Annotated in this window: 60 protein-coding genes, 1 tRNA gene and 1 pseudogene (1 of these 62 running past the window's edge); 30 read left to right on the top strand and 32 right to left on the bottom strand. The window is 64.2% G+C overall.

All coding sequences use genetic code 11. The features are described from left to right. Window positions 1-281: the 5' end (the start) of a dienelactone hydrolase family protein gene (locus ACNFIA_RS25535; protein ID WP_416789769.1), read on the bottom strand. The gene continues 520 nt to the left of window position 1, outside the view; the window shows 281 of its 801 coding nt (coding positions 1-281); the start codon lies at window positions 279-281; its stop codon lies beyond the left edge, outside the window. 210 nt (window positions 282-491) lie between these two features. Between ACNFIA_RS25535 and ACNFIA_RS25530 the strand changes: the two genes are divergently transcribed. The 5 genes from ACNFIA_RS25530 to ACNFIA_RS25510 all read left to right on the top strand — a co-directional run bounded on the left by ACNFIA_RS25530 (window position 492) and on the right by ACNFIA_RS25510 (window position 5,375). Continuing rightward, window positions 492-1,163: a polysaccharide lyase family 7 protein gene (locus tag ACNFIA_RS25530; protein WP_259753951.1), complete on the top strand. Its 672-nt coding sequence runs from the start codon at window positions 492-494 to the stop codon at window positions 1,161-1,163. Continuing rightward, window positions 1,160-2,371: a lytic murein transglycosylase gene (locus ACNFIA_RS25525; RefSeq protein ID WP_416789767.1), complete on the top strand. Its 1,212-nt coding sequence runs from the start codon at window positions 1,160-1,162 to the stop codon at window positions 2,369-2,371. The genes ACNFIA_RS25530 and ACNFIA_RS25525 overlap by 4 nt, the downstream gene beginning before the upstream one ends. A 319-nt stretch (window positions 2,372-2,690) precedes the next feature. Beyond that, on the top strand, window positions 2,691-3,302 hold the full coding sequence (locus tag ACNFIA_RS25520; protein WP_259753953.1) for a hypothetical protein: 612 nt from the start codon (window positions 2,691-2,693) through the stop codon (window positions 3,300-3,302). A 55-nt stretch (window positions 3,303-3,357) separates the two neighbouring features. Then, window positions 3,358-4,035, top strand: a complete 678-nt coding sequence (locus tag ACNFIA_RS25515; protein ID WP_416789765.1) for a response regulator — start codon at window positions 3,358-3,360, stop codon at window positions 4,033-4,035. Then, window positions 4,032-5,375 (top strand): ATP-binding protein, encoded by a 1,344-nt coding sequence (locus ACNFIA_RS25510; RefSeq protein ID WP_259753956.1) that lies wholly within the window; start codon window positions 4,032-4,034, stop codon window positions 5,373-5,375. The genes ACNFIA_RS25515 and ACNFIA_RS25510 overlap by 4 nt, the downstream gene beginning before the upstream one ends. 487 nt (window positions 5,376-5,862) lie before the next feature. On the opposite strand, the gene ACNFIA_RS25505 is transcribed toward ACNFIA_RS25510, so the two are convergent. Next, window positions 5,863-6,864 carry an AraC family transcriptional regulator gene (locus ACNFIA_RS25505; RefSeq protein ID WP_416789763.1) on the bottom strand — a complete coding sequence of 334 codons (1,002 nt, stop codon included), beginning with the start codon at window positions 6,862-6,864 and terminating at the stop codon, window positions 5,863-5,865. Window positions 6,865-7,226: 362 nt separating this feature from the next. Between ACNFIA_RS25505 and ACNFIA_RS25500 the strand changes: the two genes are divergently transcribed. Next, complete coding sequence (locus tag ACNFIA_RS25500) at window positions 7,227-8,528, top strand: dicarboxylate/amino acid:cation symporter (RefSeq protein ID WP_416789761.1); 1,302 nt, start codon at window positions 7,227-7,229, stop codon at window positions 8,526-8,528. A gap of 427 nt (window positions 8,529-8,955) precedes the next feature. On the opposite strand, the gene ACNFIA_RS25495 is transcribed toward ACNFIA_RS25500, so the two are convergent. The 3 genes from ACNFIA_RS25495 to ACNFIA_RS25485 form a co-directional block, all read right to left on the bottom strand. After that, on the bottom strand, window positions 8,956-10,347 hold the full coding sequence (locus ACNFIA_RS25495) for an adenylate/guanylate cyclase domain-containing protein (protein WP_259753959.1): 1,392 nt from the start codon (window positions 10,345-10,347) through the stop codon (window positions 8,956-8,958). A 141-nt stretch (window positions 10,348-10,488) separates the two neighbouring features. Next, entirely contained in the window at window positions 10,489-11,073 is a 585-nt protein-coding gene (locus ACNFIA_RS25490) for an HD domain-containing protein (protein WP_259753960.1), read from the bottom strand. 138 nt (window positions 11,074-11,211) lie between these two features. Beyond that, complete coding sequence (locus ACNFIA_RS25485) at window positions 11,212-12,015, bottom strand: helix-turn-helix transcriptional regulator (protein WP_416789759.1); 804 nt, start codon at window positions 12,013-12,015, stop codon at window positions 11,212-11,214. A gap of 195 nt (window positions 12,016-12,210) precedes the next feature. Between ACNFIA_RS25485 and ACNFIA_RS25480 the strand changes: the two genes are divergently transcribed. Both ACNFIA_RS25480 and ACNFIA_RS25475 read left to right on the top strand, forming a co-directional pair. Further along, complete coding sequence (locus ACNFIA_RS25480; RefSeq protein WP_416789757.1) at window positions 12,211-13,575, top strand: APC family permease; 1,365 nt, start codon at window positions 12,211-12,213, stop codon at window positions 13,573-13,575. Window positions 13,576-13,587: 12 nt separating this feature from the next. Further along, window positions 13,588-14,685, top strand: a complete 1,098-nt coding sequence (locus tag ACNFIA_RS25475) for a P1 family peptidase (RefSeq protein WP_416789756.1) — start codon at window positions 13,588-13,590, stop codon at window positions 14,683-14,685. A 243-nt stretch (window positions 14,686-14,928) separates the two neighbouring features. Here the strand turns inward: ACNFIA_RS25475 and ACNFIA_RS25470 are convergent, their stop codons facing one another. From ACNFIA_RS25470 to gcl, 11 genes are all read right to left on the bottom strand, one after another. Next, the gene (locus ACNFIA_RS25470) at window positions 14,929-15,927 is read right to left on the bottom strand and encodes a sulfate ABC transporter substrate-binding protein (protein WP_416789755.1); all 999 of its coding nucleotides are present in this window, start codon (window positions 15,925-15,927) and stop codon (window positions 14,929-14,931) included. 82 nt (window positions 15,928-16,009) lie between these two features. After that, window positions 16,010-16,633, bottom strand: a complete 624-nt coding sequence (locus ACNFIA_RS25465; protein WP_416789754.1) for a hypothetical protein — start codon at window positions 16,631-16,633, stop codon at window positions 16,010-16,012. Between the two features lie 69 nt (window positions 16,634-16,702). Beyond that, entirely contained in the window at window positions 16,703-18,367 is a 1,665-nt protein-coding gene (locus ACNFIA_RS25460) for a mucoidy inhibitor MuiA family protein (RefSeq protein WP_416789752.1), read from the bottom strand. A gap of 192 nt (window positions 18,368-18,559) precedes the next feature. Continuing rightward, window positions 18,560-19,804: a serine/threonine transporter SstT gene (gene sstT / locus ACNFIA_RS25455; protein ID WP_416789750.1), complete on the bottom strand. Its 1,245-nt coding sequence runs from the start codon at window positions 19,802-19,804 to the stop codon at window positions 18,560-18,562. 205 nt (window positions 19,805-20,009) lie between these two features. Next, window positions 20,010-20,843, bottom strand: a complete 834-nt coding sequence (gene dapF, locus ACNFIA_RS25450) for a diaminopimelate epimerase (protein ID WP_416789748.1) — start codon at window positions 20,841-20,843, stop codon at window positions 20,010-20,012. 33 nt (window positions 20,844-20,876) lie between these two features. Continuing rightward, on the bottom strand, window positions 20,877-21,794 hold the full coding sequence (locus ACNFIA_RS25445) for an urea transporter (RefSeq protein WP_416789746.1): 918 nt from the start codon (window positions 21,792-21,794) through the stop codon (window positions 20,877-20,879). Between the two features lie 588 nt (window positions 21,795-22,382). Then, window positions 22,383-23,813, bottom strand: coding sequence for a pyruvate kinase (gene pyk, locus ACNFIA_RS25440; protein WP_416789744.1), 1,431 nt, complete (start codon window positions 23,811-23,813; stop codon window positions 22,383-22,385). Window positions 23,814-23,887: 74 nt separating this feature from the next. Beyond that, complete coding sequence (locus tag ACNFIA_RS25435) at window positions 23,888-25,177, bottom strand: glycerate kinase type-2 family protein (protein WP_416789742.1); 1,290 nt, start codon at window positions 25,175-25,177, stop codon at window positions 23,888-23,890. 322 nt (window positions 25,178-25,499) lie between these two features. After that, window positions 25,500-26,486, bottom strand: coding sequence for a 2-hydroxy-3-oxopropionate reductase (locus tag ACNFIA_RS25430; RefSeq protein ID WP_416789740.1), 987 nt, complete (start codon window positions 26,484-26,486; stop codon window positions 25,500-25,502). 23 nt (window positions 26,487-26,509) lie between these two features. Next, entirely contained in the window at window positions 26,510-27,292 is a 783-nt protein-coding gene (hyi, locus tag ACNFIA_RS25425; protein WP_416789739.1) for a hydroxypyruvate isomerase, read from the bottom strand. Window positions 27,293-27,428: 136 nt separating this feature from the next. After that, window positions 27,429-29,204: a glyoxylate carboligase gene (gcl, locus tag ACNFIA_RS25420; protein WP_416789738.1), complete on the bottom strand. Its 1,776-nt coding sequence runs from the start codon at window positions 29,202-29,204 to the stop codon at window positions 27,429-27,431. Between the two features lie 355 nt (window positions 29,205-29,559). Here gcl and ACNFIA_RS25415 point away from each other — a divergent pair, with 355 nt between their 5' ends. After that, on the top strand, window positions 29,560-29,991 hold the full coding sequence (locus tag ACNFIA_RS25415) for a GlcG/HbpS family heme-binding protein (protein ID WP_138526052.1): 432 nt from the start codon (window positions 29,560-29,562) through the stop codon (window positions 29,989-29,991). A 114-nt stretch (window positions 29,992-30,105) separates the two neighbouring features. On the opposite strand, the gene ACNFIA_RS25410 is transcribed toward ACNFIA_RS25415, so the two are convergent. After that, complete coding sequence (locus ACNFIA_RS25410; RefSeq protein ID WP_259753982.1) at window positions 30,106-30,759, bottom strand: TetR/AcrR family transcriptional regulator; 654 nt, start codon at window positions 30,757-30,759, stop codon at window positions 30,106-30,108. 212 nt (window positions 30,760-30,971) lie between these two features. Here ACNFIA_RS25410 and moaA point away from each other — a divergent pair, with 212 nt between their 5' ends. From moaA to ACNFIA_RS25380, 6 genes are all read left to right on the top strand, one after another. Further along, complete coding sequence (moaA, locus tag ACNFIA_RS25405) at window positions 30,972-31,967, top strand: GTP 3',8-cyclase MoaA (RefSeq protein WP_416789737.1); 996 nt, start codon at window positions 30,972-30,974, stop codon at window positions 31,965-31,967. Window positions 31,968-32,032: 65 nt separating this feature from the next. Then, window positions 32,033-32,851: a substrate-binding periplasmic protein gene (locus ACNFIA_RS25400; protein ID WP_416789735.1), complete on the top strand. Its 819-nt coding sequence runs from the start codon at window positions 32,033-32,035 to the stop codon at window positions 32,849-32,851. Between the two features lie 109 nt (window positions 32,852-32,960). After that, on the top strand, window positions 32,961-33,446 hold the full coding sequence (locus ACNFIA_RS25395) for a hypothetical protein (RefSeq protein ID WP_416789733.1): 486 nt from the start codon (window positions 32,961-32,963) through the stop codon (window positions 33,444-33,446). Between the two features lie 132 nt (window positions 33,447-33,578). Then, the gene (locus tag ACNFIA_RS25390; RefSeq protein ID WP_259753987.1) at window positions 33,579-33,974 is read left to right on the top strand and encodes a PA2779 family protein; all 396 of its coding nucleotides are present in this window, start codon (window positions 33,579-33,581) and stop codon (window positions 33,972-33,974) included. A gap of 11 nt (window positions 33,975-33,985) precedes the next feature. Then, entirely contained in the window at window positions 33,986-34,930 is a 945-nt protein-coding gene (locus ACNFIA_RS25385) for a PA2778 family cysteine peptidase (RefSeq protein ID WP_416789731.1), read from the top strand. A 75-nt stretch (window positions 34,931-35,005) separates the two neighbouring features. After that, a complete protein-coding gene (locus tag ACNFIA_RS25380) occupies window positions 35,006-35,977 on the top strand; it encodes a formate/nitrite transporter family protein (protein ID WP_416789730.1) in 972 nt (323 codons plus the stop codon). Between the two features lie 34 nt (window positions 35,978-36,011). Here the strand turns inward: ACNFIA_RS25380 and ACNFIA_RS25375 are convergent, their stop codons facing one another. Then, window positions 36,012-37,295 (bottom strand): NAD(P)/FAD-dependent oxidoreductase, encoded by a 1,284-nt coding sequence (locus ACNFIA_RS25375; protein ID WP_259753991.1) that lies wholly within the window; start codon window positions 37,293-37,295, stop codon window positions 36,012-36,014. 185 nt (window positions 37,296-37,480) lie between these two features. Here ACNFIA_RS25375 and ACNFIA_RS25370 point away from each other — a divergent pair. Next, window positions 37,481-37,557: transfer RNA gene (locus ACNFIA_RS25370), tRNA-Val, on the top strand. Window positions 37,558-37,659: 102 nt separating this feature from the next. Here the strand turns inward: ACNFIA_RS25370 and ACNFIA_RS25365 are convergent. The 3 genes and pseudogenes from ACNFIA_RS25365 to ACNFIA_RS25355 form a co-directional block, all read right to left on the bottom strand. After that, a complete protein-coding gene (locus ACNFIA_RS25365; RefSeq protein ID WP_416789728.1) occupies window positions 37,660-38,451 on the bottom strand; it encodes a tyrosine-type recombinase/integrase in 792 nt (263 codons plus the stop codon). 67 nt (window positions 38,452-38,518) lie between these two features. Beyond that, window positions 38,519-38,578: pseudogene (locus ACNFIA_RS25360) on the bottom strand (hypothetical protein); the annotation flags it as partial. Then, a complete protein-coding gene (locus ACNFIA_RS25355) occupies window positions 38,578-38,811 on the bottom strand; it encodes a hypothetical protein (protein WP_416789727.1) in 234 nt (77 codons plus the stop codon). The gene ACNFIA_RS25355 and the pseudogene ACNFIA_RS25360, both read right to left, overlap by 1 nt. A gap of 156 nt (window positions 38,812-38,967) precedes the next feature. Here ACNFIA_RS25355 and ACNFIA_RS25350 point away from each other — a divergent pair, with 156 nt between their 5' ends. Both ACNFIA_RS25350 and ACNFIA_RS25345 read left to right on the top strand, forming a co-directional pair. After that, on the top strand, window positions 38,968-39,093 hold the full coding sequence (locus tag ACNFIA_RS25350; protein WP_416789726.1) for a hypothetical protein: 126 nt from the start codon (window positions 38,968-38,970) through the stop codon (window positions 39,091-39,093). A gap of 452 nt (window positions 39,094-39,545) precedes the next feature. Next, a complete protein-coding gene (locus tag ACNFIA_RS25345) occupies window positions 39,546-39,815 on the top strand; it encodes a hypothetical protein (protein ID WP_416789725.1) in 270 nt (89 codons plus the stop codon). A gap of 564 nt (window positions 39,816-40,379) precedes the next feature. Here ACNFIA_RS25345 and ACNFIA_RS25340 read toward each other — a convergent pair. Then, window positions 40,380-40,760, bottom strand: a complete 381-nt coding sequence (locus ACNFIA_RS25340; protein ID WP_416789724.1) for a hypothetical protein — start codon at window positions 40,758-40,760, stop codon at window positions 40,380-40,382. A gap of 106 nt (window positions 40,761-40,866) precedes the next feature. On the opposite strand from ACNFIA_RS25340, the gene ACNFIA_RS25335 reads away from it, so the two are divergent. The 4 genes from ACNFIA_RS25335 to ACNFIA_RS25320 all read left to right on the top strand — a co-directional run bounded on the left by ACNFIA_RS25335 (window position 40,867) and on the right by ACNFIA_RS25320 (window position 42,452). Beyond that, entirely contained in the window at window positions 40,867-41,100 is a 234-nt protein-coding gene (locus ACNFIA_RS25335) for a YceK/YidQ family lipoprotein (protein ID WP_416789722.1), read from the top strand. An 81-nt stretch (window positions 41,101-41,181) separates the two neighbouring features. Continuing rightward, window positions 41,182-41,403, top strand: coding sequence for a hypothetical protein (locus ACNFIA_RS25330; protein WP_416789720.1), 222 nt, complete (start codon window positions 41,182-41,184; stop codon window positions 41,401-41,403). After that, complete coding sequence (locus ACNFIA_RS25325) at window positions 41,400-41,612, top strand: hypothetical protein (protein ID WP_416789719.1); 213 nt, start codon at window positions 41,400-41,402, stop codon at window positions 41,610-41,612. Before ACNFIA_RS25330 ends, ACNFIA_RS25325 begins: the two co-directional genes overlap by 4 nt. Window positions 41,613-42,260: 648 nt before the next feature. Beyond that, window positions 42,261-42,452 carry a hypothetical protein gene (locus ACNFIA_RS25320; RefSeq protein ID WP_416789718.1) on the top strand — a complete coding sequence of 64 codons (192 nt, stop codon included), beginning with the start codon at window positions 42,261-42,263 and terminating at the stop codon, window positions 42,450-42,452. A 232-nt stretch (window positions 42,453-42,684) separates the two neighbouring features. Here the strand turns inward: ACNFIA_RS25320 and ACNFIA_RS25315 are convergent, their stop codons facing one another. Both ACNFIA_RS25315 and ACNFIA_RS25310 read right to left on the bottom strand, forming a co-directional pair. Beyond that, the gene (locus tag ACNFIA_RS25315; RefSeq protein ID WP_416789717.1) at window positions 42,685-43,182 is read right to left on the bottom strand and encodes a hypothetical protein; all 498 of its coding nucleotides are present in this window, start codon (window positions 43,180-43,182) and stop codon (window positions 42,685-42,687) included. Beyond that, the gene (locus ACNFIA_RS25310; RefSeq protein WP_416789716.1) at window positions 43,182-43,442 is read right to left on the bottom strand and encodes a hypothetical protein; all 261 of its coding nucleotides are present in this window, start codon (window positions 43,440-43,442) and stop codon (window positions 43,182-43,184) included. The genes ACNFIA_RS25315 and ACNFIA_RS25310 overlap by 1 nt, the downstream gene beginning before the upstream one ends. A 96-nt stretch (window positions 43,443-43,538) precedes the next feature. Between ACNFIA_RS25310 and ACNFIA_RS25305 the strand changes: the two genes are divergently transcribed. The 3 genes from ACNFIA_RS25305 to ACNFIA_RS25295 all read left to right on the top strand — a co-directional run bounded on the left by ACNFIA_RS25305 (window position 43,539) and on the right by ACNFIA_RS25295 (window position 45,631). Further along, window positions 43,539-44,231 carry a hypothetical protein gene (locus tag ACNFIA_RS25305; protein ID WP_416789714.1) on the top strand — a complete coding sequence of 231 codons (693 nt, stop codon included), beginning with the start codon at window positions 43,539-43,541 and terminating at the stop codon, window positions 44,229-44,231. 284 nt (window positions 44,232-44,515) lie between these two features. Further along, window positions 44,516-44,857, top strand: a complete 342-nt coding sequence (locus ACNFIA_RS25300; RefSeq protein ID WP_416789713.1) for a hypothetical protein — start codon at window positions 44,516-44,518, stop codon at window positions 44,855-44,857. Between the two features lie 435 nt (window positions 44,858-45,292). Next, a complete protein-coding gene (locus tag ACNFIA_RS25295) occupies window positions 45,293-45,631 on the top strand; it encodes a DUF1654 domain-containing protein (RefSeq protein ID WP_416789712.1) in 339 nt (112 codons plus the stop codon). Here ACNFIA_RS25295 and ACNFIA_RS25290 read toward each other — a convergent pair. From ACNFIA_RS25290 to ACNFIA_RS25260, 7 genes are all read right to left on the bottom strand, one after another. Then, window positions 45,628-45,861 carry a hypothetical protein gene (locus ACNFIA_RS25290; protein ID WP_416789710.1) on the bottom strand — a complete coding sequence of 78 codons (234 nt, stop codon included), beginning with the start codon at window positions 45,859-45,861 and terminating at the stop codon, window positions 45,628-45,630. The genes ACNFIA_RS25295 and ACNFIA_RS25290 overlap by 4 nt on opposite strands. A 194-nt stretch (window positions 45,862-46,055) precedes the next feature. Then, a complete protein-coding gene (locus tag ACNFIA_RS25285; RefSeq protein WP_416789709.1) occupies window positions 46,056-46,271 on the bottom strand; it encodes a hypothetical protein in 216 nt (71 codons plus the stop codon). A gap of 508 nt (window positions 46,272-46,779) precedes the next feature. After that, a complete protein-coding gene (locus tag ACNFIA_RS25280; RefSeq protein WP_416789707.1) occupies window positions 46,780-47,151 on the bottom strand; it encodes a hypothetical protein in 372 nt (123 codons plus the stop codon). Window positions 47,152-47,338: 187 nt separating this feature from the next. Then, window positions 47,339-47,815 (bottom strand): DUF4411 family protein, encoded by a 477-nt coding sequence (locus tag ACNFIA_RS25275; protein ID WP_416789705.1) that lies wholly within the window; start codon window positions 47,813-47,815, stop codon window positions 47,339-47,341. Continuing rightward, window positions 47,802-48,947, bottom strand: a complete 1,146-nt coding sequence (locus tag ACNFIA_RS25270) for an ImmA/IrrE family metallo-endopeptidase (protein ID WP_416789703.1) — start codon at window positions 48,945-48,947, stop codon at window positions 47,802-47,804. The genes ACNFIA_RS25275 and ACNFIA_RS25270 overlap by 14 nt, the downstream gene beginning before the upstream one ends. Before the next feature lie 149 nt (window positions 48,948-49,096). After that, window positions 49,097-49,270, bottom strand: coding sequence for a hypothetical protein (locus ACNFIA_RS25265; protein WP_416789702.1), 174 nt, complete (start codon window positions 49,268-49,270; stop codon window positions 49,097-49,099). Window positions 49,271-49,311: 41 nt separating this feature from the next. Continuing rightward, complete coding sequence (locus ACNFIA_RS25260) at window positions 49,312-50,157, bottom strand: S24 family peptidase (protein WP_416789700.1); 846 nt, start codon at window positions 50,155-50,157, stop codon at window positions 49,312-49,314. Between the two features lie 94 nt (window positions 50,158-50,251). On the opposite strand from ACNFIA_RS25260, the gene ACNFIA_RS25255 reads away from it, so the two are divergent. After that, complete coding sequence (locus ACNFIA_RS25255; RefSeq protein WP_416789699.1) at window positions 50,252-50,473, top strand: transcriptional regulator; 222 nt, start codon at window positions 50,252-50,254, stop codon at window positions 50,471-50,473. On the opposite strand, the gene ACNFIA_RS25250 is transcribed toward ACNFIA_RS25255, so the two are convergent. Next, the gene (locus tag ACNFIA_RS25250) at window positions 50,392-50,682 is read right to left on the bottom strand and encodes a hypothetical protein (RefSeq protein WP_416789869.1); all 291 of its coding nucleotides are present in this window, start codon (window positions 50,680-50,682) and stop codon (window positions 50,392-50,394) included. The two genes, ACNFIA_RS25255 and ACNFIA_RS25250, sit on opposite strands and share 82 nt — an antisense overlap. Window positions 50,683-50,747: 65 nt before the next feature. Here ACNFIA_RS25250 and ACNFIA_RS25245 point away from each other — a divergent pair, with 65 nt between their 5' ends. The 4 genes from ACNFIA_RS25245 (at window position 50,748) to ACNFIA_RS25230 (ending at window position 53,355) form a co-directional block, all read left to right on the top strand. Next, window positions 50,748-51,215, top strand: coding sequence for a YmfL family putative regulatory protein (locus ACNFIA_RS25245; RefSeq protein ID WP_254473664.1), 468 nt, complete (start codon window positions 50,748-50,750; stop codon window positions 51,213-51,215). A 154-nt stretch (window positions 51,216-51,369) separates the two neighbouring features. Beyond that, the gene (locus ACNFIA_RS25240) at window positions 51,370-52,209 is read left to right on the top strand and encodes a helix-turn-helix domain-containing protein (RefSeq protein ID WP_416789697.1); all 840 of its coding nucleotides are present in this window, start codon (window positions 51,370-51,372) and stop codon (window positions 52,207-52,209) included. Next, a complete protein-coding gene (locus ACNFIA_RS25235; protein WP_416789695.1) occupies window positions 52,196-52,990 on the top strand; it encodes a DUF6148 family protein in 795 nt (264 codons plus the stop codon). The genes ACNFIA_RS25240 and ACNFIA_RS25235 overlap by 14 nt, the downstream gene beginning before the upstream one ends. Beyond that, a complete protein-coding gene (locus ACNFIA_RS25230) occupies window positions 52,990-53,355 on the top strand; it encodes a tape measure protein (protein ID WP_416789694.1) in 366 nt (121 codons plus the stop codon). The genes ACNFIA_RS25235 and ACNFIA_RS25230 overlap by 1 nt, the downstream gene beginning before the upstream one ends. Window positions 53,356-53,453 lie beyond the last annotated feature (98 nt).

The raw sequence follows: 53,453 nt of genomic DNA, 5'->3' as shown, positions 1-53,453 counted from the left end.
GGGTGGTCGGTGTGCTTGCCGTCACCGTACATGTCGATCGCCAGGGCGCTATAGCCCAGTTCGGCGAGTTGCCGGGCGCGGCCCTTGGCGTAGTCGTTCAGCCCCCACCATTCGTGGACCACCAGCACGCCGGGGCGGATGCCGGACTTGGCGTCGTCGTAGGCGAAGTAGCCGATCAGTTTCGTGCCGTCAGCGGATTCGTAGGGAATTTCCTGGGTCTTGATGGCTGCTGAAGCGTTGGCCGCGAGGGCGAACAGCAAGAGGGCGGTGAGCAGGCGCATGGTGACTCTCCGTGGCGATGGCCGGGTGACTAGGGGATGGGCGCGGAATCAAAGAAGATAGCCGCTGATGGGCAAAACGCCCACGCAGAGGCCACGCAGCCGCTCAAGGGCGCGGTTGTCCGCGATGCACTCGGCATAGCCGGCGGGTGAAAAGTCCGCCAGCCTCGTCTACCCTTGCGCCCATGTTCTGACCCGCGAAGCGATAGGCCGATGTTGGACCTGAGCACCTGGAATCTGACCATTCCCCAACGCGGCCCGGCCGCGACCATTTCCACGGCGAAACTCGGCCGTGACTACCAGAGCCCGTATTTTCGCCGCAGCGCCGAGGGCGTGGAGTTCTGGGTGCCGGTGAACGGCGCGCATACCAGCGGCAGCGAATATCCCCGCACCGAATTGCGCGAGACGCGGCCGGACGGCCGCCTGGTGACCTGGCGCTACCCGCTGGCAGACAACCTGATGGTCGCCACGCTGCGCGTGGAGTCCGTGCCCTCCAGCCGGCGCATGGTGATCGGGCAGATCCACAGCAACGGCAGTGGCAGCGCCGAGGCCTTGCCGCTGGTCAAGCTGGTCTACCAGCAGCGCCTGGACAAGGCGCGGGTTCAGGCGCTGGTTCGCGATCGGCCGGACGACATCACCACGCGCACCTACACCGTCTATGACGGCATCCCCCTGGGCGATACCTTTACCTACCGGCTGGGCGTGTCCAGCAGCGGGGTGCTGAGCGTGCAGGTGGAGAACGGCCACGTCAGCCAGCAACTGGATACCCAATGGGCCTACAAGGGCCTGTACTTCAAGGCAGGCCTGTACCTGCAGGACAATCGCGGGCCCGCCAGCGAGGGCGGGCGCGCTACCTTCACCGATCTGAGCATTCGACACCAATGAAGACTTCCACCATCGCGCGTCGCGCCTCCCTGGCCCTGTCCCTGCTGCTGCCGGCGGCACTGGCGCAGGCCGCCGCGGGCGACGATTTCGGCGCCTGCCTGAACCGCCTGCAGGGCGCCGCCCAGGCCAAGGGCGTCAGCGCCGCCAGCTTCGCGCAGTTCACCCGCGGCCTGCAGCCGGACATGAGCGTACTGCCGCTGCTCGACGCCCAGCCCGAATTCACCACGCCGATCTGGGACTACCTGGCCGGGCTGGTGGACGACCAGCGCGTCGCCGACGGCAAGGCGCGCATGGCCGAGCATGCCGAGCTGCTGCGCAAGGTCGCCGCGCGCTATCAGGTCGACCCGGCTACGGTCGTCGCGGTGTGGGGCGTGGAGAGCGACTACGGGCGCATCACCGGCAAGCGGCCGCTGCTGGTGTCGCTATCGACGCTGTCCTGCTACGGGCGTCGCCAGTCGTTCTTCCAGGGCGAGTTCTTCGCCACCCTCAAGCTGCTGCAGCAGGGCGATATCCGCGACAGCGGCATCACCGGCTCCTGGGCCGGCGCGTTCGGCCAGACGCAGTTCATGCCCTCGACCTACGCCCGTATCGCCGAGGACTTCGATGGCGATGGCCATCGCGATCTGGTGGGCAGCACCGCCGATGCCCTGGCGTCCACCGCCAACTACCTGCGCAAGGCGGGCTGGCGCGAAGGGCAGCCGTGGGGCTACGAGGTGAAGTTGCCGGCAGGCTTCGATGCCGCGCAGGCCGGGCGGACCAAGCGCCGCGCGTTGTCGGAGTGGACCAGCCGCGGCGTGACGCGCGTCGATGGCAAGCCGATCCCCAGCCTCGATTCCAAGGCAGCCATCCTGTTGCCGGCCGGCGCCAACGGCCCGGCCTTCCTGGTGCTGCGCAACTACGACGCGATCTACTCCTACAACGCGGCGGAAAGCTACGCACTGGCCATCGCCCTGCTGTCCGACCGCCTGCGCGGCGAGCCGGGCCTGCGCACCCCCTGGCCGACCGACGACCCGGGCCTGAGCCGGGCGCAGCGCAAGGAATTGCAGGAACTGCTGATCCAGCGTGGCTACGACATCGGCCAACCCGACGGCATGATCGGCGACGTGACGCGCAAGGCGATCCAGCAGGAGCAGAACAAGCGTGGCCTGACCCCGGCGGATGGGCGCGCGGGGCAGAAAATCCTCAAGGCATTGCAGGGCGCGCAGTAAGTTCGCCCCGGCACTACGAAGCCCCGGCCCATGCCGGGGCTTTTCGTTTGTGCCGGGGCGTTTGTTCGCGAGCAAGTTCGCTCCTAGGAAGAGCTGCTTGGCGCGATGCGATAGGACGGCGCAGGACTGTAGGAGCGAGCTTGCTCGCGAACCAAAGGTGCGCAGCGGGGCCCCACGGGCCCGCTATCCAAAAAGTGAGTGAAATTTCCTACAGCCAAGTCGTTCAGTATTGGTTCAGCAGTCCGACAGGTTCGGTTCAGTGCCCCCCTCGTAACCTGCTCCCCGTCAACACATTACTGACCTCTGACGGGAGAATCCCATGAACGCCATGAAGAAAATCGCCCTCGCCAGCGCCATCCTCGGTGCCAGCCTTGCCGCTACCGCCGCGAGCGCCGCCGACACCTTCGTCGGTATGACCTGGGGCGAAACCAGCAACAACATCCAGAAATCCGACGCGCTGAACCGCAACCTGGGCAACCCGAAATTCGACAGCGTGATCAACAACAGCGGCACCTGGGGCGTACGCGCCGGCCAGCAGATGGAACAAGGTCGCTACTACGTCACCTACGAAAACGTTTCCGACACCGAGCGCGGCCTGAAGCTGCGCCAGCAGAACCTGCTCGGCAGCTACGACGCCTTCCTGCCGCTGGGCGACCAGGGCACCAAGCTGTTCGGCGGCGGCACCGCCGGCCTGGTCAAGCTGGAGCAGGACTCCAAGGGCTACAGCCGCGACAGCGATGTGGGTTACGCCATCGGTGCGCAAGCCGGTATCCTCCAGGAACTCGGCAAGAACGCATCCGTAGAAGGCGGCTACCGTTACTTGCGTACCAACGCGAGTACCGAGATGAGCCCGCACGGCGGCAGCAAGGTGGGATCCCTTGATCTGCACAGCAGCTCCCAGTTCTACCTGGGCGCCAACTACAAGTTCTGACCGGTAACGCAACCGGGCCCGCGCGGCCCGGTTGCCTGACTCAGGGAGCACGCGCATGAAACTGCTGGTGGTGGAAGACGAGGCGCTACTGCGCCATCACCTGTATACCCGGCTCGGCGAGCAAGGCCATGTGGTCGACGCCGTGGCCAATGCCGAAGAGGCGCTCTACCGCGCCAGCGAATACCATCACGACCTGGCGATGATCGACCTGGGCCTGCCCGGCATGAGCGGCCTGGACCTGATCCGCGAATTCCGCAGCCAGGGCAAGACCTTTCCCATCCTCATCCTCACCGCACGCGGCAACTGGCAGGACAAGGTCGAAGGCCTGGCCGCCGGCGCCGACGACTATGTGGTCAAACCCTTCCAGTTCGAAGAACTGGAGGCTCGCCTGAATGCGCTGCTGCGCCGTTCCAGTGGCTTCGCCCAGTCGAGCATCGAGGCCGGCCCGCTGGTGCTGGACATCAATCGCAAGCAGGCGCTGGTCAACGGCGAGTCGCTGCAACTGACCGCCTTCGAATACCGCATCCTCGAATACCTCATGCGCCATCACCAGCAGGTGGTGCCCAAGGAGCGCCTGATCGAGCAGCTCTACCCGGACGACGACGAGCGCGACCCGAACGTCATCGAGGTGCTGGTCGGCCGCCTGCGCCGCAAGCTCGAGCGAGCCTGCGGCTTCAAGCCGATCGATACCGTGCGCGGCCAGGGCTACATCTTCAACGAGCTGTGTAAATGATCCGCTCGCTGCGGCTGCGGCTGATGATCGGCGCGGCGATTCTCGCCGTCCTGTTCATGGCGGCGCTGCTGCCGGCGCTCCAGCGTGCCTTCAGCATCGCCCTGGAGAACGCCATCCAGCAGCGCCTGGCGGCGGACGTGGCGACCCTGGTGTCCTCGGCGCGCATCGAGGGCAACACCCTGAGCATGCCCGAGCACCTGCCGGTGGAGGACTTCAACCTTCCCGAATCCAAGCTGCTGGGCTTCATCTACGACCAGTCCGGCCAACTGGTGTGGCGCTCCACCTCGGCCATGGACGAGAGCGTCAACTACACGCCCAAGTACGATGGCCTGATCGACGAATTCACCCGCATCCGCGACGCCTCCGGCCAGGAGTTCTTCGTCTATGACGTGGAGATCGACCTGCTCGGTGGCAAGCGGGCGGCCTACAGCATCGTCACCATGCAGCCCGAAAGCGAGTTCCGCGAACTGGTCAGTGGCTTCCGCGACCAGCTCTACCTGTGGCTGGGGGGCGCGTTGCTGCTGTTGCTGGGGCTGCTCTGGCTCGGCCTGGGCTGGGGCTTCCGCTCCATGCGCGGCCTGCGCTCGGAGCTGGACCAGATCGAGGCCGGCGACCGCGAACGCCTGAGCGACAACCACCCCGACGAGATGCTGCGCCTGACCGACTCGGTGAACCGCCTGCTGGACAGCGAGCGCGCCCAGCGCGAGCGCTACCGCAATTCCCTGGGCGACCTCGCCCACAGCCTGAAGACCCCGCTGGCGGTGCTGCAGGGCGTCAGCGAAACCCTGGCCGACGAGCCGAAGAACCGCGAGCAGGTGCAGGTGTTGCAGACCCAGATTGAGCGCATGAGCCAGCAGATCGGCTACCAGTTGCAACGCGCCTCGATGCGCAAGAGCGGGCTGATCCGCCACCGCGCGGCCCTGGACCCGTTGCTCGATACCATCGCCGGCGCGCTGGACAAGGTCTATCACGACAAGCGCGTGACGCTGGCACGCGACATCCCGCCGGGCCTGGCCCTGCCGCTGGAGAAGGGCGCGCTGCTGGAGATGCTCGGCAACCTGCTGGAAAACGCCTACCGCCTGTGCCTGACCACGGTGAAGGTCAGCGCGCACAAGCATGGCCGGGTATACGAACTGATCATCGAGGACGACGGCCCCGGCGTGCCGGCCAGCCAGCGCGAACGCATCCTCAAGCGCGGCGAGCGCCTGGACACCCAGCACCCCGGCCAGGGCATCGGCACGGCGGTGGTGAAGGACATTATCGACAGCTACGACGGCGAGCTGGCGCTGGAGGATTCCGAGCTGGGCGGGGCGTGCTTCCGGATTCGGTTGCCGGGCTGAGCGCACGCCAGGGCAGGATTGCGGCGTAGGAGCGGACTCTGTCCGCGATGGCTTCCGGCGCGCATCGGACCTATCGCGGACGAAGTCCGCTCCTACGCACAGGTTGCCGGTGGCGTTCATCGGTAGGAGCGAGCTTGCTCGCGAACGCCGTCGCGCCGGAGCCTTGTTGCGTTATCCGCCGCGAGGCCATCGGCGGATAACCCGTTCCGGGTTATGCGCCCTCCGTTCCTGGCCAGCACCGGCGCTCATTGTAGGAGCGGGCCATGCCCGCGACCCGTCGGCGGGGCCGACGATCCGCTGCCCGACATTCCTGCCAGCGTGCTGCAGCCTGCTGGATTTCGCGGACAAGGTCCGCTCCTACGGGAGCTGTACTCGCGAATCGTCCAGGCGGCGGGTCGTCCTGTAGGAGCGGGCCATGCCCGCGACCCGTCGGCAGGGCCGACGATCCGCTGCCTCGATATTTCTGCCAACGCGCGCCGGAAGCGCCTCACTCCCCCCGCTGCGCCCGATACGCCCCCGGCGTCAGCCCCGTCCATTTCTTGAACGCCCGGTGGAAGGCGGAAGGCTCGGAGAAGCCGAGCTGGTCGGCGATGTCCTGGATCGACAGCTCGTCGCGGCCCAGGTAGTAGATCGCCAGGTCTCGGCGCAGCTGGTCCTTGAGCTCCTGGAAGTTCGGCCCCTCTTCGCGCAGGTGGCGGCGCAGGGTTTGCGGGCTCATGTGCAGCTGCGCGGCGACCTGCTCCAGGTCCGGCCAGCTGCGGCAGTCGCGGCCCAGCAGGCGGCGGATCTGGCTGGTCAGGCTGTCGCCGCCGTCGGGGCGGGCGAGGAGGTCGGCGGGGGAGTCCTTGAGGAAGTGCTTGAGCGTGCGCTCGTCCTGCAGCAGCGGCATGTCCAGGTAGCGCGCCTGCAGCAGCAGGCTGGTGCTGCCGGCAGCGAAGCGGCGAGGGCAGGGGAACAGCAGGTCGTACTCGGCCTGGTGCTCGGGCGCCGGGTAGCTGAAGGTGGCTTCCTCCAGGCGGATGCGCTGGCCGATCAGCCAGCTGGCCAGGCGGTGCCAGATCAGCAGCAGGCTCTCGGCGAGGAAGTGGTCCGGGTCGCGCAGGTGGGTTTCGTCCAGGGTCAGGCGCGCCTGCTCGCCATCGCGCACCAGTTCGATCCGCGGCGCCTCGGGAAACAGACCGTAGAACAGCGAGCCACGCCCCAGGGCCTTTTCCAGCGTGCGGCAGTGGATGATCGCATTGCACATCATGGCGAAGGTGCCGCGCTTGCTCGGCAGGCTGCCGAAGCCCATGTACTCGTCGTCCAGCGCTTCCCAGAGAATCTGCATCAGCCGGCTGAACTGCTCGGGGTCGATGCGCGCGCGTGGCTCGTCGAGAATGGCCGGGGCGATGCCGGCGTTGCGCAGCAGCGCCTGGATGTCCAGGCCCTGGCGCCGTGCGCCGTGGACGGCGGCGCGGACGAAGTGGCTGGCAATGGTGCGTTCTCGCATGGGCGGTCCTTGTTGTTATGGCCGCACGTCCAGGAGCCGCGCGGGAAACCCGGTCGAACCTGACCGGGGTTCTACAATCTACGGTACGAAGGCCGTGGCGGATACCCGCCAGAGGGCGGGAAAGCCGCCAGCGAGAAGGCGGTTTTCCGCCAGATTCGCAGCCTTCCGTGCCGCGACTTTTTACGCAGGCCATTGAATTCAAAGGGTTTACACATTTTTTAAAGGTCTGGCACAGCACTTGCCATATGCGATCAAGGCGTGCCGTTTGGCATGCCCTGAAAACAAATTCTCCCATTGCAGGGAGATAACGCGTTCGGTCTTGTGCTCCCCGGGGAGCGCATGCCCGTGAGGACAGAGCTGCCATGACCAAGCAACCCTTCTACAAAAGCCTGTACGTGCAGGTGCTGATCGCCATCGCCATCGGTATCGCACTCGGCCACTTCTACCCCGACACCGCCAAACTGATGAAGCCGCTGGGCGATGGCTTCGTCAAACTGATCAAGATGGCCATCGCGCCGATCATCTTCTGCACCGTGGTCACCGGTATCGCCGGCATGCAGAGCATGAAGGCCGTGGGCAAGACGGGCGGCATGGCGCTGCTGTACTTCGAAATCGTCTCCACCGTGGCGCTGATCATCGGCCTGGTCGTGGTCAACGTCGTCCAGCCGGGCGCCGGCATGCACGCCGACGTCGCCACGCTGACCGCCGAAATGAACAAGAACGCGGCGCTCACCGGCTTCATCGCATCGGGCGAGAAGCAGAGCACCATCGACTTCTTCATGAACGTCATCCCGAGCACCGTCGTCGGCGCCTTCGCCAACGGTGACATCCTGCAGGTGCTGTTCTTCTCCGTGCTGTTCGGCTACGCGCTGCACCGCATGGGTGACTACGGCAAGCCGGTATTCGAATTCATCGATCGCATCACCCACGTGATGTTCAACATCATCAACGTGATCATGAAGGTCGCGCCCATCGGTGCCTTCGGTGCCATGGCCTTCACCATCGGCGCCTACGGCCTCGGCTCGCTGGTGCAGCTGGGCCAGCTGATGCTGTGCTTCTACATCACCTGCCTGTTGTTCGTGCTGATCATCCTGGGCGGCATCGCCCGTGCCCACGGCTTCAGCATCCTGCGCTTCATCTCCTACATCCGCGAAGAGCTGCTGATCGTGCTGGGCACCTCGTCCTCCGAGTCGGCCCTGCCGCGCATGATCGCCAAGATGGAGAAGCTGGGCGCCGACAAGAGCGTCGTCGGCCTGGTGATCCCGACCGGCTACTCGTTCAACCTGGACGGCACCTCGATCTACCTGACCATGGCCGCGGTGTTCATCGCCCAGGCCACCGACACCCCGATGGACATCACCCACCAGCTGACGCTGCTGGTCGTGCTGCTGATCGCCTCCAAGGGCGCCGCCGGCGTCACCGGTTCGGGCTTCATCGTGCTGGCTGCCACCCTGTCCGCCGTGGGCCACCTGCCGGTGGCGGGCCTGGCGCTGATCCTGGGTATCGACCGCTTCATGTCCGAAGCTCGCGCGCTGACCAACCTGGTCGGCAACGGCGTGGCCACCATCGTGGTCGCCAAGTGGTGCAAGCAGCTGGACGAGAAGACCCTGTCCGCCGAACTGGCCGCCGGCCCGGGCAGCTCCACCGAGCTGCAGCCGTCCTGACGGAGTTCCCCTGAGCAATTCGGCCCGGTGAACGTGAAGCGCCGGAGCCTTTCCAGCCCGCTCGATTGAGCGGGCTTTTTTATGGGCGGGTGTAAAGGGCGAAGGCTTTTGGTAGGAGCGAGCTTGCTCGCGAACAGCTTCCCGGCGGCTCTGCAGTGGGGCGGGTTCGCGAGCAAGCTCGCTCCTACAGGGAGGGGGCGAGCTGTCGCGGGCGTGGCCCGCTCCTACAGGGGAGGGCAAGGTTGCGGCGCCACGTTGTAGGAGCGGGCCATGCCCGCGACGCACGGCGTCAGCCTTGCCGGGCTCCCGGCGTGCGTAGGAGCGGACTCCGTCCGCGATCGGGTGCGTCAGCGAGGAGGTGGGGCGTCAGGAGGAGGGGCGTCAGCCGGTCAGACGCGGGCAGGGCGAGCGCGCGGGAGGGAGCCGATCAGAGGATGATCTTGTCCTTGAGCTTCTCCGCCGCCTGCTGCAGCGCCTGGATGACCCGTTCCTTGTCGTAGTTCTGCACGTTGTTGGTGTCCAGGTACATGGAGAAGCCCGGCACCTCGTGCTCGACGAAGCTGGGGTTGGAGCCCAGGTCGCGGCGGAAGTCGACCACCTGGTAGATCTGCACCGGCTTGCTGAAGCCCTTCACGGCGATCTGGCCCTTGTCGCGGCACATCAGCACGTCCTTCACCAGCGAATAGGTCTCGTGGCTGATGAGGATCTCGCCGGCTTCGGCGGCGCTTTCCAGGCGGCTGGCGAGGTTCACTTCGCGGCCGATGATGGTGTAGTCCATGCGCGTGTCGGCGCCGAAGTTGCCCACGGTGCAGTAGCCGGTGTTCAGGCCCATGCGCACTTCCAGCGGCTTGGTGATGCCCTGGGCGCGCCACTGCTGGCGCATCACCTTCATGTGCTTGCGCATGGCCACGGCCATGGACACGGCGGCCACGGCATCCTTCTTCGCGCCCTGGGTGGATGGGTCGCCGAAGAACACCATCACGCAGTCGCCGACGAACTTGTCGATGGTGCCGCCGTACTTCAGGGCGATCTTCGACATCTCATTGAGGTAATTGTTGAGCATGTCGGTGAGCGCTTCGGCTTCCAGCTCCTCGGACAGCTCGGTGAAGCCCTTGATGTCGGAGAAGAACACCGTGAGCTTCTTGCGCTGGGTTTCCAGGCGCACCGTGCGCTTGCCGCTGAAGATCGATTCCCACACCTGCGGCGACAGGTACTTGGCCAGGTTGCTGGCCAGCCGCGCGGCCTTTTCCTGCTCCAGGGTGATGTCCGCGCGGGCCTGGGCCAGGCGCAGGCCCTGCTGGTGCACGAAGAAGGCGGTGATGCAGATGTACAGGGTGGAGAACAGTACGCTGACCAGGGCGACGATGCTCGGCGTCTGGCCCTTGTAGGCCGGTGCGATCAGTGCGGCGCTGAGCACCGCGGCGCTCAGCGCCACCAGCAGCGCCAGGCCCAGGGAGCGCAGGCCGCCGATGATCAGCGCGGAGAAGGCGAGGATCAGCACCAGCATCAGGCTCGGCACTTCCGAGAAGCCCAGCAGGGTAATGGCGATGCCGGCATGCAGGGCGTCGATGAACAGCAGCACCAGGCGGGTGCGTTGCGGGTTGTCGCGCTTGAAGCGGCGGCTGACCTGCTGGGCCAGGTGCGGGTAGAGCAGGGCGTACGGGATCATCCAGAGGATCTCGTAGCCGAAGTACTTGGCGAAGATGCCGGCAGTGATGGTCGCGGCGACGGCGATATACGCCAGCACGCGGGAATGGTACTCGCGCAGGGGGGCGGGGGTGAGCGGGCTGCTGGATCGCTCGAGAACGTTAGGCTTCATGCGCAAGAAACTTCCCTGGTGCGCGTAGGCTCGTGGCCAATTGCGCGTCTGATTTTGTGGGGAATCTTATTCCATGCGCAGCCCCCGGGCCAGCGGCGGTTCGCCACTCTTCGTCGCGAACCGCCGGTCGCCTCGGGACCCTCAGGCCATCGTGCCGTCGGGCCTCTGGTAGATCGAACGGCGGGGCTGGGCGAAGACACGGCGCAGCATGGGTTCGAAGAACTCCAGGGGCAGCACTTCGCCGTCCGGATCGAAGGCTGCGGCGTCGTAGCGCGCGCAGAATTCGATGGTCTGTTCGAACTGCGGATGGTCCTTGAACTGCTCGCGCAGGTGCCGGTCCAGGCCCAGGTGGTGGAAGAAGTAGTACCCCTGGAAGATCGCGTGCTTCTCGATCATCCACAGGTTCGCTTCGCTGACGAAGGGCTTGAGGATGGCCGCGGCGATGTCGGCGTGGTTGAACGAGCCCAGGGTGTCGCCGATGTCGTGGAGCAGCGCGCAGACCACGTACTCCTCGTCGCGACCGTCGCGGTGGGCCAGGGTGGCGGTCTGCAGGGAATGGGTCAGGCGGTCCACCGGGAAGCCGCCGAAGTCGCCGTCGAGCAGGCGCAGGTGGGTCATGATGCGGTCGGGCAGCAGCGCGGCGTACTGGCCGAAGTCCTTGGCGATGATCGCCCAGTCCTCGGCGGTGCCGTCTTCCATATGGGTGAAGTGGGCGCGTGCGTTCATCGGGCTGTCCTCTTGTGATTGTTGGAGGGGGACGGCTCCAGTCTAGAAGCGCACGGCGCCGGCGGTAGTGTCCGTGCAGCGCCAGCGGGCTGTCCCGGCGGGCGCGAATGGCACGGCATCAGCCGCGCGGATGACCGCTCAGGGGTTCTCCGGATCGTGCCCCAGCGACTGCAGGAACAGCGAGAACAGTTCCGGCTGCGAGGAAATGTCGAGCTTGTTGTACAGGTGGCGGCGGTGGACCTTGATGGTCTCCGGCGAGATCGCCAGGCGCTCGGCCATGGCCTTGGAGGAGTAACCCCGCAGGATCAGCCGGGCGATCTCCAGTTCGCGTTCGGAGAGCACGCCGGCGCCGAAGTGGCTCAAGGCATCGCGCACCTGCACCGCCACGCCATCGCTCACGCCCGGCAGCAGGCGCTGGCTGTGCTGCTGCCAGTGCTGCTGCATCAGCGCCAGCACCCAGGGGCAGAGCATCGCCAGCAGGCCCGTCTGCTCGCCATCGAACAGCCGGCGCATGCCCAGTGACAGCGACAGCGCGCCCTGGCCGGGCAGTTGCAGGATGAACTGCACCTCGTCCTCCAGCACGTTGTCGTGGAAGTAGCTGAGGAAGTATTCGCTCTGGCGGAACTGGTCCGGGGAGATCTCCTCCAGCCGGTACAGCCCGCTGGGCACGCCCTCGCGGCAGGCCTGGTAGAACGGGTCGAGCTGGTACAGGCCGTCGAGGTAGATCGCCATGGCTGCCGGGCCGGCGGTGGGTTCGGCGTCGTATTCCTCCAGCGCCACCGGCGTGCCGCTGGCCGGGTAGAACATCGCCAGGGCGTTATCGAACGGCAGCCATTGATGCAGCAGCAGGACCAGTTGCTTCCAGAAACGTGGCTGGCCGATCTGCTCGATGGCGCGGCCGAGGTTGGCGTGCATGCCGACCTCGCGGAACAGGTTGTGCATCCGTTGGCTCCCGTGGGTTCGGCGTACGGTTTCCTCCTTTTACCGTTTCGCCGTCAAGGGGGCGTAACCCCAAATGGTGATTGGCCGCTGCCGGCGCCGTGCCCAGACTGCCTCCACAGAGCGCTCCGAGCAGAGGGCGCGCCAAGGTCTTCGTTCCTGCCTCAGCCCCCAATAACAACACGAGGAAACAACGATATGAGCGCTTCCCCTGCGCCAGCGAGCGCGCTCAAGCCCAGCCTGGGCGTGCTCGATGTAGTCGCCATCACCGTCTCGGCGGTCACCCCCGCCAGCTCCGTTTTCGTCATCGCGCCCTTCGCCGTCCAGCAGGCCGGCAGCGGCGCTTTCCTGGCCTTCGTCTTCGCCGGCTTCCTGGCCCTGATGTTCGCCTGGTGCTACGCCGAACTGGGCCGCGCCCACAGCTCCGCCGGCGGCGAGTACGTCTACGCCAAGCGCGTGTTCGGCGGCCTCGCCGGCTACGCCACCTTCCTCACCGTGCTGGTTTCGCTGCTGTTCATCCCGCCGGTGCTGGCGACCGGCGCGGCGACCTACCTGAACAACGCCCTGGGCACCGGCTTCGATACCCAGACCGTCGCCCTGGTGATCGTCGCCGCCAGCTACGTGCTGGGCATCCTCAACATCCGGGTGAACGCCTGGATCACCGGGGTGTTCCTGCTCTGCGAAGTGGCGGCGCTGCTGGTCATCGTGGTGCTCGGCTTCGGCCACGTCAGCCAGCCGCTGAGCGTGCTGCTGCAGCCGCAGCACATCGACGGCGGGATACTGGCCGCCGCGCCCTGGGCGCTGGTGATCGGCGCCGTGGGCACCGCGCTGTTCTCCTACAACGGCTTCGGCGGCGCGGTGCTGCTGGCCGAGGACATGAAGTGCGGCGGGCGCAACGTGCACCGCGCGGTGATCTGGTCGCTGCTGCTGGTGGTGGCCATCGAGATCGTTCCGCTGACGGCGTTGCTGCTGGGCGCGCCGTCGCTCAAGGACATGATCGCCAGCCCCGACCCGGTCGGCTACCTGCTCACCGCCCATGGCAACGAAACGCTGTCGCGGCTGGTCAGCGCGGGCATCTTCCTCTCGGTGTTCAACGCCATCGTCGCCATCGTCATCCAGGTTGGCCGGGTGATCTTCAGCAGCGGCCGCGACGAGCTGTGGACGCCGCTGATGAACCGCGCCTTCACCCGCATCCATCCGCGCTGGGAGTCGCCGTGGATTGCCACGCTGTTCCTCGGCGTGCCCTCGGCGGCGCTGAGCTTCAGTTCGAACCTGGCGGAGCTGACCTCCTTCACCGTGCTGCTGCTGGTGATGGTCTACCTGGTGGTGGCGCTCTGCGCGCTGTTCAGCCGCGTGCTGCGCCGCGACCGCGAGCACCCGTACCGCATGCCGCTGTGGCCGCTGCCGGCGATGCTGGCGGTGCTCGGCGCCGGCTACCTGTTGCTCAACCTGCTACTGGACGCCTCCTCGCGGGACGTCATGATCATTGTCGGGTTACTGGCCGTGTCGGTGATTCTCTACAGCACCTACGGCAAGCTCAGCCCGGCCTTCCAGAAATTGTAAGAAGGAGACAGCATGCGCGCTCGTCAACTCGGCATCACCCTCGGCCTGGGCACTCCCGGCGAGTTCAACGCCATTACCGACGTTTCCGGCGTCCGCGTCGGCCACAGCACGCTGATCGGCGAGCGCGACGGCCGCGCCGTGCGCACCGGGGTCACGGTAGTCCAGCCTCGGGCTGGCGCGGCGCGGTGGCAACCCTGCTTCGCCGGCTGTCACGTGCTCAATGGCAACGGCGACGCCACCGGGCTGGAATGGATACGCGAGGCCGGGTTGCTGACTACACCCATCGCCATCACCAACACCCACAGCGTGGGCACGGTGCGCGATGCGCTGATCGCAGCCGAGCATGCTGAGCTGGCGGACCCGTCCATCTACTGGTGCATGCCGGTGGTGATGGAAACCTATGACGGCCTGCTCAACGACATCTGGGGCCAGCACGTCGGCGCCGAGCAGGTGCGCGAGGCGCTGGCGCAGGCCGAGTCCGGCCCGGTTCGCGAAGGCCCGGTGGGCGGCGGCACGGGGATGATCTGCCACGAGTTCAAGGGCGGCATCGGCACCGCGTCGCGCAAGCTGCCGGCGCAACAGGGCGGCTGGACCGTGGGGGCGCTGGTGCAGGCCAACCACGGCCAGCGTCGCGAGCTGCGGGTGGACGGTTATCCGGTCGGTCGTCACCTCGGTGATCTGCCGTCACCCTTTGCCGAGCAGGGCACGCCGGGCATGGGCTCCATCGTGGTGATCCTCGCCACCGACGCGCCGCTGTTGCCGCACCAGTGCCAGCGCCTGGCCCAGCGTGCGTCGCTGGGGATCGCCCGCACCGGCGGCGGGACCGACGATTCCAGCGGCGACATCTTCCTCGCCTTCGCCACCGGCAACCACGACCTGCCGGCGGCGGACTACGGGCGCAAGGATCTGCCGTTCGCCACGGCGCTGCAGATGGTCAACAACGACCATATCTCGCCGCTGTTCGCCGCCGCCGCCGAGGCGGTGGAGGAGGCCATCGTCAACGTGCTGCTGGCCGGCAAGGACATGCGCACCGACGACGGCGTGCTGGTGCCGGCGTTGAGCGCGGAGCGGCTGCTGGCGGCTCTGCGCGAGGTGGGCTGGAACGGATGACGCGGGGCTTGGGCGGGTTGTAGGAGCGAGCTTGCTCGCGAACGGCTTTTCCGGCGGCTCAGGAGCTGGGCGGGTTCGCGAGCAAGCTCGCTCCTACAAGTTGACTCTGTGCCATGAAAAAAGCCGGAGCTGCTGGGCAGCTCCGGCTTCATCGTTGGTGTAGGAGCGGACTTCGTCCGCGATTGGTCTGCATCGCGCCGGAAACCATCGCGGACGGAGTCCGCTCCTACGCCCAACCTGGAGTCAGTTCGGCGTGTAGATCTGGTCGAACACGCCGCCGTCGGCGAAGTGGGTCTTCTGCACGGTGCGCCAGTCACCGAAGGTCTTCACCACGGAGAAGAAGTCCACCTTCGGGAAACGGTCGGAGAACTTGGCCAGCACCTCCGGGTTGCGCGGGCGCAGGTAGTTGTTGGCGGCGATGGTCTGGCCTTCGTCGGACCACAGGTACTTCAGGTAGGCCTCGGCTTCGGCGCGGGTGCCTTTCTTGTCGACCACCTTGTCGACCACCGCCACTGGCGGCTCGGCTTCGGCGGAAACGCTCGGGTAGACCACCTCGAAACCGCCACGGCCGAACTCGCGGGCGATCATCTCGGCTTCGTTCTCGAAGGTCACCAGCACGTCGCCGATCTGGTTCTGCATGAAGGTGGTGGTCGCCGCGCGGCCGCCGGTATCCAGCACCGGGACGTTCTTGAACAGCTGGCCGACGAAGGCCTTGGCCTTGGCTTCATCCGCGCCATGCTTCTGCGCGTAGCCCCAGGCGGAGAGGTAGGTGTAGCGGCCGTTGCCCGAGGTCTTCGGGTTCGGCACCACCACCTGCACGCCCGGTTTCACCAGGTCGTCCCAGTCCTTCAGGCCCTTGGGGTTGCCCTTGCGCACGATGAATACGGTGGCCGAGGTGAAGGGCGCGCTGTTGTTCGGCAGACGGGGCGCCCAGTCCTTGGGCACCAGGGCGCCGTTGTCGGCCAGGGCGTCGATGTCGGTGGCCTGGTTCATGGTGATGACGTCGGCCGGCAGGCCGTCGATGACCGCGCGGGCCTGTTTGCTGGAACCGCCGTGGGACATCTGGATGGTGATCTTCTCGCCTTTCTCAGCCTCCCAGTGCTTCTGGAAGGCGGCGTTGTAGTCCTTGTAGAAGTCGCGCATCACGTCGTAGGAGACGTTGAGCAGGGGCTGGGCGGCCTGGGCGGCGGAGGCCAGGGCAAGGCCGGCGGCCAGCAGCGAGGCGCTGAACAGACGTTTCACGAGCAGTTCCTTTTGGCAGTGTTGTTGGGTGTCTATTATGCCGACAGGTTATATAGCACTTAAATACTTAAAGGCTATTTGCTTATGCGGGGGCCAGGGTCCGCAGTTCCCCTTCGAGGTTGGCCCGCGCAGGGGCCTCCCAGTCGCGCCGCAGCGTTGGCGTCTGGTAGAGCGGCGCCTGGTCCAGCAGCTGGCGCAGCACCTTCGCCCGTCCCGCGTTGAACAACGCGTCCGGAACCCAGGCATATTCGCGGCGCACGGCGGCCTGGTATTGCGCATACACCGGTGGGGCGCTGGCCAGGATCGACAGGTCGATATCCGCCACCAGCGCGGCATCGCCGGCAAGGCCGCCGGCCTGGTGACAGGTCGCCATGATCAGCGCGTGCAGCGCCTCGCCGTGCCGGGCGAGGCCGCGCTCGGCGAGCCAGCCACAGGCCAGCGCCGCACTGGCGGCCTCGTTGTCCTGGCGCCGGGTGTCGTAGATCACGTCGTGCAGCCACAACGCCAGTTCCACCCGTGCCGGCTGGTCGGCCAGCTCGCGCAGGCGGTCGAAGTGCGCCAGGCAGGCGAGGATGTGTGGCGCGCCGTGGTAATGCCGGTCGCTGCCGCCGTAGTGACGCTCCAGCTCGGCAAAGCTGCCCGGAGGCGCCGTGCCGCCGAGCTGGCGCCAGAGCGATTCCCAGCGCAACGGGTCAAGTGCGCTCATCGGTGCTCCATCAGGGAAAGGGTTGCCCGGCAGCCTAGCAGGCCTGCCGGGCGTTGACTGCCCTGGCCGTCAGTCCAGCCCGGTGACGTCCAGTTCCTTGGGATACTCGACGCTGAACTTGAAGGTGGTGCTGCGTTTCTCGCCCGGTTTCAACTGCCAGTCCCACCGCAGCTTGCCGTCGTCCTCGCGGGTGGCTGCCTGGTCTTCGGGCTCCAGCAGGGCAACCTTGATCTGTTCGTTGCGCGACACCGGCAACTGGTCCTTGAACTGCAGGCGCTGCTCGGTCTTGTGGTTGTTCTGCGCCTCGATGCGGAACTCGTAGGTGATGCGCTTGCGCCCGCCCGTGAGCCCGGTGTAGTCGGTGTAGCGGTTGACCAGCTTGCGCTTGATCGCCATGGCTTCGTCGCCGCCCAGGGCCAGCTCGAAGGTCTCGCCCGGCATCACCGCGCGCAGCTGGCCGCTGGCGACGAAGGTGTTGCCCAGGTAGGTGTTGAGGGTGCCGGGCAGCAGCGGATAGTCGCTGGCGTTGCGGGTGTCGGCCTGCAGGTAGGCGGCTTCGCGCAGCGATGGCGTGGCCAGGTAGCGGAAGGTCGCCGGCAGCTTGAACTGGGCGATGGCGACCTTCTGCGAGCTGCCGTCGCTGTTGAGCGTGGCGCGGGTCGGGATGTGGAAGGAAGCGCTGGTGGTGGCGCCGCTGACGTCAGCCACGGCGACGGGCATGTCCGGCATTTCCGCCAGGGCGCCGGCGGCGGCCTGTTCGTCGGCGGCGAAGCGCTGCGCCTTCTTCGCTTCCAGCGCCATCATCGGCGCGGCGGGGGCCGGCGCGGGGCGCGGGACCATGACCGTGCGCGGGTCGAAGGTGTCGACGAACCATGGCGAGAGCGCCGGCACGCTGCTGCCCAGGTTCGGGCGGGCGGTGGACAGGGTGAGGTCGACGTCGGTCCAGTCCTCGCCGCTGCTCTGCCGGACGATGCCCTGATAGGTCATCTCGATCTGCTCTTCGCCATCGCGCAGGCGCGCATCGTAGGCCGGCCGCCAGGAGGCGTCGTAGAGCGTGTAGCTCAGTTGCACGCGCACTTGCGCGGGCTTCTCCAGCGCCACGCGGAGGATCGCGCGCTTGTAGTGGGTGCCGTCGCCGGCGAGGTGGCTGCGCTGGTTTTCCAGCTCCTGCCTGCGTTGCTGCAGTGCTTCGCTTTGCTGGTCGAGCTGGCGCTGTTCGTCGAGGAGGCGGCCGAGGCTACTTTCGCTCATCTGCAGCAGGTTCTTCAGCTCCTCGATGCTCGGCAGCGCCTGGTTCTTCCCTGGCTTGGTGCTGCTGGCCTGGATGTCGGCGAGGAACTGCTTCTGGTTCGCCAGCACGCTGCCGCGGTCGCTGATCTCGCGTTCCTGCCGCTCGATCTCGCGCAGCTGCGCGTCGAGCTGTTGCAGGCGGTTGTCCTCCGACGGCGACGACACCTGGGGCGCGCTGCTGACGTCGAGCAGGGTGGCGGCGGCGCTGGCGGCGAGCGAGGCCTGCAGGCTGTTGTCATCGATGCGCTGGGGCAACTGCTCGAGGGCAATCTCGTGCTGGCCAGCGGGCAATTGCAGGGTGGCGGTGCGGGTGACGATGGCGCGGTCGGTATAGACGGTGACGGCGCTGATGCGGCTGTCGGCGACCTGCGGAGCGGCCAGCAGCGCCGTGCTGAACGATGCAGCGGCCATGGCCAGGATCAGAGGGTGGAATCGAAAGGGCATGTGCTCACCTCGGCAAGGCCGTTCCCTGGAAGGCGGCCGGCACTGCGGAACGCCACCATGGCGTCCGTCCTTGCTGCGTGTGACGAAGGCGGTGGGCGAAACGGGTTGAGCGGGGGAGGCGCGGATCGGCGGCGGCCGACGAGCGGCGGGCCGAGGGAGGATGCCGGGGCGTCGTTCGCCCCGGCAGGAGGGTCAGGCGCGTTCGCCTGCCGGCGGGGCGTCCACGTCGCCTTCGGCCAGGCATGCCGCGGCGGTGAAGAGCACGTCGGTGGAGGAGTTCAGCGCGGTCTCGGCGGAGTCCTGGAGGATGCCGATGATGAAGCCGACCGCTACCACCTGCATCGCCACTTCGCTGGAAATGCCGAACAGGCCGCAGGCCAGCGGGATCAGCAGCAGCGAGCCGCCGGCCACGCCGGAGGCGCCGCAGGCGCAGATCGAGGCCACCACGCTGAGCAGGATGGCGGTGGGCAGGTCCACGGCAATGCCGAGGGTGTGCACTGCCGCCAGGGTCAGCACGCTGATGGTGATCGCGGCGCCGGCCATGTTGATGGTGGCGCCCAACGGGATCGACACCGAGTAGGTGTCCTCGTGCAGGCCCAGGCGTTCGCACAGCTGCAGGTTGACCGGGATGTTGGCCGCCGAGCTGCGGGTGAAGAAGGCGGTGATGCCGCTTTCGCGCAGGCACATCAGCACCAGCGGGTACGGGTTGCGGCGAATCTTGGCGAAGACGATCAACGGGTTGACCACCAGCGCCACGAAGAGCATGCAGCCCAGCAGCACGGCCAGCAGGTGCAGGTAGCCGATCAGCGCATCGAAGCCGGATTCGGCGATGGTGCCGGCCACCAGGCCGAAGATGCCCAGCGGGGCGAAGGCGATCACCACGCGGACGATCAGGGTGACGCCACCGGCCAGGTCGTCGAGCAGGTCGCGGGTGCTCTGGCGCGCGTGGCGCAGGGCGACGCCCAAGCCGATGGCCCAGGCCAGGATGGCGATGAAATCGGCCTCCAGCAGCGCCTTCACCGGGTTGGTGGTGACGCTGAACAGCAGCGAGCGCAGCACTTCGCCGATGCCGCCGGGCGGCGCCAGTTCGCTGGTCGGCGCGCTCAGCACCAGGGTCGAGGGGAAGGCGAAGCTGGCCATCACCGCGATCACCGCCGCCGAGAAGGTGCCGATCAGGTAGAGCACGAGGATCGGCCGGATGTGCGTGCGCTGGCCCTGCTTGTGGTTGGCGATGGAGGCCATCACCAGCACCAGCACGAGCACCGGCGCCACGGCTTTCAGGGCGGAGATGAACAGCTTGCCGAGCAGGCCGACCGCTGCCGCGCCTTGCGGCCAGAGCAGGGCGAGGGCGATGCCGCAGAGCATGCCGATGAAGATTCGCAGGACCAGGCTGGTGCCCTTGAGTCGCTGCACAAGAGTGGGAGTGGGTAGCGTCATGACGTCTTTCGCTGCTGGAAGTGGGATCGCCCCGGCGAGCCGGGTGCGAAAGGGCGCGGATTATGCCGTCTGAGACCGGGAAATGCGCGGTTACCCGTCGATTGATCCGTCAGGTTGTGCTTCGGCAGGTGTCGGATTGCAGTCTGGCCGCGTGCAGGCGAACCGGCATTGATCCATGCCGGTCGTCCTGGGAATCAGGCGAAAATCAGCCGAGGTCGGCGAAGGCTTCCGGGTCCAGGTCGATGCCGGCGACCCGCTGCACGGCGCCGCGCATGGTCACCTGGAAGTCGTCGTCGACGCGGATCGCCAGGCGGCCGCCGGCCAGTTCCAGGTCGATGCGTTCATCGCACAGGCCGAGCTTGCGCGCCACCGACGCCGCGGCGCAGCTGCTGGTACCCGAGGACAGCGTATAGCCGGCGCCGCGCTCCCAGATTTCCACGCGCAAGGCGCTGCGCGACAGCCACTGGAACTGCACGTTGGTGCGCCGGGGGAACAGCGGGTGGCGTTCCAGCAGCGGTCCGAGGCGGCAGGCCAGCTCACGGCTGGTCTGCTCGACGAACACCACGCAGTGCGGGTTGCCCATGGACACGGCGTTGATCTTCAGCGCCACGCCGTCGATTTCCAGGGGATAGTCCAGCGCCTCGGGGGCGTCGATCAGCACCGGGATCTTCGCGCAGGCGAACTCGGCGCGGCCCATGGACACCTCCACGGTGCGGCCCTCGTCGGACACCTGGCTGGTGACGGTGCCGCCGGCGGTGACGATGTCGAACGGCTGCCCGGCGACCAGCCCGCAGTCCCACAGGTAGCGGGAGAAGATGCGCAGGCCGTTGCCGCTCTTTTCCGCTTCCGAGCCGTCGGGGTTGAGGATGCGCAGGCCGAAGGCGGCGTCGGTGTGATGGGCGAGCAGGATGCCATCGGAGCCGATGCCGTGGTGACGGTCGCAGACCCGGCCGATCTGCGCGGCCGTGAGGGCGAACGGCGCGTCGCCGGCGTACACCAGATAGTCGTTGCCCAGGGCCTGGTATTTCACGAAGTTCATGGATGCGATCCGTCGCCGCAAAAGGGCCCTCGACTATACACGGGGGCCGCTGCTTTCCCTTCGCGGATCGAGCAGCAGCGCTTGCAGCGCGCGCTGGCCGAGGATCACCAGCCAGCAGGCGAGGATGAAGGGGGCGGTGAACGCGGGTAGGCCGATGAGGGCGAAGCAGGGTTGCAGCAGCACCGCCAGGGCGATGCCGCACAGCGGGGCCAGCGGGTGGCGGTAACGCAGCGACAGGGCGATACCGGCCAGCGCGCCGTTGAGCCCGAGCAGGCCGGCCTGGGCCGAGGCGGCCGGCAGGTCGAACAGCGGGGCGAGGGCCAGCGCACCCGCGGCGCCGACCAGGGCCCAGAAGGCGGCGCGGCGCTCCACCAGCAGCAGGCCGAGGGCGATGGTCAGGCCGGCGAGCGGTTCGCCGAGGAAGATCACTTCGCCGAAGCCCCGCGCCGTGGCATCCAGCAGCGGACTGACCGCGCCGCAGGAGAGGCAGGCGACGCCGCCCGCCGGCGCGAAGCCCAGCGCCTTGCCCAGCGCCACCGACACCCAGCCCAGCAGCACGAAGGCGGAGGTGTAGGCCGGCAGGCCGAAGCGCCGGCGCGACTGTCGCAGCAGCACGGCCTGCACGGCGACGCCGGTGAGGATGGCGGCAACGGTGAGCATCACCAGCCCCAGCGACCACTGGAACTGGAAGGGCAGCAGCAGGCCGATGAGGATCGGGTTGTAGTCGTGCAGGCCGGCGTCGATGTCCGTCTGCGGCTCGCGCACGAAGCGGGCGGTGAGCGGGCCGAGCAGCGCACCCAGCAGCGCGCCGGGCAGCAGGTGCGGCGCGGACCAGGCGATGGTCAGCAGCAGGATCAGGCCGAAGCGGGCGTCGGCTTGCAGGTAGATCTGGCCGAAGCCGATCAGGCGGTTGGGGAGGAGCCGTTTCTGCGAGAAGAGGGTCAGGGGCATTTGGGGTCTGGGCAGTTGAAAGTGACTCCGCAGCGCCTCGTTGGGTGTGGGGCATCGAGGCCCCATCGGCGGGCGCTGCGTGAGAACCGTGTGACGCCGCCATACGGGGCCGCGCCACGGGTTGGGAAAAAGAAAAGAGGCTGCCTGCGGGATCACCGCGGACAGCCCCGAAAATCCATGGCCAGCATTGGGAGTTGCTGCGTGGGGGCCATGGACCGACAAGCATTCGGTGCTCATGCATTCATCAACAAGGTCAAACCCGGACGGACGGGGACGCGGCCCCGTATTCCCGGCCCCGTCCGTCCGGGAGTGACTCGGTGCGGAGGCACGCACTTGGGCGTGGCTCCTGAACTCGGTGTTTCTCCTGTTTGCCCTGCCTTCCCTCACCCCAGCCCTGGCTGCGCGCCCCGCTCAGAGGGAGAGGGGGCAGGTCGGCGTGGCTATCAGTCCCGCGCTATACGGCTGACTCCTCGCTGCACCCTTGCTTCAATGAGCGCCACACTTGCTGGCGACTCCGATCAGCTCCCTCTCCCGCTTGAGGAGCGGGGCGCGTAGCCAGGGTTGGGGAGAGGGGCTCTCAGCCGAGCATCAAACCTCCAACGCCGGCGCCACCGTCTCGATGCGCAGCATGTTGGTGCTGCCCGGCTGGCCGAACGGCACGCCGGCGGTGATCACCACGGTGTCGCCACGGCGCGCCATGCGCTGGGCCAGGGCGATGTCCAGGGCGGTGGAGCAGATCTCGTCGACGTGGGCGAGCTGCGCGTTGACCACCGAATGGACGCCCCAGGCCACGGTCAGGCGGCGGGCGGATTTCAGCTGCGGCGTCAGGCTGAGGATCGGTGCCTTGGGCCGTTCGCGGGAAGCGCGCAGGGTCGAGGCTCCGGACTCGGTGTAGTTCACCAGCACCGCCACCGGCAGGATGCGGCTGATCCGGCGGATCGCGCAGCTGATGGCGTCGGAGACGGTGGCGTCCGGTTCCGGGCGGTTGATTTCCAGCGTGGCCTGGTAGTCCGGCTCGGCTTCGACCTGGCGGATGATCTTCGCCATCATCTCCACCGCTTCGCGCGGGTACTGGCCCGAGGCGCTCTCGGCGCTGAGCATCACGCAGTCGGCGCCTTCGCTGACGGCGTTGGCGACGTCGGTCACCTCGGCGCGGGTCGGCGCCGGGGAGAAACGCATGGATTCGAGCATCTGGGTCGCCACCACCACCGGGCGGCCGAGCTGGCGGCAGACCTGGATGATGCGCTTCTGGATGCCTGGCACGCTCTCGGCGGGCATCTCCACGCCCAGGTCGCCACGGGCGACCATGATCGCGTCGGACAGCTTGGCGATGGCTTCGATGGACTGCACCGCCGAAGGCTTCTCGATCTTGGCCATGAGGAAGGCCTTGTCGCCGATCAGCCCGCGGGCTTCCTCGATGTCTTCAGGGCGCTGCACAAAGGACAGCGCGACCCAGTCCACGCCCAGCTCCAGGCCGAAGGCCAGGTCGCGACGGTCCTTGGCGGTCAGCGGGCTGAGCTTGAGCACCGCTTCCGGGACGTTGACGCCCTTGCGGTCGGACAGCTCGCCGCTGTTCATCACGCGGGTCTCGATGGCATCGCTGTGGGCGTTGAGTACCTGCAGGCGGATCTTGCCGTCGTCCAGCAGCAGGCTCATGCCCGGCTCCAGCGCCTGGATGATTTCCGGGTGGGGCAGGGTGACGCGCTTGTCGTCGCCCGGTGCATCGTTCAGGTCGAGGGTGAAGGTCTGGCCCTTCTGCAACTGCACCGCGCCCTCGGCGAAACGACCGACGCGCAGCTTCGGCCCCTGCAGGTCCATGAGGATGCCGATGGGGTAGTTCAGCTCGGCTTCCACTTCGCGCACCCAGGCGAAACGCTGGGCGTGGTCGCTGTATTCGCCGTGGCTGAAGTTCAGGCGGAACAGGTTGGCGCCGGCTTCCACCAGGGCGCGGATGTCCTCGCGGCTTTTGATCGCCGGGCCCAGGGTGGCGAGAATTTTTACTTTCTTATCAGGAGTCATGATCAGGCTCGAGTCAGGTGATTTCGTGGCCGCGTTGCTGGGTCCGCGTTCGCCAGGCTAGGCGCGGAATGCAGCTAATGGCGCTCCCTTCTCGAGCCTGCATTCTCGAGGACCAGGATGGCGCGGAAGTCGTTGACGTTGGTGCGGGTCGGTTTGGTGATCACCAGGTCGCCCAGTTCGGCGAAGAAGCCGTAGCCGTTGTTGTTGTCGAGCTCGTGCAGCGGGTTCAGGCCGGCCTTGAGGGCGCGGCTGTAGCTGCATGGGCTCATCAGGGCACCGGCGTTGCTTTCCATGCCGTCGATGCCGTCGGTGTCCCCCGCCAGGGCCCAGATGTTCGGTTCACCCTTGAGGTCGGCGGTGAGGCTGAGGAGAAACTCGGCGTTGCGTCCGCCACGGCCATTGCCGCGCACGGTCACGGTGGTCTCGCCACCGGAGAGGATCAGGCACGGCGCCTTCAGCGGCTGGCCGTGCTTGCGAATCTGCCGGGCGATACCGGCGTGGACCTTGGCCACCTCGCGGGATTCGCCTTCCAGGTCACCCAGGATCAGTGTCGGGATGCCGGCGGCTTCGGCCTTGGTCGCCACGGCGTCGAGGGCATGCTGGGGCGTGGCGATTAGCGTGAAGTGGCTGCGCGACAGGCATTCGTCGCCGGGCTTGACCGTCTCCGAGCGCGGGTCTTCCAGCCAGGCGCGCACGTTGGCCGGCACGTCGATGGCATAGCGCTTGAGGATCGCCAGCGCATCGGCCGACGTGGTCGGGTCGCCCACCGTGGGGCCGGACGCGATCACCGTGGCCTCGTCGCCGGGCACATCGGAAATGGCGTAGGTATACACGCTGGCCGGCCAGCAGGCGCGGGCCAGGCGGCCACCCTTGATGGCCGAGAGGTGCTTGCGCACGCAGTTCATTTCGCTGATGGCGGCGCCGGACTTGAGCAGGGCCTTGTTCACGCTGCGCTTGTCGTCGAGGCTGATACCCTCGGCCGGCAGGGCGAGCAGGGCGGAGCCGCCGCCGGAGAGCAGGAAGATCACCCGGTCGTTCTCGGTCAGCCCGCTGATCAGCTCCAGCACGCGACGGGCGACGCGTTCGCCGGCGTCGTCCGGCACCGGGTGCGAGGCTTCCACCACTTCGATGCTGCGGCACTGCGCGCCGTAGCCGTAGGGCGCGACCACCAGGCCCTGGACGTTGCCCTGCCAGTGCTTCTCGGCGACTTCGGCCATGGCGCCGGCGGCCTTGCCGGCGCCGATCACGATGGTGCGACCGCCCGTGTCGCTGGGCAGGTGCTGCGCCAGTACCTGGGCCGGGTGCGCGGCGGCGATGGCGGTGTCGAACAGCTCGCGCAGGAAGGCGCGTGGGTCGAGGCTCATGACAGGCTCCGATGATTCTTGTTGTGGTGTTCCATGGCTCAGGCTTCTGCGTGCAGAAGGCTCAGCGATGGAATCGAACACCCCGGCCGGCGAGGCCGTGATTCCCAACGGCCGGGTGTTCGAAGCGCTTTGCAGCGTGGCGGGCGAGGCCACTCCCATAACCTGGCCCGTCACCTTGCTCTCTGGCGGATAACGCCGCAGGCGTTATGCGCCCTACGTCCTGCTCGTCGTAGGATGGGTGGAGCTTGCGATACCCATCACCCGGTGGTGCAGGGATTGACGGGTATCGCTGCGCTCGACGCCATCCTGCGAGGCGGCTTCTTCAGTCCTTGCGGATGGAGAAGTTGGCCATGTGCTCCAGCCCCTTGATCAGGCCGGAGTGGTCCCAGTTGCTGCCGCCGATGGCCGCGCAGGTGCTGAACACCTGCTGGGCGTTGGCGGTGTTGGGCAGGTTCAGGCCCAGTTCGCGCGCGCCGGCCAGGGCCAGGTTGAGGTCCTTCTGGTGCAGGCTGATGCGGAAGCCCGGATCGAAGGTGCCCTTGACCATGCGGTCGCCGTGCACTTCGAGGATGCGCGAGGAGGCGAAGCCGCCCATCAGCGCTTCACGCACCTTGGCCGGGTCGGCGCCGTTCTTGGCGGCGAACAGCAGGGCTTCAGCGACGGCCTGGATGTTCAGGGCGACGATGATCTGGTTGGCCACCTTGGCAGTCTGGCCATCGCCATTGCCGCCGACGCGGGTGATGTTCTTGCCCATGGCCTGGAACAGCGGCAGGGCGCGTTCGAAGGTGTTCGGGCAGCCGCCGACCATGATGCTCAGGGAAGCGGCCTTGGCACCGACTTCACCGCCGGAGACCGGGGCGTCCAGGTACTGGGCGCCGGTGGCCTTGATCTTCTCGGCGAAGGTCTTGGTGGCGGTGGGGGAGATCGAGCTCATGTCGATCACCACCTTGTTCGGGCCCACGCCCTCGGCGATGCCGTCCTTGCGGAACAGCACGTCCTCGACCTGCGGGGTGTCGGGCACCATCACGATGATGAACTCGGCTTCCTGGGCGACTTCCTTGGGGTTGGCCAGGGCGACGGCGCCGCCTTCGACCAGGGCCGCCGGGGCGGCGTCGTGGTGGGTGGAAACGAAGATCTGGTGACCGGCTTTCTGCAGGTTCTGCGCCATGGGCAGGCCCATGATGCCGGTGCCGATGAATCCGATTTTGGCCATGAGGAGTTCTCCTGGTTGTTCTTGTTGGGCTTCCGGCTCCCCGCGTACCCAGGGAGTCGATGAGCTGGCCGTAGGATGGGTATCGCTTCGCTCCACGCCATCCTACGAAGTGAGTCGGGTCACACGACGTTGTGGCTCTTCAGCCAGCCGAGGCCGGCTTCGGTGGTGGTCTTGGGCTTGTATTCGCAGCCGACCCAGCCGCGGTAACCGATGCGGTCCAGGTGGTCGAAGAGGAAGCGGTAGTTGATCTCGCCGGTGCCCGGCTCGTGGCGGCCGGGGTTGTCGGCCAGCTGCACGTGGTTGATCGAGGCGAGGTTCTTCTCGAGGGTCCGCGCCAGGTCACCTTCCATGATCTGCATGTGGTAGATGTCGTACTGCAGGAACAGGTTGGCGCTGCCGACCTTCTCGCGGATGTCCTGGGCCTGCTGGGTGGTCTGCAGGTAGAAGCCGGGGATGTCGATCGTGTTGATCATTTCCATGACCAGCTTGATGCCCGCGGCTTCGAGCTTGCCCGCCGCGTACTCCAGGTTGTTCAGGAAGGTGTTTTCGATGGTCGCGCAGTCATGGCCCTGCGGACGGATGCCGGCCAGGCAGTTGACCTGGGTGTTGCCCAGCACCTTGGCGTAGGCGATGGCCTTGTCGACGCCGGCGCGGAATTCCTCGACGCGGTCCGGGTGGCAGGCGATGCCGCGCTCGCCTTTCGACCAGTCGCCGGCAGGCAGGTTGAACAGCACTTGTTCGAGCTGGTTGGCGTCCAGGCGGGCCTTGATCACCTCGGCTTCGACGTCATACGGGAAGAGGTACTCGACACCGCTGAAACCGGCGCGCGCGGCGGCTTCGAAACGGTCGAGGAAGTCCACCTCGGTGAACAGCATGGACAGGTTGGCGCAGAAACGGGGCATGGGGTCACTCCTGTTGAACGGGTGGTGCGTGGCGCTCGGTTTCCTGATGAAAGAGAGCAGGGGGTGGGGGACTCTCCGCCAGGAAATATCCACCCCCAGCTCCTCCCCGGAGGGAGGAGTCGTTCGGTCCGGCTGATCAGTCCAGTAGAGAGATGGCAGTCGGCGCATCGACGCCTTTGAGCGCCAGTTCTTCGAACTCGTTGACCGCGTTGATCTCGGTACCCATGGAGATGTTGGTGACGCGCTCCAGGATGACCTCGACCACCACCGGTACCCGGTGCTGCTGCATCAGTTCGCGAGCCTGGGCGAAGGCGGCGCCGATCTGGTTCGGGTCGAATACGCGGATCGCCTTGCAACCCAGGCCTTCCACCACGGCGACGTGGTCCACGCCGTAGCCGTTGAGCTCCGGTGCGTTGACGTTGTCGAACGCCAGCTGCACGCAGTAGTCGATCTCGAAGCCGCGCTGCGCCTGGCGGATCAGGCCCAGGTAGGAGTTGTTCACCAGCACGTGGATGTACGGCAGGTTGAACTGCGCACCGGCGGCCAGCTCTTCGATCATGAACTGGAAGTCATAGTCGCCCGACAGGGCGACGACCTGGCGGCTGGGGTCGGCCTTGACCACGCCCAGGGCTGCCGGAATGGTCCAGCCCAGCGGGCCGGCCTGGCCGCAGTTGATCCAGTGGCGCGGCTTGTACACGTGCAGGAACTGGGCGCCGGCGATCTGCGACAGACCGATGGTGCTGACGTAGCAGGTGTCCTTGCCGAAGAATTCGTTCATCTCTTCGTAGACGCGCTGCGGCTTGACCGGCACGTTGTCGAAGTGGGTCTTGCGCTGCATCGTGCGCTTGCGCTCGCGGCAGGCTTCTACCCAGGCGCTGCGGTCCTTCAGCTTGCCGGCGGCTTTCCACTCGCGGGCCACTTCCAGGAACACCTCCAGGGCGGAACCGGCGTCGGAGACGATGCCTAAGTCCGGGGTGAATACGCGGCCGATCTGGGTCGGTTCGATGTCCACGTGGACGAACTTGCGGCCCGCGGTGTAGACGTCGACCGAACCGGTGTGACGGTTGGCCCAGCGGTTGCCGATGCCCAATACCAGGTCCGATTCCAGCACGGTGGCGTTGCCGTAGCGGTGCGAGGTCTGCAGGCCGCACATGCCGGCCATCAGCGGGTGATCGTCAGGGATGGTGCCCCAGCCCATCAGGGTCGGCACCACCGGCACGCCGGTCAGCTCGGCGAATTCGACCAGCTTGTCGGAGGCATCGGCGTTGATGATGCCGCCGCCGGCGCAGATCAGCGGACGCTCGGCGTCATTGAGCAGGGCCAGGGCCTTTTCGGCCTGGGCGCGGGTGGCCTTGGGCTTGTTCACCGGCAGCGGCTCGTAGGCGTCGATGTCGAACTCGATCTCGGCCATCTGCACGTCGAACGGCAGGTCGATCAGCACCGGGCCGGGGCGGCCGCTGCGCATTTCGAAGAAGGCTTTCTGGAAGGCATAGGGCACCTGGCCCGGCTCCAGCACGGTGGTCGCCCACTTGGTGACCGGCTTGACGATGCTGGTGATGTCCACGGCCTGGAAGTCTTCCTTGTGCATGCGCGCACGGGGCGCCTGGCCGGTGATGCAGAGGATCGGGATGGAGTCGGCGGAAGCCGAGTACAGGCCGGTGACCATGTCGGTGCCGGCAGGGCCGGAGGTGCCGATGCACACGCCGATGTTGCCGGCGGTGGTGCGGGTGTAGCCCTCGGCCATGTGCGAGGCGCCTTCCACGTGGCGGGCCAGGACGTGATCGATGCCACCGAGTTTCTTCATGGCCGCATACATGGGGTTGATGGCGGCGCCCGGTACGCCGAAGGCGGTATCGACGCCCTCGCGACGCATGACGAGTACGGCAGCCTCGATTGCTCTCATTCTGGCCATATTTTGTTCCTCGGTTCTTATACTGATTGTGTACAAAAGTTGAGGCGATTCTAAGCAGGCCATTCGCTGAAGGTCAAGATGGGTTGTATACGAGGGACTGGACGGTCATTTTTTGTTGGAGCCCATCTATTACGAGGGTTTTGCTGAAAAGCTGAACGCCAGGTCAAACTGTTGTTTGAAAAAATGTATACAAAAATAGATCGTAATTGTCCTTTTCTGTTGCTTTGGGTAAGCCCTTCGGCTACTAGATTGCGTACAGATTTCTGATACGCGTGTGCGCAGCATTCATCTGCTCATGGCGTGGCCCCGGCTTATCCACCTTGACCTGTCTTGTCACCTTGAAGAGGAAAACCTCATGAGCACCCTGAGTCTGGAAACCGCACTGGACATTACCCGTCATGCCCTGGTCGCCAGCCGCGAGCTGTCCACCGCGCCGCTAACCATCGCCGTACTGGATGCCGGCGGCCATCTGCTGAGCCTGCAGCGCGAGGACGGCGCGAGCATGCTTCGCCCGCAGATCGCCATCGGCAAGGCGTGGGGCGCGGTGGCGCTGGGCAAGTCGTCGCGCGTGCTGGCGGCGGATGCGCAGCAGCGCCCGTCGTTCATCGCCGCGGTGAACACCCTGGCACAAGGCAACGTGGTGCCCGCACCGGGCGGCGTGCTGATCCGCAATTCGGCCAACGAAGTGATCGGCGCCATCGGCATCAGCGGCGACGCCTCGGACATCGACGAGCAATGCGCGATCCGCGGCGTGCAGGCGCTGGGCCTGGTGGCGGACGCGGGCTGATCGAAGAAGGGAAGGGCGCGCAGTTCATCGCGCGCCCGCGCCCGGCGTTACCTGTAGGAGCGGGCCATGCCCGCGATCGCGCGCATGGCGCGCTCCTACAATCGAGGTTTCAGCTCAGATCGACAACGGCCGCAACCGCCCCTGCGGCTTGGGCTCGGCGCCGTTGTCCGGCGCGGTGCCGCGCAGCACCAGGCGGGTGATGGTCTCGGTGGCCGCTTCGAAATCCGCATCGCTGAGGCTGGTCTTGCCGGTGACCATGGAGATCTGCCAGTCGAAATCGGCATAGGTCTGGGTCGCCGCCCAGATGGTGAACAGCAGGTGGTGCGGGTCCACCGGCGCCAGCAGCCCGCGGTCGATCCAGCTCTGCAGGCAGGCGATGTTGCGCTGGGCCTGGGCGTTCAGCTCGTCCAGGTATTCCTTGGGCAGGTGCGGCGCACCGTGCATCAGCTCGCTGGCGAACACCTTCGAGGCGTGCGGCAGCTCCTGGGAAATCCTCACCTTGGAGCGGATGTAGGCGCGTAGCGCCTCGCTCGGCTCGTCGTCCTCGCGGAACGGCGCGGAGGCCTGCAGCAGCGGCTCCACCACGCTTTCCAGCACGCAGCGGTAGAGGTTTTCCTTGGACTGGAAGTAGTAGTAGACGTTGGGCTTGGGCAGCCCGGCGCGAGCGGCGATGTCGCTGGTCTTGGTCGCCGCGAAACCCTTCTCGGCGAATTCCTCGCTGGCTGCGCGCAGGATGAGGCGCCGGTTACGCTCGCGAATGCTGGTCATTGGCTGGTCTTCTTTCTTTTATTGCTGTTGTCACCGAACAGGGCCGGGCATGGTAGCACCGGGCTCTGGAGCCCCTCAACTCGGGGCCTGTCGCGGTACTGGCGTGCAATTTCCTGACTCGCGAGTCGGTTTTATGTGTACAGCGACGACGTTCTAGGGTATTTCTAGCGCACTTTCGTTCGGCACCTGCCATCCGGAACTCCCCACTGCCCATGTCCGATTCCCAGCTGGTCGATCCTTTCGGTCGACGCATCACCTACCTGCGCCTCTCGGTCACCGACCGTTGCGACTTCCGCTGCACCTACTGCATGAGCGAAGACATGCAGTTCCTGCCGCGCGACCAGGTATTGAGCCTGGAAGAGCTCGAAGCCGTCGCCGACGCCTTCATCGGCCTGGGCGTGAAGCGCATCCGCATCACCGGCGGCGAGCCACTGGTGCGCAAGGGCCTGAGCGGGCTGCTGGCGAAACTGGGGGCGCGCGCGGAGCTGGACGATCTCTCCATCACCACCAACGGCTCGCAGTTGCGAGAGCGCGCGGTCGAGCTGCGGGCGGCCGGCGTGCGCCGCCTGAATATCAGCCTGGATTCGCTGCGCCGGGAACGCTTCGCCGCCTTCACTCGCTCCGACAAGCTGGAGCAGGTGCTCGACGGCATCGACGCCGCCCGCGAGGCCGGCTTCGAGCGCATCAAGCTCAACGCCGTGGTGCAGAAGGGGCGCAACGACGACGAGGTCTGCGACCTGGTGGCCTTCGCCCTGGAGAAGGGTATCGACATCAGTTTCATCGAGGAAATGCCGCTGGGCAGCGTCAGCAGTCACGCGCGCAAGGAAACCCTGTGCAGCAGCGACGAAGTCCGCGCGCAACTGGCCGAGCGCTGGCAATTGCTGCCAACGCCCGAGCGCAGTGGCGGGCCGTCGCGTTACTACCGCATCGACGGCCATGCCAGCCGCATTGGCTTCATCTCGCCGCACAGCCATAACTTCTGCGGCGACTGCAACCGGGTGCGAGTGACCGCCGAAGGCAAGCTGGTGCTTTGCCTTGGCCACGAAGGCGCGCTGGACCTGCGCCAGTTGCTGCGCGAACACCCCGGCGACAGTGCGCGCCTGCGCCAGGCGCTGATGCAGGCGCTGCAGCTCAAGCCCGAACGCCACCATTTCGAAGCCGACCAGCAGGTGCAGGTGCTGCGCTTCATGAGCATGACCGGCGGCTGAGCCCGCCACGGTGGGCGCCCGGCCCGCCGGACAAAACAAAAACAACAGGTAACAAGGAGAGTCGTTTGAAGCTCAAGGCAGTCTGCTGCGCGCTCGCCAGCATCCTTTCCAGCAGCGCGATGGCGCAGACCTACGTGGTCGGCGTCGAGAATCTCGCCTTCGCCCCGCACTACAGCACCGACGCCCAGGGCCATTACCAGGGCTTCGCCCGCGAATTGCTGGATCTGTTCGCCAGCACCAGCGGCATCACCCTGGAATATCGCCCGCTGCCGGTGGACGCGTTGCTGCCGGCATTGCTGTCCGGCCAGGTCGATCTGAAGTACCCGGACAACTCCAACTGGGCGCCGGAGCAGAAGGCCGGGAAGACCCTGCGCTACAGCCAGCCGGTGACCGAGTACGTCGATGGCGTGCTGGTGGCGCCGGAGCGCCTGGGGCAGGGCGTCGGCACGCTGAAGACGCTGGCGCTGGTGGACGGCTGGACCCCGCGCGGGTACGAGCAGCAGGTGCAGGCGGGGCAGATCGCCGTGGCGCCCGGCGCCGACCTCCGGCAGATGATTCACACCGCGCTGAAGAAGCAGGCCGACGGCGCCTACTTCAACGTGGTGGTCGCCACCTACTACCTGGACAACATCCGCGCGAAACCCGGCGCGCTGGTGTTCGACCCCTCCCTGCCGCACACTCGCAGTGCCTTTCACCTCTCCACCCTGAAGCAGGGTGAACTGGTGGAGCGTTTCGACCGCTTCCTGGTCGAGCATGCCGAGGCGGTGGCGGCACTCAAGGCCAGGTATGGCGTCGAGGCGAGCCTGGACTCCGAGCACCTGGGCGTGGAGCAGTGGAAGGTGGACTTCCTCGAGCGCCAGAAAGCGAAACAGAAGTCGCCCTGAGCCGCCCGATTCCCTAGAATCGCCGCTGCCGTTCGCGCGCCAGCCGTAGGGAGGATGAAGTGCGCCGCGCTGTGTTGTTCCTTCACTGCCCTGACCTGCCGGAGCCGACATGAGCGACCTGCGCATTCCCCTGCGCGAGGGTGTGCTGGTCTGCCCCGGCTTCCGCATCCAGGCTCAGCCCGAACCTTCGCTGGCCATCGACGGCGACCTGCTCTGGGCGCTGGAGCAGGCGCAATGGCGCCCGCTGGCGGTGTCGCTGGAAGAGCGTGACGGCGCGGTGTGGATCACGCCGCTGCCGCTGGCGCAGCAGGCCGGGTTCGACCCGCAACGGGTGATCGGCTGGCGCGACGAGCCGGTGCGCATCGAACAGCCCGACGGCGTCGAGGATGCCGAAGCGGCCATCCACTGGCGGCGCGGCGGTACGGTCGAGGATGTGCGCGGGCGCGTCAGCCACCATCCCTGGGGGCGCCTGCTGCGCCTGGAGGGCCCAGGCATCGGGCCGGAGCACATGCTCTTTCCCCGCGGCTGTGCCTGCATCTACCTGGGCCACCTGGACACCGAGTGGCGTCACCTGCGCTTCGAACTCTTTTCCTGAACTGCAATCTCACTAGAGAGCGGCCCCTGCGGTTGCCGCCAACGTGGCGGGAGCGTGGCGGTTGGTTGCCTCGCGTGCGAGCGGCCTGCACCTCCTGCTTAGTGCATGCAGTCCATGATGAGGTGACCCAGAATGACCATAACAAAACGGGTGAAAAGCCTTGCAGCAGTCCTGGTGTTCGCGCAGCTGGGTGTGGTGGCGCAAGTCCCGTTGGCCCAGGCCGCCATGGTGGGCACAGGCGAGGTGTTGCAGGCTCGGCAGCAACAGGTCGACCGTGAACAGCTGTTGAAGATGCTCGATGACCAGGGCGTGCAGAAGAAGCTGCAGTCCATGGGCGTGGAACGCAGCAAGGTCGAGCAGCGCATCAAGAGCCTGTCCAATGAAGAGCTGGCGCAGTTCAACCAGCAACTGGACGAGGCGCCCGCCGGTGGCATCATCGGCATCATCCTGTTGTTCCTGCTGATCTTCGTGATCACCGACATGCTCTGTATCACGCACATCTTCACCTTCGTCCGGTGCCAGCGTTGAGGCGCTGGGCCATGGCCGTCGCGTTCGCGGCGGCCGTGGCACTCGGCGGCTGCGCGCAGTCGCCGACGTTGCCATCCAGTGTCGATGCGTTGCCGGAGCGGGTCGAGCTTCGCGACGTGCAGTTCTTCCCCCAGCAGGAGTTCCAATGCGGCCCCGCCGCACTGGCGACCATGCTCAACCAGCGTGGCGTGCGGGTGACCCCGCGGGCGCTGAAGGATCGGGTATTCATCCCCGGGCGCGAGGGCAGCCTGCAGGTGGAGCTGGTGGCGGCGGCGCGGGAGAGGGGCATGCTGGTCTATCCGCTCAAGCCGCGCCTGGAGAACATCCTCAGCGAGGTGGCCGCGGGCAATCCGGTGCTGATCCTGCAGAACCAGGGGCTCGACTGGCTGCCGGTCTGGCACTTCGCGGTGGTGGTCGGCTTTGACCGCACCCGCCATGAACTGATCCTGCGTTCGGGCATCACCGAGCGCCTGGTGATCGACTTCACCGCCTTCGACGTGACCTGGAAACGCAGCCAGCGCTGGGCGGTGCTGACCGTGCCCGCCGATCGCCTACCGGCCACGGCTGAGCCGACCACCTGGCTGAAGGCGGCCCATGATCTGGAGGAAACCGGCCAGACAGCCCTGGCCGAGCAGGCCTACCGTACGGCCACAAAGGCCTGGCCACAGGAGTCGCTCGGCTGGTTCGCCCTGGCCAATGCGCGCTACACGGACGGCAAGCTGGGCGATGCCGAGGACGCGCTGCGCCGCAGTGTCGATGCCAAGCCGACCTTTGCAGCGGGCTGGTTCAACCTCGCCAACGTGCTGGGTGAGCGCGGTTGCCCGCAGCAGGCCGGCGCGGCGGCGAGCTGCGCGCGGCAGTTGGCGCCGGACGATGTGCGCTTCTCCCAGTCGGTCAGTGCCACGGCGGTGGAGGGAGCCCGTTGCCAGGCGGTGCCGGCATGCCCGGCGAACTGAGGCGCGCAGGTTTCCTGAACCGAAGCGGGGCGAACGCAGCCTAACCCAGCAATACCCCTCAGCGAGGTGTCTTGCATGGCGAGCGAAAATCCACCGGCACGCGGCGGCGCCCAGTCGCGAGCCAGTTCCGATGAGGCGAAGGAGCGCCCTGAGCGCGCGCCCCGTGGCGAGGCGCAGGACGCGAAGGCGGAGAGCGACACCGCGGACGACCTCTCCGCCGAGGAGCGGCGCAAGGTCGAGAAGAGCCAGCCGCCGCGGCCGTTGGTCCTGCATGAGGTCATTCGCCTGCAGGGCAATCACGAACTGGACCGCACCCTGGCGGCGCTCTGGTGGTCGGCACTGGCCGCCGGGCTGACCATCGGCCTGTCGCTGATGGCCATGGGGTTGTTCCGCGCGCGCCTGCCGGAGCACGACATGGCGGTGATCACCACCAGCCTCGGCTACCCGGTGGGCTTTCTGGCGATCATCCTTGCGCGCCAGCAACTGTTCACCGAAAACACCCTGACGGCGGTACTGCCCGTGATGAGCGAGCCGACGCTGGAGAAGTTCGGTCAGCTGCTGCGGCTGTGGTCGGTGGTGCTGGCGGGCAACGTGGTCGGCGCGCTGCTGTTCGCCTACGGCATGCTGCATTTGCCGATCTTCGACACCAAGGCGGACCAGGCCTTTCTCGATATCGGCCGCGAGGTGATGGAGAACGACCACTGGCAGATGTTTTCCAAGGGCATCGTCTCCGGCTGGATGATCGCCACCATGGTCTGGCTGGTGCCGGCGGCGGAGCACGCCAAAGTGTGGATCATCTTCCTGGTCACCTACCTCATGGCGCTGGGCAGCTTCAGCCATATCGTGGTCGGCACCTGCGAGGTGGGTTACCTGATGTTCGCCGGCGAGGTCGGACCCGGGGCGTTCGTCGTCGACTTCGCGCTGCCCACGCTGGCGGGCAATATCGTCGGCGGCAGCCTGATCTTCGCGTTGATGAGCCATGCTCAGGTGCGCAGCGATACGTCGTCGCCGCCGGAAAAGCTCCCGGAAAAGAAAACGGCGCCCTGAGGCGCCGTTTTTTCGGGCGGTACGACGCGAGGCGTCAGATGCCCAGCTTGTCACGCATGGTGTAGTACCAGGCGCCGATCGCGGAGAACGGCACCTGGAACATACGGCCACCCGGGAAGGGGTAGTGCGGCAGGGTGGCGAAGGCATCGAAACGCTCGGCCTGGCCGCGCAGCACTTCGGCCAGCAGCTTGCCCGCCAGGTGCGTGTAGGTGACGCCGTGGCCGGAGCAGCCCTGGGAGTAATAGATGTTGTCGCCGATGCGGCCAACCTGTGGCAGGCGCGACAGGGTCAGCAGGAAGTTGCCGGTCCAGGCGAAGTCGATCTTCACGTTCTTCAGCTGCGGGAAGACCTTGAGCATCTTCGGACGAATGATCGCCTCGATGTTCGACGGGTCGCGCGCACCGTAGACCACGCCACCACCGAAGATCAGGCGGTTGTCGCTGGTCAGGCGGTAATAGTCGAGCAGATAGTTGCAATCCTCGACGCAGTAGTCGGTCGGCAGCAGCGATTTGGCCAGGTCGGCGCTCAGCGGCTCGGTGGTGATCACCTGGGTGCCGCACGGCATGGACTTGGAGGCCAGCTCCGGCACCAGGCCGCCGAGGTAGGCGTTGCCGGCCACCACGATGAACTTGGCTTTCACACGGCCTTTCGGGGTGTGCACGACCGGGTTAGCGCCACGGTCGATCTTCACCGCCGGGGATTGCTCATGGATCACGCCGCCCAGGGATTCCACGGCCGCGGCTTCGCCCAGGGCGAGGTTCAGCGGGTGGATGTGGCCGCCGCTCATGTCGAGCATGCCGCCGACATAGCTGTCGGTGCCGACGACTTCGCGAATGCGCTTGGCGTCCATCAGTTCCAGCTGGGTGTGGCCGAAGCGCTCCCAGAGCTTCTTCTGCGATTCCAGGTGGCCCATCTGCTTGGCGCTGAGGGCCGCGAACACGCCGCCGTCCTTCAGGTCGCACTGGATGTTGTACTTGGCGATGCGCTCGCGAATGATGCGGCCGCCTTCGAAGGCCATATCGCCCAGCAGCTTCGCCTGCTTGGCACCGACGCTGCGTTCGATGACGTCGATGTCGCGGCTGTAGCTGTTGACGATCTGACCGCCGTTACGGCCCGACGCGCCGAAACCGACCTTGGCGGCTTCCAGCACGGTGACCTTGAAGCCGTTTTCCAGCAGGAACAGGGCGGTCGACAGGCCGGTGTAGCCTGCACCGATCACGCAGACATCGGTTTCCACCTCGCCCTGCAGTTCAGGACGGGCCGGAACCGGGTTGGCCGACGCTGCGTAATAGGAAGAGGGGTAGGAGGTGTGCGGCATAATGCACCTGTGTTTGTTATTTTTTACGAGATGTGCGGATGCTACCTGAGTCGCATCTGGCCGGCTAGTGCCCGTGCAAAATAATTTACGGACGGTCGAACATAAAAAAATTCACTTTTTCAGTAAGTTAGCGAAAAAAGTGCTTGACGCTCCGAAACCATCGCGTAGAATGCGCCCCACACGACAGGCACATAGCTCAGTTGGTTAGAGCACCACCTTGACATGGTGGGGGTCGTTGGTTCGAGTCCAATTGTGCCTACCAAACAAACCCGCTTCTGGCGGTACTTAGAGGGCGATCCGAAAGGGTCGCCCTTTTTGTTTTTTCAATATTTTTTCCAAACCTTTGCAAAACGGCGGTTGCGGCCTAGAGCTTCAGGTCGGCTCGCACCCTCTGATACTCGATCGCCTTCTCTTCGTGTCCCTCCTGATAGTAGGTCGTCATCTCACCGTCGGCATGGCCCATCAGCGCCTGCACGTACTCGGTAGGGAATCCCTGCTTTTCATATAGCCAGGAACCCAGCGCGCGCAGTTCGTGCACAGTTGGCCGTGCAAGCTTGTTGGGGATGTGGTTGTACGCCCCGCAGTCGTCCCTCGCCTTGGTGAACTGTTTCGACAGGTAATCGTCTGTCACAGCGCTCCAGTGCAACTTCGCCTCCATCTGATCCCGTCGGCGCCGCTTCGGCATGTAGCACAGCAGGTAGGGGCTGGCGATTGGCGTGCTCAGGCACTCGGCCACCACCTGACGCAGGTCGGGACCCATCTCTATCTCCAGGTGGATGGGCGTTGCGTAGTTCTCTGTCTTACCGGTGGAGATGCGGATAGTGTTCTTCGCCATATCCACGGCGGAGCGCTCCCACGTCACCAGGTCCTCACGACGTTGCAGGCTCAGTAGTGCCAGGCGAATGGCGCGCTTCAGCCAGTCTGGCGTGGTGTTCGCTGACAAGATTTTCTGAACACCCTCGAGCGTGTGCCGCTGGCGCACTTTCTCGGCCTCCTGCTTCACCAGGGTGAGTTCGGCGAAGTTGCGCTCGGCCAAGCCTTTGGCCGCTGCGAAGTCGAAGATCTGCACCCAGAGGGTGCGGTGCTTCGTATAGGCGTTGTTCTGGAACTGATCCAGATAGGCCGCCATCTCCAAGACATCGATCTGGCCGAACATCCGGCTGCCGAGGTCTTTCTTGTACCTTCCCTGTGATCGGGTTTCGGTACCGCCAGTACTTCCCGTTCGGATAGAGGTTATCGGGTAGCGCGCGATTCTTGCTTTCGCGCTTGCGCGGCGGTGCCATCAGCTCAGCTCCATCATCTTGGCCAGCAGCGGGTCATCCGAACCGGTGAGGGCTGCCTGCAGGTCCACGAAGTACATCCCTCCTTTTATCTCACCCACCACTTCTCCTTCCTCAATCCATCGTTTCAGTTGCTGCAGGCTCGGCTTGCCGCCGGCGTACCTCAGCTTTCTATACTCGCCGGCCTCCATCAGGCGCGGCATCTTCGCGGTAATTTGTGAAATCACCTTTGCCATGGGCAATACCTCATCCGGCCGGCACCCGCCGGCCCTGTTGATCGTTGTGGTGGATTTGCTGGAGATGGCCGGCGCGTTGACATCTATCAGTCAGGCGCCGAACGAGAAGGGGGAGACTTAGGTCAGGCGCAATGAGCGTGTTTGGAGGACCTGAAGATGAAAGCTCTCTTCGAACTGGTAGATCTGATTAGCGGTGACGATGCCGTTGTTGCGCTCGGCGTTTTTTCACTGATCGCAGGCGCTCTTACCGTGGCCGCGGTATTGCTGATTGGCATGAGCTGAGGCGGATACCTGGTAGGCCTTGAGGGTTTGTTCGGACATGACGAATCCTTGCGCCTGCTGGCGCGGAAAAGAGTTTCCGGAAAAGGGCAACTTATTACTGTGGCTCGAAATGACACAGCACCTGGCTCGCAACGCGCTTCCCTGGCAGTGGCCACAGGCCTAGCGTCACCTGAATTGAGGGGTGATTTCGTGGATAAGAAACCGATACAGGTAGGCTCCGACCCAATCTGCCCGCGGTGTGGTGGAATAGATTTCCTTTCATCGGAGGTGCGGCGAGACCCGGTAACCTTCGAAGTCATCCACGACTTGCTGTGCGTGAAGCGCGAGTGCCAGGAAGTGGTTGGCGTGATGTCCCTGGTCTCCCTGTCGGAGGTGGCGCAGTAGTAGCGCAATGACATTAAGTGGAGTAGGTTCGGCTGATTCCGTATGACGCATGGTGGCAGGAGACGGTCATGTCTGAGGACGTCGAGAAGGTTCCGGCAGTGACGGATTCCGTTCCCAAAGCGGAGCCCACGATGCGGCATGTAATCGAGCCACCTTTCAGCGTGACCGTGGAAGGCAACATGGTCCATGTCGACGCGGCGTGTCCTGCGCTTTGGGGGGGCGACAAGTCAGTGGCTGTCCGCTTGAGCTTCACGCCGGGTGCCGCTAAAGCGCTGTCCCAATTTCTTAACAGGCTGGAGTTTTCGGACGGCGACGTGAAAAGTCACCGTATCAACTGACCTGAGCTTCTCGGGCCTCCGAAACCAGCATTCGATTAGGTTTGCTTGGGGGGGGCCGATTAGAGGCCTGCGCTACCGACTGCCAGGTCGCTCCTATCCGACCACACCGCGGGATAGCGCTGCTGATCCGTTTATGGCGTTCGGCAATGCCAAGACTGGGCGTAGGCAATACCGTCGACAATTTCCGTCCCCGTAATAACCAAGATTTCGCCGAGCAGGCTATGCACCTGGACGTCATACAGGGGCGGTATATCGGGAACAAAATTTCCGCCGCATTTGAACGAGGCTGTAACGGCTGGCCGCCCCATGGGGGTTGTCTTGGCCAAGCCGATACGAATGTCTCCCTGCAAGAGGTCGACGCTTAGATCCCGGCGTCCGTCCATGGCGCGCCCGCGGTGGCGCATACGGCGAAGGATGAATTGCATTGCGAGCACTGGATAAATAATCAGTATTCTGCCGGCGCTCCAGAAGGCCGTCGAGCTCATCACGCCGAGCGGTCGAGCTGCTCCAGCAGCCTCCGCCCAATCCACCGCGCCTCGGGAATAGCCTTGCTGTTTCCGTTGCTCAGTCGTCCTCAGTAACCGAAGCGCAGCCGCTGTCCAGGTTGCGCAGATCTTGAATGAAGATTGTGTTCGTGCCGTCTGTTACCGACCAGCTGGGAAGCTCCAGATGTCGGAAGGTGCCGCAGAAGTGGCGATAAGCGCCCAGGGCGGCGCGACGGAATGACTTGGCTGCCACCTTGCCAACTGGCAAGTCTTTACCCCCCCCTGTCAGGCGGAGCTCGTAGACATTCAAGTCGGCGATGCGCTTGGCTGCTGCGCGGATGGTGCTTGGCGCACAGCGAAACTCTTCCGCCACTTCGCTGACCGTCTTGCCGGCGAGGGCATCAACGATCGATTGGTCACGGCCTGGATTGCGCAGGCCTGCGTAGATGACTGCTTGCATTGGGTTTCTCCAGGTAGAGCGCCGCCGCGCGCACTTAGGAAACGTCCTATTGCGACGGTGAGGGCTGGCCGTCAGGGTTCTCGCTCCAACGAAGGAGCGGGTTTAGATGGGGATGTGGTTCAGGGCGATATCAGTTGCCCTTGTGGTGCTCAGCACGAATGGCTGCGCGAGTTCGTTGGGGCATTTGTTCGATCCGTGCCCTTACACAGGAGTACAGCTCGATCTGAAATCGTGGGACGTTGTGGGCCCGCTAATGATCGTTGACCTGCCATTCTCTGCAGTGCTCGACACCGTCCTGCTGCCGATCGACCTGATCGATAACCGATCCTGCAACTGGTAGAGCGTCACTGCGCCGCGATTGCAGCGGATAGCAGCTATGTTTATGTGCTGGTGCTAACTGAATTCAGCAGGGGACTGAGCAATGCCCAGGGATCGTTCAACAGAAGAAGTGCGTGTCACGTTGGCTGAACTGTCGTTTCAGGATGAAGCGGCCGCACTGGTGTTGGAGCGCGCTGCGCTTGAGCTTCCTGACAGGCTGAGCGGCGAAGTAACGGAGGTAATCGAACTGCTACGCAAGCAGGCGGCGACCCTTCGATTGTTGGCGGAGCGGGTGCAAGAAGGTGGTATAGCGGTACTGCAATGAATAGTGCGGAGAAACAACTGCTGATGGCTCTGCGCACGACGTCGTTCAACAACGCATCCGTGGCGGACCGTCTGGGCTCTTTAGCCAGGCAAATACCGGAGTTGGACCGCGAGCTACGCGCGATGGCGAGCCAGTTGGAAAATGACGCCGACACCTTGGAGGTGTTTGTGCAGGAGATCCACGAGGGGCGGATCTTACGTAGTCCCTAATAGCCACAGTAGGTGGGTAACGCTTCAGGGGGATGGAAGGGGGTCCGCCATACGTCAATGGGTGGAGGAGTGCGCGATCCCTCCTATCTAGTAGAAACCCGGCATTCTGCCGGGCGTCGTTATGGGGCTAAGGCACCCGCTCAAACGGCGGGTGTGTCGTCTTCGCCGGGATCCTCTGGAGTGTCAGGACCGGGATCGTCCGGCGTCACCCAATCTTCGGGGCGCTGTTCTGGTAGCGGATCATTCGACGGTTGCTGCAGCGGGTCACCCGAGTCGCCAGGCATGGGTGAGTTTATGGGTTGGCCGGTACCTTGGCCGGGGTTCTGAACCGCATTGAATATTGTGAATCGGGACAGGGTCATACATCACCTCACTTGAGGCCGGGAATCGGCCTCAAAGTTTGGAGGTGATGGTCGAACGCTCGTTCAACCTTTTCACTGTGTCTGCCCGACCTTGCGTCGGCTTACTCCCTCACATCTCTTGCAGTCGTGGCGGCCGCCGCGAATAGGGCGTATAGGTGGTTCGCTCATTTCGGCCGGAGGCCCGCGAAATGCACAAGGATTTCGTTATCTGCTCATCAGCGGAATACGTAGTGCGCGCCCTAGCTGGCGGGATCGCGGTGCGGCGGTGAACGACTCAGAGAAGCAAATGCTGAAGACGCTGAGGTCGACATCCTTCAATAACGCCGCTGCGGCTGATCGCCTTACATTGGCGGCTACTCTTTTCCCGGCTATCGCCACAGAGCTATTGGGAATCGCGAATCAACTCGAGTTGGATGCGGGCGGCCTAGAAATTTTCGTCCGGGAAATCCACGAGGGGCGGATATCACGCTTGCCTTGATTCTGCGCCGCTCTGGGTTTGAGAGTTCGGAGAAGTAGCCCCTGGGGATCGACGGAGAGTCGCAAAGTCGGCGCGGGCCTTCGCGGTCATCTGGAGCAGTTGCTGCAACGATGGTTGGACCTGTTCCCTGGTTTGCATGGCTGATCCTCCGCCGATGTGATTCCGGTCACATAGTAGCTACTTGTCATCACGCGAATCTTGTCTCCGCTCCCGCGAAGCTGCAGCAAGTTGACTATAGCTCCTGCGCATCGCGCCGCGCGGCTTCTTGCCGGCCGAGCCTTTCGAGCTGGCGCGCCACGAAATCGGATGGCGTGACATCGTGGCGCGGAATAGCGAGGAGGGGAGCGGAGCCTTCCGGGCCCAGGTCATGGGCATGCATGATCAAGAGCTGAACCGCTTCGGAGATCTCCTCGATGCCATGCCAGCCCATCAGATCGGCGAAGACCTGCCTCGGCCCCGGGCGCAACCTGTGGCGCAGCAGTTCGTTGCAGTTATCGCCACCTGAGCCTCGGTCGATGAAGAACTTCGCGGAGGCTTCTTTTCCCAGGGCGTGAGTATTCAGGATGAGCAACTGAACCGCTTCGCTGATCTCGAGCAGGCCATGCCAGAGCATTAGGTTTTCCAGCATCGCCCGAGTGCCATGGCGCACCTGGTGCCGCAGCTCGATTTCGTCCAGGCGCTGGCGCTTTTCGGCAGAGGCCTTGCTGCGTTCCTTCTGGGACTTGGCCATCAGCCTTCCGCTCCGATGTCATCGCGCTTGCGGATGGTTAGCTGCTCAGCGCGAGCAATCGCTTCCTGGTAATCACGACGGAAACTGGCGACCTTGTCGGTTGCAGTGTCGATGATGTGAAAGAAGCCGCGGCCAGAGGGGCGGATCTGGTAGGCAGGCTTTTCCACTACGACGGTGCGGCGCTCTTCGAAGGCTGCCCGCGCGGCGGCGGTAAGCGGGAGCAGCTCGGCCAGCTGCGGGCGAAAGTTCAGCTGTTGCATGGCGGTCACCTCATCTGGAAGTTTTCATTCGTTTGAATGATGTGAAAGTGCCAGTTCCCGCTTATGCTTCGGCGGACATCCTGGGGAGGGGAATAGATGACAAAAACTGGTCTGAACGTGCTAGTCGCATGTGGTCTGGCGGCCATGGCAGGGGGCGCGCTTGCGGCGGGGTACAACTGCGATTGCTCGCAGATCGTGGGTTCATGCGCAGCCAGCATCTCTGTGAAGCCGACTGAGTCCACGAAAGGCTCATATGGTGCCGAGCTGACGATCACCTCATCGTCGCCCATCTGCTCAAAGGTCGATTACTACATCGACGGCACGCCCTATTTCACCGTGCTCAGCCAAGGGAATACGGCGTCCGACAGCACCTATGGGCTCAAGCCGATCTTTCGCGAGAACGTGAAAATTGAGAGCTGCAAAGTGTGCAAGCAGGTCGGAGGAGAGCAAGGCACCAAACCCGGAAACACTGATCAGAATCAGGAGAAGCCGGCCGACGTCGATTACTCCGGTACTTGGTCGCTCACCGGTACCTGCTCGTGGGGTAGCGGTTCTTCCAGCATCATTCTCACCAAAGCCGGCGAAGGACGCTATCGAGTGTCCGGAAGCCTTCCGAATCACTCGATCGATTCAGGGATTGTGGAGGGTACGAGCATTACGGTTCATGGCAGCCACTGGCTGGGGAACACGTCGACGTACTCCGGGACAATTACCGGCCCCACATCCATGCAAGGCACCTTCACCCAAGGAAACACTGCCGAGGTCTGCAACTGGACTGCGCATAAGTGAAGTGAAAGGCCCATCCGGGCCTTTCTGGTCTCACAAAAGTACCGCCTTATGTGAGCGTTTCGCGGCTCGCCCGGCTTGTTGCCGAACTGCCTGGGCTGTCGGTCACATGGCTGCATCCTCCGGCAGAGTTACCCGCGGGGCAGGGCGCGGGCGCCCTTGGTCCAGTCGCGCGCCGGAATTCCTATCTGCATTGTTGTGACGCAGAACGTACCGATGGTCGCGTCGCTGGGTGCATTCGAAAGGAGGGTTGTATACAGTCGGTCACCAACTAAGGGAGTAGTGACGTGGCCGTAGTTCTAAGGTTCTGGCTGATGGTCGTTGGGGCAGTTACGCCACTGCTTCTCGTCGACCTGACTCAGCGTCGCCAGATACTTTGGGTAGGCGTGATGTTCGCGACAGTCAGCTTTGTCTACGTCTCGATCCGGGCGGTTGCTCGAGTCAACGAGCCATTCAAGACCTGGTGCCGTACAAGCCGGGTCGGTCCCTCTGTCACCGGCTTCTGCGGCGCAGTGGTCTCCTCCACGCTCGCAGTGAGTCTGGTGGCGCTTCCTCTCCCGTTCTGGGCATGCGCCACTGTCAGCGGATTCCTGGCCTTTGCGGCACTGATGCTCGTCTTGGCCGATTGATCCCGACTGCGCGGCATTCGCCCATTCCTCGCCGGCGCGTTGGGCGGCTTCGAGGCTTTCGAAGTTGTCGGTGTCCGGCGTGATTCCGCAGCCTGGTTTCCACCTGCTCAGCACGTGCAGCGTATTGGCGTAGCTGCTGACTGTTGCCCACCGCTGGGCACCTGGAGTGCCGAGCCGGCTGTCGTGCGGGAAGGGGCGCGTCCAGGCCGGGGCGTTTTTTCCCTGCGTGGCCATACCTACGCCGCTCCGCTCGGCTCGGTGGCCTGGCGCCGGTGTGATGGCGTGAAATGAAGATAAGCCAATGCCTAATTTTATTGCAATAGGCATTGGCTAATTTTTTTGAACGAGGGTCGTGGAGACTTAGGCAGCGCCTTGCAATGTGCAGTCATGATCAAATACTGTATGGACATACAGTACTTGTAAGGAGCTATGGAAATGACGAAACAAGCGGTCTCGGCATCCACGGGTAGCGGCCTCAATGAGCTGGACCGGCTGCGCCTGCGGATCTCGGCGATGGTGGGAAGCCCTAAGGCTCAGGCCGATCGGCGCGCAGTGATCTGGCGCCTCGACAGCGACACGGACGAGGCTTGGAGCCAAGTGATGGATGAGTTGGCGGAGACGGATGGATTGACGGTAACCAAGCTCGAGGACGGGACGGCGGTGCTGGAGTGGCAGCCGGCCGAGGAGGAGGGCGAGGGTGCCCTGGAAGGAGGGGAAGAGCCACCGGCGGACTTTAAGGTGCAGTACCTACACGATCAGCCGGCGCCGTTCTAACGTTCAGTTTCTGGCTTATCTTCGGCCTTCGAGGCCGCATGCTGGTGCAAGCGGAATGAGATCTTTTCCAGTTCCGCTGTGAGTTGGTCAAGATGCAACAGCAGATCCCGCGCCTTGCTTGAGGAGTCCGCGCTGATTTGTACGTCTGTGGCTTCTGAAATCTGCAGGAGCCCTGTGCTTACAGAGCTGATGGTATCTAGCGCGGCAACAATTAATTTGCGGGTGTCCATCGTCGTATGCTCCGGGTGGGACTGCCGATCCGATTTGGACAGGGTGAAACGAAGAGGTACAACCTTATCGCTTTGTGCCGTCGGCTGCCGGAGATGTTGCTCTCCGGCAGCCACATACATTCGTATTAATCGCTGCGCTATTGTTGCCTCTCACAGTCCGCGTATGGCGGTACGGGCTCGCATTAGCGCAGAGGTCATGCCTCTTCTCTGTCGACCGCGTTCGAGCCGAGGCGCTTGGAAAGGGTTTCCAGCGTGCCCGCCAGTACACCTAGCTGGCGTAGCAAATCACGAGATTTTTCAGCCGCATTTGTCGCCAAGCTAGCATCCGCGGCGTCCGATATTTTTGCGAGCGAAGCGCTCACCGAGTTGATCTTTTCAATGGTGGTATGAATCAGATTCTCGAGTTCCAAACCAAAAGTCCTCCAGATTGAGTTCACATAGTTGGGACCAAACGAGACGGTGCTGAGTTCAGGCGAATTGGATTTCGGGGTAGGAGATTGAGCAGATGCATGGCGCGCGAGACGCGCTGAGTGGTAGCTAAAAGGCCGCCCTGGTAGGCGGCCTTGTCGAGGAGAAACCTTCGCGGGGATTCCCTTTTGACCAAGGGACTCTACCGGAAAATGAATAGGACCTCGACCAGCTGTGGACAAGCCACTGCTCAACCCCCGTCCCTGGCAATATCCATAAAAAGCCGCCAAGGTCGGGGGGCGAGCTTGGCGGCTGGGGACTTATCGAGAAGGTCAGACTTTCCAGCTTCTGCGGCGGATTTGGTCTGAATCCTCTTACGAGGACAAGGCGGCATTTGCGGATACCGCCTTACGCCATCAGCCTCCCTTCTGCGTGGCGCAACCAGAGCTTACACCTATTGGCATTTGGCCAGTATAACGACTCGCGCCAACTGAATCGCAATCCGAGCCTCTATGCGCCCACACTCAGCTTTCCGGCCGCCCACTTCTGCTCGAACTCGCGTTTGGCTCTGAGCTTGTGGTTCAGGCACTCGACCATCTGCTGGTCAGTCTTCCAGTTATCGCATCCCCGGGGCGCTTGGTAGAACTTGTCCCACGCGGCATCGTGCTGGCGCTGTGACTCAGCTGCAGCCTTCATGACCTGGGCGTCGTACTGATCGACTTGGTGAGAGGGTGGAGGAGAAGGGCGGAGCTGTTGCTGCTGGCGCGCTGCCTGCTCCTGGATCTTCGCCATGGCGGCCTGTGCGCGTTCCATCTGGCGCTCAGCCATGTACTCGATCGCCGCGACCCGCGCGTAGTACATCACCACGCAGGTGATGAGCACGCCAATGAGACCGAGGGGCCCAGGACTGGAAGGTTTGCGGATGGCGTCGTGCCATGAGGATGCTCCATGCGGTGATGGCTGAATGCTATGCACCTTTGGAACAAGAGGGAAGCGGCGACTTGGGGGGGCAGCGCTTGCCCGACTGGCAGGCGCCGCTCTCGTCGCTATTTCCAGTCGTCAATTTAGATCAGAAAGTTGCTTTGGATTGCTTGATGTATTCCAAGAAGTCAATGCAGTACGTCGGCGGCTTTTTGATTTTACAAACAGCAGGTATCTTGTATTTTGAAAGCACTTTTGGAAGATCGATTTGGATCTTCTCGTTTGAGACTAAGTTGAATCCCTTGTGCTCTGCTGACGCAATAATAATTAGGTCGTTTTCACCGACGCCAGCCCCATACTTGTCACCGACTATTCCAAGTAGTGACTTGAGCTCCGCAGCACACCTGAGTATTTCGGTGTTTGGGATAATTGTCGCGATCTCATTGTCTTCTAGCCATTTTCCGCAGTCGGGGGCTTTGTGGGAGACTTCTTCAAAGGCAATGTCTGGCATCTGTAATGTGCCAAAGAATACTTGGTTTTCTAGCCATTTCCAGAGCGCTGGAAAGTGCTCCTTCGGATAGTTGTCCCAAGCATAGATCATCGATGAAGCATCAAATGCCCACATAGTATCCCTTCAGATCTTGTATGTCTTTTACCTTAATTCCATCAAGGTAAGTGCTCGCTTTGGCTAGCGAGATGTTCTTCGCAACGAGTGATCCAAGGACCACTTTTACAAAACCGTCACCGAAAATGTGCATTGGCTCTCGATGGCGATAACCCCGGCTTCCGCCTTTTTCAGGCTCCGGAAGTTTTAGGCTATTCCGCCAGGCTCGGTAAGCGCTATAGTCCTCTGGTGTGATTCTGTTGTTATCTAAAAGTCTTCTTAAAATAACCTCGCCACTGACTCCCCACTTTTTCCGCTGAGGAGCTAGCCATTCGTCATACTCGCTCGCGTCCAACGGCATTTTCCTGTCATTGATTGCCGTAAGGAACTGATCAGGCACAAGTACGTGTCCCGCGAATTCGTTAGCCTCTCGCTCTGGGCCGCTCAGGTTATATAAGTCGCCATCATCGTCTATCGAACTGTGCTTATGCATGAGGATATGCCCGAGCTCATGCATCAGAGTGAAAGTCTGAAGTGTTTCGGAATACTGCTTCTTGACGAATATTAACGGGCATTCGACGTGGTAGATGGAGAACCCGAGAACTGGATTTTCCTTGGCAATTTGCCATTGCCCCTGATAGCCATTGCTCCGGAATACGAGTATGCCTCGACGCTCGATAGCTGCGCGATATTGATCAAATGTTGACTGAGTATGCAGTCCTAACCAATTGCGTGCGAAATCTGCCGCAGCTATTGGATCTTTTTCGATTTCGGGGTGGATGAAGCTCGGAGTATTGTCAGTCTCCACTTCATCCCGTAACTCTAGGTAAATATCTCTTTGCCGCTCTGCTCTTTCGATAAGAGCTCGAAGCTTATGCGAGATATTCGGTTTTTGGTTGGCGATACTTCGAAATGCTGGCGTATGAACGTTCTCGGGGCGAACGTCGCCTTCCTCCATAAAGAAGAGAATTCCTCGACCGAAGAAGTCAGCAATTTTCTTGAGCTGGCTATAGGTAAGCCCACGCTCACCATCAAGCGCTTTTCTGAGCGTCGCCTCGCTCACGCCAGTTTGTAGCGCAAGCTCGTGCAGCGATATACCGCTGTCCTCGCAGCACCAAGCTATCCGTCCGTGATTGAAATCTATCCTTTCCATTAACCCCGAACCTCAGTTCGCTTTACAGCCATGCATGGTCAAGCTTACGTATGGCAGGGAGTTCCGTCGAATTTTAGCGCCCAGTGGCTGGTCGTTTTCTACGCAAATTGCGCATTTCACACCAGCAGCCCATGTCCGTGGCATCGATCTCATCCTTGTGTCGTCGCCCCGAAAAGTGCATGCAGCACTGCCAGTTCAAGCACCGCAACGATGATGCAGCAGGCTACGAACTCAGGGCTGAACACTCGATTCGATTTCTGACCTGATCCAGGCCAGTCGAAGAGTGCGGAACAGAGGTCGCCGAGCATTTCGAGCAGACTCATTAAGAGGTCCCTCGCCTCGTCCTGAGGCACGCCGCTTTTGGTTACACCAGGTGCGCGTTCCAGACCAGCAGTACGCGCGCATGGATGTAAGTCTCATCCATCCGGATGACCCTATCCTTGTGCTGCTTGTTGTCCGAGATCATGTCGAAATGCTCGGCATCGTGAACCTGGAGGCGCTTGATGTAGAGGTGCCCCTGCCAGGTGAAGATGAACACCCCATCCCCGTTGAACGCCTGAACGCTGATGTTAACGATCATCGGGTCAGCATGCTTGATGGTGGGGTACATCGAGTTACCCCAGCCGTACACCATCTTCAGGTGATTCGGATCATCGTAGGTGACGCCGATCTTACGCAGCTGCTCCTGGCTGACCTTCACGTCGCGGAGCATTTCCATGTAATCGGCCGGCACCTGGCCGTTACCCATCGCGCCGCGGATGTCGTAGTGCGCGATGCTGATCTCGTCGCCTACCGGGCCAGGGCGGGAGAAGTCACCAACGATCACGTTCGTTTCGGTTGGCGAGGTTTCGGTTAGCGATTCCACCACCGCTTGGGCGATTTTTTGCTTTGCCGCGCCGGTTAGCCCTTTGCCATGACGCTGCAACATTTCCATGACCTTGTCAGCAGCAGATGCTGATGGCACGGGAACCTTGGGCGGTGCCACCAGCTGCGCTTCTTTCTCGCTCAAGCCCCAGTGCTCTGCTCCGACGGTGTCTGAAAAGAAGGAGATGAGCTCAATGAGCTTTGCTTTATCGATCCTGCCGGTGTTGATCCAGCCTTGGACAGACGGGGGTTTCACGCCGAACTGCTCTGCGAGAGCTTTTTTCGACATGTTCTTGGCGAGTCGGGCGGCCTCGATGGCGGCGCCGAGATTAGGTCCAGTAAGCATTGCCTAATTAACGTCAATCGCCCTCTGGTTAGGCAATGGCTTGCCATTTATTAGCTAATGCCTTATTTTCTCCGCAACCTGTCGGAGAAATGGCATGACACCACCCGAAGCAGCATCGAAGGCCGCCAAGTTAATCGGAAGCCAAGCGGCTCTCGCGCGACTCCTCAGAGTTCGACCGCCCACCGTCAGCCAGTGGTGTAACGGAGAACGCCCAATTCCTGCGCCTCGCGCCGTTCAGATCGAAACATTCACCAATGGCGAAGTCTCGCGGGTGGAGCTGTGCCCATCCTTCCCCTGGGCAGTCGTCGCTAATTGAAATTCCATCAGAGCTGAGTCGAAGGTCCGCATCACCGGGCCACCCCAGACAGTATTGATTATTTCAACTCGAGCCAGGTCGGCCTGCCTCTGTAGATGTTCATGCACGGTTTCGAACATCAACGGTGGCAGCGAAGCGAATAACGCATTGAGTTGAGCCTGCAGGGCGAACACCTGGCCCTGCAGATGGTGAATGGATGGCTGGCGCATGGGCGACTCCCTCGCTGGCAATGGTTCCAACGATAGGCGCGCAGTCGCCGAGGAAAAACTAGGACATGAACCACTCCGTACTAGACACCCGCCGGAAGGTGATGGCCGCCATCGTGAATGGCTATCCCGGTGGCAAGGACTGCGCCGCCGCACGCCTTGGCATCAACGAGAAGCGCCTGGAAAACCAGATCTACGAGACCGCCGGGTGCAAGCCGCTGAGTGACTCGGAGCTGCACCTGTTGGAGCAGCAGAACGGTACGCACCACCTGCCGAACTACATCTGCTCGCTGTATGGCGGGGTCTTCGTTCCGCTGCCTCATGTCGAGGAGTTGGACAGCGTCGAGTTGCACCAGCGCACGGTCACCGCGGCAGCTCGGAAGGGGAAGGTGGATCTGATGATCGCCGAGGCCCTGGCGGACGGGGAGATCGACGCGAGCGAAGCCGCAATGATCCTGGCACTCCACGCCAAGTACGTGGCAGCGCGGCATGAAGAAGTCCAGGCCACGATCGTTCTGTACGCCGCGAAGGACTGAAGCCCAGAAAAAACAAACCCCGGCGAGTGTGGGGACACGGGGCCGGGGTTCGTAGCAACGAGGGAAGTATGCATATGAAAACCGGATCGAACAACAGCGCGCCACGAAATCCCGCTAAGGCGAATCGTGGCGCGGAACTCTGGGAGCTCAGCCAATGAGCACCATCATCATGTCGGCCTGCTGGCCGCTGCAGGGGCTGACGCCGGCGCAGAAGGCTGTGCTGATCAGCTTGGCGGACAACGCGAACGACGAGGGCGTGTGCTGGCCTTCGGTGGCGAAGATCGCAGAGCGCACTTGCCTGTCCGAACGAGCGGTGCAGCAGGCGATCAAAGTGCTGAACGAGTGCAACGCGCTGACCATCGAAGCGCGCCAGGGGCGGTCGACGATGTTCACCGTAACCCCCGCAGCATTTGCACCCCCGCAGAAGGTTCACCCCCGCAGCAAATGCACCCCCGCAGGATCTGCACCCACCCCCGCACCTGCTGCACCCCCACCCCCGCAGGATCTGCACCCCACCCCCGCAGATGCTGCACCCAGAACCGTAATAGAACCTTCAGTAGAACCATCAAAGAACCTTTCGCCGGCCGGTTCCGGCCAGCCCGAGGATGAGGTGGCCCGCCAGGAGGCATGCCGCTCGATCTGGTCGGCATACGCGGCGGCCTACCAGCAGCGTTACAGCATCGCCCCGATTCGCAATGCCAAGGTCAACGGGCAAGTTCGCGAGCTGCTGAAGCGCTTGGGCACCGATGAGGCCCCGGCGGTGGCCGCCTACTTCGTCGGGATTAACGACGCCTACCTGATCCGCAACTGCCACGACCTGGGCTCGCTGCTCGCCAAGGCGGAGTCGTACCGCACCCAGTGGGCAACAGGCTCCCAGGTCAACGGCACCACTGCTCGGCAGATCGAGCAGACCCAGGCGAACGCGAACGCCGCCCAGGAGGCCGCGCGCAGCCTTCGCGAGAAGGGGGAGGGCAAGAAGAATGCTTTCCTCTGAAGAGCAATCCCAACTGGCCATGGCCATCGTTGCAACCGCGGAAGTCCTGGGTCAGCTGATGAGCGCCAAGGCCGCCGAGATGATGGCCGAGGATCTTGCGGCGCACCCTGTCGAGCTGATCGCCAATGCCCTGCGCGCGTGCCGTCGTGAGCTGACCGGCAAGCTCACATTGGCGGCGATCCTGCAGCGGGTCCACGGCGCCGATGGCCGCCCCGAGCCGAACGAGGCATGGGCGATCGCCATGCAGTCGATGGACGAGGCCGAGACGGTGCTCATGACGCCGGAAATTCAGAAGGCGGCGGCCGCGGCGACGCCGATCTACGAAGCCGGCGACAAGGTGGGTGCCCGGATGGCGTTCATCTCGGCCTACGAGCGCTTCACGCTCGCCGCCCGCCAAGAAGCGCGTCCGGTGAGTTGGGCGCTGTCCTTGGGGCATGACCAGAACAGCCGGGCTCGCGCCATCGAGGAGGCGCGCGTGCTGGGGCGTCTTCCTGCGCCCACTGCAACCCTGCTGCTCACCCATCACAACCTGGAGCCTGCGGGCGAGGGCGGCAGGGCCATGGCTATAGAACTTTCCCAGGCCAAGGCCATCTTGGAGCGGTACGTGGAGGCAGAACTGGCGGTGCTCGATGGCCGCTCTGTCACCTTCGGCGCACGCACTCTGACGATGGCTGACTTGGATGAGATCCGCGCCGGCCGACAGGAGTGGGAGCGCAAAGTGGCGAATCTCGAAAGCGCCGCTCGCGGCAGGTCCCGACCCTACAAACTGGCGGTGTTCTGATGAACTGGTTCGATCGTGTGTTGGAGCCCTTCGCTCCCGGCTTCGTGGCCAGTCGCCTGCGGAGTCGTGCACTGATCAGCGGCGCAAGTGCAGAGGAGGCGGACGCCTCTATCATCCAATTCGCCCAGGCCCTTGGCGCAGGTGCGCTGCGCGGTGACGAATTCAACTCTGTCGCCGAGCAGACGCCGCGCCTGATGCGCGCCTTGGCCGACGGCCTCGGGGTCGCTCGGGGCGCCCTGAAGCAGATGGCCAACGACGGTCAGCTGACCGCCAATGTGGTCATCAACGCCTTGCTGAAGCACGCCTCCGGCCCTTCGACTGGATTCGCTATTCCAACAATCTGCTGGGCCTCTATGCCCGCGTGAAGCCCGCAGAGCTGTACATCCAGCACTACCGAGGGCCGGCAGCGCCGGTCGACGGTGCGGAGGCGTACCAAGTCCGCCGAGCCGACCTGGACGAGCCC

It is taken from the genome of Pseudomonas sp. NY15437 (assembly GCF_048068435.1).
Classification (GTDB): Bacteria; Pseudomonadota; Gammaproteobacteria; order Pseudomonadales; family Pseudomonadaceae; genus Pseudomonas; species Pseudomonas nitroreducens_B.
Note: the sequence above shows the minus strand (reverse complement) of the source record. Positions and strands in the feature narration are given on the sequence as shown.

Coding starts and splice junctions, on each gene's coding strand:
- ACNFIA_RS25475 (WP_416789756.1), top strand. CDS start 13,588: ATGCGCGCTCGTCAACTCGGCATCACCCTCGGCCTGGGCACTCCCGGC.
- hyi (WP_416789739.1), bottom strand. CDS start 27,292: ATGCCCCGTTTCTGCGCCAACCTGTCCATGCTGTTCACCGAGGTGGAC.
- ACNFIA_RS25260 (WP_416789700.1), bottom strand. CDS start 50,157: ATGCTTACTGGACCTAATCTCGGCGCCGCCATCGAGGCCGCCCGACTC.
- ACNFIA_RS25255 (WP_416789699.1), top strand. CDS start 50,252: ATGACACCACCCGAAGCAGCATCGAAGGCCGCCAAGTTAATCGGAAGC.
- ACNFIA_RS25415 (WP_138526052.1), top strand. CDS start 29,560: ATGAGCACCCTGAGTCTGGAAACCGCACTGGACATTACCCGTCATGCC.
- ACNFIA_RS25305 (WP_416789714.1), top strand. CDS start 43,539: ATGACAAAAACTGGTCTGAACGTGCTAGTCGCATGTGGTCTGGCGGCC.
- ACNFIA_RS25520 (WP_259753953.1), top strand. CDS start 2,691: ATGAACGCCATGAAGAAAATCGCCCTCGCCAGCGCCATCCTCGGTGCC.
- ACNFIA_RS25340 (WP_416789724.1), bottom strand. CDS start 40,760: ATGCAAGCAGTCATCTACGCAGGCCTGCGCAATCCAGGCCGTGACCAA.
- ACNFIA_RS25505 (WP_416789763.1), bottom strand. CDS start 6,864: ATGCGAGAACGCACCATTGCCAGCCACTTCGTCCGCGCCGCCGTCCAC.
- ACNFIA_RS25245 (WP_254473664.1), top strand. CDS start 50,748: ATGAACCACTCCGTACTAGACACCCGCCGGAAGGTGATGGCCGCCATC.
- ACNFIA_RS25390 (WP_259753987.1), top strand. CDS start 33,579: ATGACCATAACAAAACGGGTGAAAAGCCTTGCAGCAGTCCTGGTGTTC.
- ACNFIA_RS25240 (WP_416789697.1), top strand. CDS start 51,370: ATGAGCACCATCATCATGTCGGCCTGCTGGCCGCTGCAGGGGCTGACG.
- ACNFIA_RS25355 (WP_416789727.1), bottom strand. CDS start 38,811: ATGGCAAAGGTGATTTCACAAATTACCGCGAAGATGCCGCGCCTGATG.
- ACNFIA_RS25310 (WP_416789716.1), bottom strand. CDS start 43,442: ATGCAACAGCTGAACTTTCGCCCGCAGCTGGCCGAGCTGCTCCCGCTT.
- sstT (WP_416789750.1), bottom strand. CDS start 19,804: ATGACGCTACCCACTCCCACTCTTGTGCAGCGACTCAAGGGCACCAGC.
- ACNFIA_RS25235 (WP_416789695.1), top strand. CDS start 52,196: ATGCTTTCCTCTGAAGAGCAATCCCAACTGGCCATGGCCATCGTTGCA.
- ACNFIA_RS25275 (WP_416789705.1), bottom strand. CDS start 47,815: ATGTGGGCATTTGATGCTTCATCGATGATCTATGCTTGGGACAACTAT.
- ACNFIA_RS25530 (WP_259753951.1), top strand. CDS start 492: ATGTTGGACCTGAGCACCTGGAATCTGACCATTCCCCAACGCGGCCCG.
- dapF (WP_416789748.1), bottom strand. CDS start 20,843: ATGAACTTCGTGAAATACCAGGCCCTGGGCAACGACTATCTGGTGTAC.
- ACNFIA_RS25485 (WP_416789759.1), bottom strand. CDS start 12,015: ATGCACAACCTGTTCCGCGAGGTCGGCATGCACGCCAACCTCGGCCGC.
- ACNFIA_RS25335 (WP_416789722.1), top strand. CDS start 40,867: ATGGGGATGTGGTTCAGGGCGATATCAGTTGCCCTTGTGGTGCTCAGC.
- ACNFIA_RS25325 (WP_416789719.1), top strand. CDS start 41,400: ATGAATAGTGCGGAGAAACAACTGCTGATGGCTCTGCGCACGACGTCG.
- ACNFIA_RS25230 (WP_416789694.1), top strand. CDS start 52,990: ATGAACTGGTTCGATCGTGTGTTGGAGCCCTTCGCTCCCGGCTTCGTG.
- gcl (WP_416789738.1), bottom strand. CDS start 29,204: ATGGCCAGAATGAGAGCAATCGAGGCTGCCGTACTCGTCATGCGTCGC.
- ACNFIA_RS25350 (WP_416789726.1), top strand. CDS start 38,968: ATGAAAGCTCTCTTCGAACTGGTAGATCTGATTAGCGGTGACGATGCC.
- pyk (WP_416789744.1), bottom strand. CDS start 23,813: ATGACTCCTGATAAGAAAGTAAAAATTCTCGCCACCCTGGGCCCGGCG.
- ACNFIA_RS25500 (WP_416789761.1), top strand. CDS start 7,227: ATGACCAAGCAACCCTTCTACAAAAGCCTGTACGTGCAGGTGCTGATC.
- ACNFIA_RS25385 (WP_416789731.1), top strand. CDS start 33,986: ATGGCCGTCGCGTTCGCGGCGGCCGTGGCACTCGGCGGCTGCGCGCAG.
- ACNFIA_RS25250 (WP_416789869.1), bottom strand. CDS start 50,682: ATGCGCCAGCCATCCATTCACCATCTGCAGGGCCAGGTGTTCGCCCTG.
- ACNFIA_RS25375 (WP_259753991.1), bottom strand. CDS start 37,295: ATGCCGCACACCTCCTACCCCTCTTCCTATTACGCAGCGTCGGCCAAC.
- ACNFIA_RS25320 (WP_416789718.1), top strand. CDS start 42,261: ATGCTGAAGACGCTGAGGTCGACATCCTTCAATAACGCCGCTGCGGCT.
- ACNFIA_RS25510 (WP_259753956.1), top strand. CDS start 4,032: ATGATCCGCTCGCTGCGGCTGCGGCTGATGATCGGCGCGGCGATTCTC.
- ACNFIA_RS25445 (WP_416789746.1), bottom strand. CDS start 21,794: ATGCCCCTGACCCTCTTCTCGCAGAAACGGCTCCTCCCCAACCGCCTG.
- ACNFIA_RS25460 (WP_416789752.1), bottom strand. CDS start 18,367: ATGCCCTTTCGATTCCACCCTCTGATCCTGGCCATGGCCGCTGCATCG.
- ACNFIA_RS25410 (WP_259753982.1), bottom strand. CDS start 30,759: ATGACCAGCATTCGCGAGCGTAACCGGCGCCTCATCCTGCGCGCAGCC.
- ACNFIA_RS25365 (WP_416789728.1), bottom strand. CDS start 38,451: ATGTTCGGCCAGATCGATGTCTTGGAGATGGCGGCCTATCTGGATCAG.
- ACNFIA_RS25380 (WP_416789730.1), top strand. CDS start 35,006: ATGGCGAGCGAAAATCCACCGGCACGCGGCGGCGCCCAGTCGCGAGCC.
- ACNFIA_RS25330 (WP_416789720.1), top strand. CDS start 41,182: ATGCCCAGGGATCGTTCAACAGAAGAAGTGCGTGTCACGTTGGCTGAA.
- ACNFIA_RS25490 (WP_259753960.1), bottom strand. CDS start 11,073: ATGAACGCACGCGCCCACTTCACCCATATGGAAGACGGCACCGCCGAG.
- ACNFIA_RS25315 (WP_416789717.1), bottom strand. CDS start 43,182: ATGGCCAAGTCCCAGAAGGAACGCAGCAAGGCCTCTGCCGAAAAGCGC.
- ACNFIA_RS25270 (WP_416789703.1), bottom strand. CDS start 48,947: ATGGAAAGGATAGATTTCAATCACGGACGGATAGCTTGGTGCTGCGAG.
- ACNFIA_RS25295 (WP_416789712.1), top strand. CDS start 45,293: ATGACGAAACAAGCGGTCTCGGCATCCACGGGTAGCGGCCTCAATGAG.
- ACNFIA_RS25435 (WP_416789742.1), bottom strand. CDS start 25,177: ATGAGCCTCGACCCACGCGCCTTCCTGCGCGAGCTGTTCGACACCGCC.
- ACNFIA_RS25465 (WP_416789754.1), bottom strand. CDS start 16,633: ATGAGCGCACTTGACCCGTTGCGCTGGGAATCGCTCTGGCGCCAGCTC.
- ACNFIA_RS25525 (WP_416789767.1), top strand. CDS start 1,160: ATGAAGACTTCCACCATCGCGCGTCGCGCCTCCCTGGCCCTGTCCCTG.
- moaA (WP_416789737.1), top strand. CDS start 30,972: ATGTCCGATTCCCAGCTGGTCGATCCTTTCGGTCGACGCATCACCTAC.
- ACNFIA_RS25480 (WP_416789757.1), top strand. CDS start 12,211: ATGAGCGCTTCCCCTGCGCCAGCGAGCGCGCTCAAGCCCAGCCTGGGC.
- ACNFIA_RS25345 (WP_416789725.1), top strand. CDS start 39,546: ATGTCTGAGGACGTCGAGAAGGTTCCGGCAGTGACGGATTCCGTTCCC.
- ACNFIA_RS25290 (WP_416789710.1), bottom strand. CDS start 45,861: ATGGACACCCGCAAATTAATTGTTGCCGCGCTAGATACCATCAGCTCT.
- ACNFIA_RS25515 (WP_416789765.1), top strand. CDS start 3,358: ATGAAACTGCTGGTGGTGGAAGACGAGGCGCTACTGCGCCATCACCTG.
- ACNFIA_RS25495 (WP_259753959.1), bottom strand. CDS start 10,347: ATGAAGCCTAACGTTCTCGAGCGATCCAGCAGCCCGCTCACCCCCGCC.
- ACNFIA_RS25395 (WP_416789733.1), top strand. CDS start 32,961: ATGAGCGACCTGCGCATTCCCCTGCGCGAGGGTGTGCTGGTCTGCCCC.
- ACNFIA_RS25265 (WP_416789702.1), bottom strand. CDS start 49,270: ATGAGTCTGCTCGAAATGCTCGGCGACCTCTGTTCCGCACTCTTCGAC.